The 56,718-nt window shown below is 70.5% G+C and carries 53 protein-coding genes (2 of these 53 running past the window's edge); 26 read left to right on the top strand and 27 right to left on the bottom strand.

Going from position 1 to position 56,718, the window contains the following annotated elements; genetic code table 11:
• Positions 1-921, top strand: partial view of a PAC2 family protein gene (locus VFA06_RS03830; protein WP_414639819.1) — the 3' portion only. The gene continues 24 nt to the left of window position 1, outside the view; 921 of the gene's 945 nt are visible here — the last part of the coding sequence; its start codon lies off the left edge, out of view; it ends in the stop codon at positions 919-921.
• Positions 922-1,008: 87 nt separating this feature from the next.
• A complete protein-coding gene (locus VFA06_RS03825; RefSeq protein ID WP_324838977.1) occupies positions 1,009-1,677 on the top strand; it encodes a class I SAM-dependent methyltransferase in 669 nt (222 codons plus the stop codon).
• A 144-nt stretch (positions 1,678-1,821) separates the two neighbouring features.
• On the opposite strand, the gene VFA06_RS03820 is transcribed toward VFA06_RS03825, so the two are convergent.
• Positions 1,822-2,682, bottom strand: coding sequence for a fumarylacetoacetate hydrolase family protein (locus tag VFA06_RS03820; protein WP_324838976.1), 861 nt, complete (start codon positions 2,680-2,682; stop codon positions 1,822-1,824).
• Positions 2,683-2,883: 201 nt separating this feature from the next.
• On the opposite strand from VFA06_RS03820, the gene VFA06_RS03815 reads away from it, so the two are divergent.
• From VFA06_RS03815 to VFA06_RS03790, 6 genes are all read left to right on the top strand, one after another.
• Positions 2,884-4,209, top strand: a complete 1,326-nt coding sequence (locus tag VFA06_RS03815; RefSeq protein WP_324838975.1) for an enolase C-terminal domain-like protein — start codon at positions 2,884-2,886, stop codon at positions 4,207-4,209.
• Positions 4,210-5,031 (top strand): SDR family oxidoreductase, encoded by an 822-nt coding sequence (locus VFA06_RS03810; protein ID WP_324838974.1) that lies wholly within the window; start codon positions 4,210-4,212, stop codon positions 5,029-5,031.
• A gap of 249 nt (positions 5,032-5,280) precedes the next feature.
• A complete protein-coding gene (locus VFA06_RS03805; RefSeq protein WP_324838973.1) occupies positions 5,281-6,447 on the top strand; it encodes a sugar ABC transporter substrate-binding protein in 1,167 nt (388 codons plus the stop codon).
• Between the two features lie 64 nt (positions 6,448-6,511).
• Entirely contained in the window at positions 6,512-8,233 is a 1,722-nt protein-coding gene (locus VFA06_RS03800; RefSeq protein WP_324838972.1) for a sugar ABC transporter ATP-binding protein, read from the top strand.
• Positions 8,230-9,426 carry an ABC transporter permease gene (locus VFA06_RS03795; protein WP_324838971.1) on the top strand — a complete coding sequence of 399 codons (1,197 nt, stop codon included), beginning with the start codon at positions 8,230-8,232 and terminating at the stop codon, positions 9,424-9,426. Before VFA06_RS03800 ends, VFA06_RS03795 begins: the two co-directional genes overlap by 4 nt.
• A 59-nt stretch (positions 9,427-9,485) precedes the next feature.
• On the top strand, positions 9,486-10,418 hold the full coding sequence (locus tag VFA06_RS03790) for an aldo/keto reductase (RefSeq protein ID WP_324838970.1): 933 nt from the start codon (positions 9,486-9,488) through the stop codon (positions 10,416-10,418).
• 12 nt (positions 10,419-10,430) lie between these two features.
• Here the strand turns inward: VFA06_RS03790 and VFA06_RS03785 are convergent, their stop codons facing one another.
• Both VFA06_RS03785 and VFA06_RS03780 read right to left on the bottom strand, forming a co-directional pair.
• A complete protein-coding gene (locus VFA06_RS03785) occupies positions 10,431-11,102 on the bottom strand; it encodes a FadR/GntR family transcriptional regulator (RefSeq protein ID WP_324838969.1) in 672 nt (223 codons plus the stop codon).
• A 162-nt stretch (positions 11,103-11,264) separates the two neighbouring features.
• The gene (locus tag VFA06_RS03780; RefSeq protein WP_324838968.1) at positions 11,265-11,690 is read right to left on the bottom strand and encodes a GNAT family N-acetyltransferase; all 426 of its coding nucleotides are present in this window, start codon (positions 11,688-11,690) and stop codon (positions 11,265-11,267) included.
• Between the two features lie 94 nt (positions 11,691-11,784).
• On the opposite strand from VFA06_RS03780, the gene VFA06_RS03775 reads away from it, so the two are divergent.
• Positions 11,785-12,327, top strand: coding sequence for an NUDIX hydrolase (locus VFA06_RS03775; protein WP_324838967.1), 543 nt, complete (start codon positions 11,785-11,787; stop codon positions 12,325-12,327).
• Positions 12,328-12,340: 13 nt separating this feature from the next.
• On the opposite strand, the gene VFA06_RS03770 is transcribed toward VFA06_RS03775, so the two are convergent.
• Positions 12,341-13,498 carry an acyl-CoA dehydrogenase family protein gene (locus tag VFA06_RS03770; protein ID WP_324838966.1) on the bottom strand — a complete coding sequence of 386 codons (1,158 nt, stop codon included), beginning with the start codon at positions 13,496-13,498 and terminating at the stop codon, positions 12,341-12,343.
• 124 nt (positions 13,499-13,622) lie between these two features.
• Here VFA06_RS03770 and VFA06_RS03765 point away from each other — a divergent pair, with 124 nt between their 5' ends.
• Positions 13,623-14,282 (top strand): TetR/AcrR family transcriptional regulator, encoded by a 660-nt coding sequence (locus tag VFA06_RS03765; protein ID WP_324838965.1) that lies wholly within the window; start codon positions 13,623-13,625, stop codon positions 14,280-14,282.
• Between the two features lie 64 nt (positions 14,283-14,346).
• Positions 14,347-15,708 carry an FAD-binding oxidoreductase gene (locus tag VFA06_RS03760; protein WP_324838964.1) on the top strand — a complete coding sequence of 454 codons (1,362 nt, stop codon included), beginning with the start codon at positions 14,347-14,349 and terminating at the stop codon, positions 15,706-15,708.
• Positions 15,709-15,766: 58 nt separating this feature from the next.
• On the opposite strand, the gene VFA06_RS03755 is transcribed toward VFA06_RS03760, so the two are convergent.
• Positions 15,767-16,573: a hypothetical protein gene (locus VFA06_RS03755; RefSeq protein WP_324838963.1), complete on the bottom strand. Its 807-nt coding sequence runs from the start codon at positions 16,571-16,573 to the stop codon at positions 15,767-15,769.
• Positions 16,574-16,736: 163 nt separating this feature from the next.
• On the opposite strand from VFA06_RS03755, the gene VFA06_RS03750 reads away from it, so the two are divergent.
• On the top strand, positions 16,737-17,255 hold the full coding sequence (locus VFA06_RS03750) for a DinB family protein (protein ID WP_324838962.1): 519 nt from the start codon (positions 16,737-16,739) through the stop codon (positions 17,253-17,255).
• Positions 17,256-17,523: 268 nt separating this feature from the next.
• Here VFA06_RS03750 and VFA06_RS03745 read toward each other — a convergent pair whose 3' ends face one another.
• Positions 17,524-18,318: a cellulose binding domain-containing protein gene (locus tag VFA06_RS03745; protein WP_324838961.1), complete on the bottom strand. Its 795-nt coding sequence runs from the start codon at positions 18,316-18,318 to the stop codon at positions 17,524-17,526.
• Between the two features lie 286 nt (positions 18,319-18,604).
• Here VFA06_RS03745 and VFA06_RS03740 point away from each other — a divergent pair, with 286 nt between their 5' ends.
• The gene (locus VFA06_RS03740; protein ID WP_324838960.1) at positions 18,605-19,699 is read left to right on the top strand and encodes a hypothetical protein; all 1,095 of its coding nucleotides are present in this window, start codon (positions 18,605-18,607) and stop codon (positions 19,697-19,699) included.
• Between the two features lie 179 nt (positions 19,700-19,878).
• Here VFA06_RS03740 and VFA06_RS03735 read toward each other — a convergent pair whose 3' ends face one another.
• Positions 19,879-20,580, bottom strand: coding sequence for a gamma-glutamyl-gamma-aminobutyrate hydrolase family protein (locus tag VFA06_RS03735; protein ID WP_349260035.1), 702 nt, complete (start codon positions 20,578-20,580; stop codon positions 19,879-19,881).
• 49 nt (positions 20,581-20,629) lie between these two features.
• Positions 20,630-22,336: a DUF885 domain-containing protein gene (locus tag VFA06_RS03730; RefSeq protein ID WP_324838958.1), complete on the bottom strand. Its 1,707-nt coding sequence runs from the start codon at positions 22,334-22,336 to the stop codon at positions 20,630-20,632.
• A 169-nt stretch (positions 22,337-22,505) separates the two neighbouring features.
• On the opposite strand from VFA06_RS03730, the gene VFA06_RS03725 reads away from it, so the two are divergent.
• A complete protein-coding gene (locus VFA06_RS03725; RefSeq protein ID WP_324838957.1) occupies positions 22,506-23,162 on the top strand; it encodes a hypothetical protein in 657 nt (218 codons plus the stop codon).
• A gap of 29 nt (positions 23,163-23,191) precedes the next feature.
• On the opposite strand, the gene VFA06_RS03720 is transcribed toward VFA06_RS03725, so the two are convergent.
• Together VFA06_RS03720 and VFA06_RS03715 are read right to left on the bottom strand one after the other, a co-directional pair.
• The gene (locus tag VFA06_RS03720; protein WP_324838956.1) at positions 23,192-24,526 is read right to left on the bottom strand and encodes an S-adenosylmethionine:tRNA ribosyltransferase-isomerase; all 1,335 of its coding nucleotides are present in this window, start codon (positions 24,524-24,526) and stop codon (positions 23,192-23,194) included.
• A complete protein-coding gene (locus tag VFA06_RS03715; RefSeq protein WP_324838955.1) occupies positions 24,526-25,311 on the bottom strand; it encodes an SDR family oxidoreductase in 786 nt (261 codons plus the stop codon). The genes VFA06_RS03720 and VFA06_RS03715 overlap by 1 nt, the downstream gene beginning before the upstream one ends.
• 161 nt (positions 25,312-25,472) lie before the next feature.
• Here VFA06_RS03715 and VFA06_RS03710 point away from each other — a divergent pair, with 161 nt between their 5' ends.
• The 3 genes from VFA06_RS03710 to VFA06_RS03700 are packed head-to-tail and all read left to right on the top strand — an operon-like array spanning position 25,473 to position 30,259.
• Entirely contained in the window at positions 25,473-26,648 is a 1,176-nt protein-coding gene (locus tag VFA06_RS03710) for a GAF domain-containing sensor histidine kinase (RefSeq protein ID WP_324838954.1), read from the top strand.
• Entirely contained in the window at positions 26,641-27,336 is a 696-nt protein-coding gene (locus VFA06_RS03705; protein ID WP_414639818.1) for a response regulator, read from the top strand. Before VFA06_RS03710 ends, VFA06_RS03705 begins: the two co-directional genes overlap by 8 nt.
• Complete coding sequence (locus VFA06_RS03700) at positions 27,329-30,259, top strand: FAD-binding and (Fe-S)-binding domain-containing protein (RefSeq protein WP_324838951.1); 2,931 nt, start codon at positions 27,329-27,331, stop codon at positions 30,257-30,259. Before VFA06_RS03705 ends, VFA06_RS03700 begins: the two co-directional genes overlap by 8 nt.
• 121 nt (positions 30,260-30,380) lie before the next feature.
• Here the strand turns inward: VFA06_RS03700 and VFA06_RS03695 are convergent, their stop codons facing one another.
• From VFA06_RS03695 to VFA06_RS03685, 3 genes are all read right to left on the bottom strand, one after another.
• Complete coding sequence (locus tag VFA06_RS03695) at positions 30,381-31,040, bottom strand: DUF1707 SHOCT-like domain-containing protein (RefSeq protein WP_324838950.1); 660 nt, start codon at positions 31,038-31,040, stop codon at positions 30,381-30,383.
• Positions 31,041-31,134: 94 nt separating this feature from the next.
• Positions 31,135-31,740: a DUF1684 domain-containing protein gene (locus VFA06_RS03690; RefSeq protein ID WP_324838949.1), complete on the bottom strand. Its 606-nt coding sequence runs from the start codon at positions 31,738-31,740 to the stop codon at positions 31,135-31,137.
• 297 nt (positions 31,741-32,037) lie between these two features.
• On the bottom strand, positions 32,038-32,985 hold the full coding sequence (locus tag VFA06_RS03685) for a LysR family transcriptional regulator (RefSeq protein ID WP_324838948.1): 948 nt from the start codon (positions 32,983-32,985) through the stop codon (positions 32,038-32,040).
• 340 nt (positions 32,986-33,325) lie between these two features.
• Between VFA06_RS03685 and VFA06_RS03680 the strand changes: the two genes are divergently transcribed.
• Positions 33,326-34,390, top strand: coding sequence for an EamA family transporter (locus VFA06_RS03680; RefSeq protein WP_324838947.1), 1,065 nt, complete (start codon positions 33,326-33,328; stop codon positions 34,388-34,390).
• Here the strand turns inward: VFA06_RS03680 and VFA06_RS03675 are convergent.
• A complete protein-coding gene (locus VFA06_RS03675) occupies positions 34,349-35,005 on the bottom strand; it encodes an FMN-dependent NADH-azoreductase (protein ID WP_324838946.1) in 657 nt (218 codons plus the stop codon). The genes VFA06_RS03680 and VFA06_RS03675 overlap by 42 nt on opposite strands.
• Positions 35,006-35,152: 147 nt before the next feature.
• Here VFA06_RS03675 and VFA06_RS03670 point away from each other — a divergent pair, with 147 nt between their 5' ends.
• The 4 genes from VFA06_RS03670 (at position 35,153) to VFA06_RS03655 (ending at position 39,168) form a co-directional block, all read left to right on the top strand.
• Positions 35,153-35,701 carry a MarR family winged helix-turn-helix transcriptional regulator gene (locus tag VFA06_RS03670; protein ID WP_324838945.1) on the top strand — a complete coding sequence of 183 codons (549 nt, stop codon included), beginning with the start codon at positions 35,153-35,155 and terminating at the stop codon, positions 35,699-35,701.
• 312 nt (positions 35,702-36,013) lie between these two features.
• Positions 36,014-36,793, top strand: a complete 780-nt coding sequence (locus VFA06_RS03665) for a GNAT family N-acetyltransferase (RefSeq protein ID WP_324838944.1) — start codon at positions 36,014-36,016, stop codon at positions 36,791-36,793.
• A gap of 39 nt (positions 36,794-36,832) precedes the next feature.
• Positions 36,833-37,582, top strand: a complete 750-nt coding sequence (locus VFA06_RS03660; RefSeq protein ID WP_324838943.1) for a class I SAM-dependent methyltransferase — start codon at positions 36,833-36,835, stop codon at positions 37,580-37,582.
• Between the two features lie 392 nt (positions 37,583-37,974).
• Complete coding sequence (locus VFA06_RS03655) at positions 37,975-39,168, top strand: RtcB family protein (protein ID WP_324838942.1); 1,194 nt, start codon at positions 37,975-37,977, stop codon at positions 39,166-39,168.
• 130 nt (positions 39,169-39,298) lie between these two features.
• Here the strand turns inward: VFA06_RS03655 and VFA06_RS03650 are convergent, their stop codons facing one another.
• A complete protein-coding gene (locus tag VFA06_RS03650; protein WP_324838941.1) occupies positions 39,299-39,748 on the bottom strand; it encodes a nitroreductase family deazaflavin-dependent oxidoreductase in 450 nt (149 codons plus the stop codon).
• Between the two features lie 163 nt (positions 39,749-39,911).
• Between VFA06_RS03650 and VFA06_RS03645 the strand changes: the two genes are divergently transcribed.
• Positions 39,912-40,724 carry a class I SAM-dependent methyltransferase gene (locus VFA06_RS03645; protein WP_324838940.1) on the top strand — a complete coding sequence of 271 codons (813 nt, stop codon included), beginning with the start codon at positions 39,912-39,914 and terminating at the stop codon, positions 40,722-40,724.
• A gap of 176 nt (positions 40,725-40,900) precedes the next feature.
• Here the strand turns inward: VFA06_RS03645 and VFA06_RS03640 are convergent, their stop codons facing one another.
• The 6 genes from VFA06_RS03640 to VFA06_RS03615 form a co-directional block, all read right to left on the bottom strand.
• Positions 40,901-42,142, bottom strand: a complete 1,242-nt coding sequence (locus VFA06_RS03640; RefSeq protein WP_324838939.1) for a cytochrome P450 — start codon at positions 42,140-42,142, stop codon at positions 40,901-40,903.
• 184 nt (positions 42,143-42,326) lie between these two features.
• Entirely contained in the window at positions 42,327-43,208 is an 882-nt protein-coding gene (locus VFA06_RS03635) for an SWIM zinc finger family protein (RefSeq protein ID WP_324838938.1), read from the bottom strand.
• A 23-nt stretch (positions 43,209-43,231) separates the two neighbouring features.
• Positions 43,232-46,576, bottom strand: a complete 3,345-nt coding sequence (locus VFA06_RS03630) for a DEAD/DEAH box helicase (protein ID WP_324838937.1) — start codon at positions 46,574-46,576, stop codon at positions 43,232-43,234.
• Positions 46,577-46,663: 87 nt separating this feature from the next.
• Positions 46,664-46,984 (bottom strand): MTH1187 family thiamine-binding protein, encoded by a 321-nt coding sequence (locus VFA06_RS03625; protein WP_324838936.1) that lies wholly within the window; start codon positions 46,982-46,984, stop codon positions 46,664-46,666.
• Positions 46,985-47,025: 41 nt separating this feature from the next.
• Positions 47,026-48,027, bottom strand: a complete 1,002-nt coding sequence (locus VFA06_RS03620; protein WP_324838935.1) for a hypothetical protein — start codon at positions 48,025-48,027, stop codon at positions 47,026-47,028.
• 52 nt (positions 48,028-48,079) lie between these two features.
• On the bottom strand, positions 48,080-48,730 hold the full coding sequence (locus VFA06_RS03615) for a TetR/AcrR family transcriptional regulator (RefSeq protein ID WP_324838934.1): 651 nt from the start codon (positions 48,728-48,730) through the stop codon (positions 48,080-48,082).
• Positions 48,731-48,902: 172 nt separating this feature from the next.
• Here VFA06_RS03615 and VFA06_RS03610 point away from each other — a divergent pair, with 172 nt between their 5' ends.
• Complete coding sequence (locus VFA06_RS03610) at positions 48,903-50,159, top strand: MFS transporter (RefSeq protein WP_324838933.1); 1,257 nt, start codon at positions 48,903-48,905, stop codon at positions 50,157-50,159.
• On the opposite strand, the gene VFA06_RS03605 is transcribed toward VFA06_RS03610, so the two are convergent.
• The 5 genes from VFA06_RS03605 to VFA06_RS03585 form a co-directional block, all read right to left on the bottom strand.
• A complete protein-coding gene (locus VFA06_RS03605; RefSeq protein WP_324838932.1) occupies positions 50,139-51,260 on the bottom strand; it encodes an AAA family ATPase in 1,122 nt (373 codons plus the stop codon). The two genes, VFA06_RS03610 and VFA06_RS03605, sit on opposite strands and share 21 nt — an antisense overlap.
• Positions 51,257-51,889 (bottom strand): nicotinamide riboside transporter PnuC, encoded by a 633-nt coding sequence (gene pnuC, locus VFA06_RS03600; protein WP_324838931.1) that lies wholly within the window; start codon positions 51,887-51,889, stop codon positions 51,257-51,259. Before pnuC ends, VFA06_RS03605 begins: the two co-directional genes overlap by 4 nt.
• A 96-nt stretch (positions 51,890-51,985) precedes the next feature.
• Positions 51,986-52,987, bottom strand: a complete 1,002-nt coding sequence (locus VFA06_RS03595; protein ID WP_324838930.1) for an MBL fold metallo-hydrolase — start codon at positions 52,985-52,987, stop codon at positions 51,986-51,988.
• A 70-nt stretch (positions 52,988-53,057) separates the two neighbouring features.
• Positions 53,058-53,372: a hypothetical protein gene (locus VFA06_RS03590; protein ID WP_324838929.1), complete on the bottom strand. Its 315-nt coding sequence runs from the start codon at positions 53,370-53,372 to the stop codon at positions 53,058-53,060.
• Positions 53,373-53,477: 105 nt separating this feature from the next.
• A complete protein-coding gene (locus VFA06_RS03585) occupies positions 53,478-54,056 on the bottom strand; it encodes a MarR family winged helix-turn-helix transcriptional regulator (protein ID WP_324838928.1) in 579 nt (192 codons plus the stop codon).
• Between the two features lie 107 nt (positions 54,057-54,163).
• Between VFA06_RS03585 and VFA06_RS03580 the strand changes: the two genes are divergently transcribed.
• Together VFA06_RS03580 and VFA06_RS03575 are read left to right on the top strand one after the other, a co-directional pair.
• On the top strand, positions 54,164-55,870 hold the full coding sequence (locus VFA06_RS03580) for an MFS transporter (RefSeq protein ID WP_324838927.1): 1,707 nt from the start codon (positions 54,164-54,166) through the stop codon (positions 55,868-55,870).
• Between the two features lie 65 nt (positions 55,871-55,935).
• A complete protein-coding gene (locus VFA06_RS03575; protein ID WP_324838926.1) occupies positions 55,936-56,481 on the top strand; it encodes a VOC family protein in 546 nt (181 codons plus the stop codon).
• Here the strand turns inward: VFA06_RS03575 and VFA06_RS03570 are convergent.
• Positions 56,471-56,718: the 3' portion of a DUF3349 domain-containing protein gene (locus VFA06_RS03570; protein ID WP_324838925.1), read on the bottom strand. Its footprint extends 61 nt past the window's final position; the window shows 248 of its 309 coding nt (coding positions 62-309); its start codon lies off the right edge, out of view — the gene reads right to left on this strand; it ends in the stop codon at positions 56,471-56,473. The genes VFA06_RS03575 and VFA06_RS03570 overlap by 11 nt on opposite strands.

Below are 56,718 nucleotides of genomic sequence, written 5' to 3'. Positions count from 1 at the left end.
TCCGGGGGCTCCGGACAGGGCGGCGACCTGGTGCTGCTGTACCACTTCGAGGGCTTCATGGACGCCGGGCACGCCGCCGAGCAGGTCGTCGACCACGTGCTCAGCGAGAAGTTCCAGTTCGAGGGGGTCGGCGAGGACGGGCAGCCGGGCAACCCGGTGGTGGCCAGGTTCGACACGGACCGGCTGGTGGACTATCGGGCGCAGCGTCCGACGATGACTTTCGACACCGACCACTGGTCCGCCTACGAGGCGCCGACGCTGGACGTGAAGCTGGGCCGCGACGCGATCGGCACACCGTTCCTGGTCATGTACGGCCCCGAGCCGGACACCGAGTGGGAGCGGTTCACCAGGGCGATGATCGACATGGTGGACAAGCTGGGCGTGACACTGTCGGTCAACTTCCACGGCATCCCGTTCGCGGTGCCGCACACCCGCCCCACCACGCTGATCCCGCACGGCAACCGGCAGGACCTGCTGGCCGGGTACACCGCGTGGTTCGACCGGGCGCAGGTGCCGGGCTCCGCGATGGCGCTGACCGAGTACCGGCTCAGCCAGCAGGGGCACGCGGTGCTCGGCCTGGCCGCGCAGATCCCGCACTACATCTCCCGTTCGCCGTACCCGGCGGCGGCGGTGCGCATCCTGGAGGCGATCACCTCGGCGACCGGCCTGGTGCTGCCGGCGCAGGAGCTGCACACGCAGGCGCAGCGGGTCGAGGCGGAGATCGAGGCGCAGGTGGCGCAGGGCGATGACGATCTGCGTTCGATGATCCACGGGCTCGAGGTGCAGTACGACACCGTGGCCGGGTCCACGCCGCAGACCAACCTGCTCGCCGACCAGGCCGTGCAGATCCCGACCGCCGAGGAGCTGGCCAGGCAGTTCGAGCAGTTCCTCGCCGAGCAGGACCGCGACACGGATCACTGACGGACCGGCCCGCCGACGTCGCCGCGGCAACGGCGGCGGGCCGATTAATCCGTGGTCCGCGCGGCGGCCGATGAATAGGCTGCGGGCGTGACCGCGGAACAAGACTGGCTCGCCTGGCACGAGCGATACGAGGACCCCGCCTCCTGGCTCGCCCGGCGGCTGGTCGTGGTGCAGGACCGCATCACGCGCGCCCTCGACGCCGCGGCGCCGGGCCCGATCAAGGCGCTGTCGATGTGCGCGGGCCAGGGCCGAGACCTGCTCGGCGTGCTCGAGAACCATCCGCGCCGCGACGACGTCACCGCGGTACTGGTCGAGCTGGACCCGCGCAACGCGGACGCGGCCCGGCAGCGGGTGCGCGACCTCGGCCTGGCCGGCATCGAGGTGGTGACCGGCGACGCCGCGCTCACCGACAACTACCTGGCCTACGCCCCAGCCGACCTGGTGCTCGCCTGCGGCATCTTCGGCAACATCACCAACGAGGACATCCGCCGCACGATCGGCTACTGCGCGGCGCTGTGCGCTCCCGGCGGCACGACCGTCTGGACGCGGCACCGCAAGGAGCCGGACCTGGTCCCGCAGATCTGCGACTGGTTCGCGCAGAGCGGATTCGAGCTCGAATTCGTCACCGAGCCGGGCGACTTCGGCGTGGGCGTGCACCGCCGCCGGGCGGACGCGCCGCCGAAGGCGCTCGAACCCGGCGAGACGATGTTCACCTTCCTCGGCTATCTCACCATGGCCCAGCGCGGCTGCGAGTAGCCGGCGGCCTCACTCAGAGCCGGACTTCCCGCCGCCGTTCCACGACGAGGCGAGCACCGTCGCCGTGACCCGGGCGCCGAGTTCGCGCGCGAGCCGCTGCATGCCCGGATCATGGCACGACTGACTATCGGCCGGAGTACTTCGTCAGGGCGCTGGGACGAAAGTCACCCGCTGCGAGCCGAGGCCGGAGATGCCGAGCTCCACCACGTCGCCGGGCTTGAGGTAGTCCTCGGCGCGGCCGGTGGCCAGTGCGACGCCGCCCGGTGTGCCGGTGTTGATCAGGTCTCCGGGTTCGAGGACCATGAACCGGCTGACGTAGCGGATGATCTCCCCGACGCCGAAGATCAGGTTCTTGGTGTTCGAGCTCTGCCGGCGCTGCCCGTTCACGTCGAGCCACAGGTCCAGCGCGCCGGGGTCGGGCACCTCGTCGGCGGTGACCAGGTACGGGCCGGCCGGGTTGAAGGTCTCGCAGCTCTTGCCCTTGTCCCAGGTGCCGCCGCGCTCCAGCTGGAATTCGCGCTCTGAGACGTCGTTGCAGACCAGGTAGCCGGCGACGGCGGCGAGGCCTTCCCGCGCCGACTCCAGGTAGCGGGCCCTGGCGCCGATCAGCACGCCGAGTTCGACCTCGTAGTCGGTCTTCGTGGAGCCGCGCGGGATGCGCACCTCGTCGTTCGGGCCGACCACCGTGTCAGGGGCCTTCATGAAGACGACCGGCTCCTTGGGGATCTCGGCCCCGGTCTCGGCGGCGTGGTCGGCGTAGTTCAGGCCGATGCAGACGATCTTGCCAGGGCGCGGAACGGGGGCGCCGACGCGCACGCCCTGCGGCATGGGCACGGCCTCGGCCGCGCGCTCGGCCACCGCGGCGCGCAGCCTGTCGAGTCCGCCGCCGGCCAGGAAGTCCGGGGTGAAGTCGGTGGTCAGGTCGGAGACGTCCAGGACCAGGTTTCCGTCGAGGGCCACGTACGGGCGCTCGCGGCCGGGTTCGCCGATGCGCAGAAGCTTCATGCAGCGGACTCTACTGGCAGCGCGTGTCATCCGACCATTCTTGCGGGCACGAAAGAACCTATATCGGGACGCTCCGGCGCGGTTCTCGGACGCTTACCGGTTCGACACTGGACAACGCCGAAAGCGCGGGCGTATACATCGGATGACTGCTGCTGGACGATCGGTCTCCGTGCGCGGGGATCGCCGAAGGGGTTACGCCGCATGGCCCGCGCCGCCCTCATCACCACGCTCGACTGCCTCGACCTGCGCTTCCCGACCTCGGCGACGCTGGACGGCTCGGACGCGATGAATCCGGACCCCGACTATTCGGCCGCGTATGTCATCCTGCGCACCGATGACACCGACGGCTTGGAAGGACACGCCTTCTGCTTCACCATCGGCCGGGGCAACGACGTGGTCACCGCCGCGATCGGCGCGCTGCGCCCGTTCGTCGTCGGCCGGCCGCTCGACGAGGTGCTCGACCACCTCGGCCGGTTCAGCGCGGAGCTGGTCGGCGACAGCCAGCTGCGCTGGCTCGGCCCGGAGAAGGGCGTCATGCACATGGCGATCGGCGCCGTGGTCAACGCCGCCTGGGACCTGGCCGCCAAGCGCGCGGGCAAGCCGGTGTGGAAGCTGCTGAGCGACCTGACCCCGAAGCAGCTGGTCGGCCTGGTCGACTTCCGCTACCTGGTCGACGCGCTCTCCCCGGAGGAGGCGCTGGAGTTGCTCGAGGCGGCCGAGCCGGGGCGGGCTGAGCGCGAGAGGATCCTGCTGCGGGACGGGTACCCGGCGTACACGACCTCCCCCGGCTGGCTCGGCTACGACGACGCGAAGGTGACCCGGCTGGCCCGCCAGGCGGTGGCGGACGGGTTCACCCAGATCAAGCTGAAGGTCGGCGCCTCGCTGACCGACGACGTGCGCCGGTTCCGGGCCGCGCGTGAAGCGGTCGGTCCGGCGGTGCGCATCGCGGTCGACGCGAATCAGCGCTGGAACGTGAACGAGGCGATCGCCTGGATGGGCGCGCTCGCCGAGTTCGATCCGTACTGGATCGAGGAGCCGACCAGCCCGGACGACGTGCTCGGGCACGCCGCGATCCGCCGCGGGGTCTCGCCGGTCAAGGTGGCGACCGGCGAGCACGTGCAGAACCGGGTCGTGTTCAAGCAGCTGCTGCAGGCCGACGCGGTAGACATCGTGCAGATCGACGCGGCCCGCGTCGGCGGGGTCAACGAGAACGTCGCGATCCTGTTGCTGGCGGCCAAGTTCGGCGTTCCGGTGTGCCCGCACGCCGGCGGCGTCGGCCTGTGCGAGCTGGTGCAGCACCTGTCGATGTTCGACTTCGTCGCGGTGACCAGCCGGATGGAGGACCGGGTGATCGAGTACGTGGACCACCTGCACGAGCACTTCGCCGACCCGGTGCGGATCAAGGGCGGGCGGTATCAGGCCCCTACCCGGCCCGGATTCGGCGCGGAGATTTTGCCGGTCAGCCGGGCGCGGTATCTGTTCCCGGACGGCCCGGTGTGGCAGGAGCGGATGGAGGCGGTGCAGTAGATGAGCGAGGCAGCGGACCAGGGCGCGGATTCCGCGGCGGGCTCGCGCGATTTCGCGGGCCTGGCGGCCGTGGTCACCGGCGGCGCGTCGGGAATCGGCGCCGCGACGGCCGCGCTGCTGGCCGAGCGGGGCGCGCGGGTCGCGGTGCTGGACCTGGCGATCGGCGAGGCCGAGCGCAAGAACGAGTCGCCGTCGTGGATCTGCGTACCGGCGGACGTGACGGACGACGACTCGGTGCGCGCGGCGATCGCCGAGGTCGTCGCCGTGTTCGGCGGCATCGACGTGCTGGTCAACAACGCGGGCGTCGGCGCGATCGGCACCGTGGAGGACAACGACGACGCCGAGTGGCAACGCGTGTTCGACGTGAACGTCTTCGGCATGGTCCGCACGGCCCGCGCTGCCCTCCCCCACCTGCGCAGATCGTCGCACGCCGCGATCGTCAACACGTGTTCGATCGCTGCGACCGCGGGACTGCCGCAGCGCGCGCTGTACTCGGCGACCAAGGGAGCGGTGCTCTCGCTGACCCTGGCCATGGCCGCGGACCATGTGCGCGAAGGCGTACGGGTCAACTGCGTGAACCCGGGCACCGCGGACACGCCCTGGGTCAGCAGGCTCCTGGACCAGTCACCGGACCCGGCGCGGGAGCGCGCCGCGCTGGAGGCCCGCCAGCCGCTCGGCCGCCTCGTCTCCGCGGCGGAGGTCGCCGGCGCGATCGCGTATCTGGCCAGCCCGCTGTCCGGATCCACGACCGGCACGTCCCTGGCCGTGGACGGCGGCATGGCCGGGCTGCGGCTGCGGCCGCCGGGGGCCGGGACCCGATGACTGGCCACCCGGTCAGTGCTCCGATCTCCGGTCGGTGTGCTGGCTGGATGCCGCCTGCGGGCGAACTGTCGAATGATCATCGAACGTCCAAATCAGCAGCACCACCGACCTCACCGCTGAACTTCATATCGCTTTCATCTCGAACGTTGACTGGCCAATTCATCCGACCTATGTTGCAGTCCGAGTAAGGGCGATCTCGCTCAGCCCGGTTCCATTCGATTCTCAGCGCCGAGACTCCAGGAGAAACCGTTGGACCGTCACCCCGCGCCGCGCCGAGCGCGGCACACATCACGCATCGCAGCGGTCGCGGCGGCGCTGACCCTCGCCGCCGCCGGCTGCGGATCCCACACCACCAACAACAACCCGGGCACCTCCTCGGGCGGGCAGATCAAGATCGGCGTCGCGCTGACCTACAACAACACCGCGTTCTGGGCCGCCTACATCAACTACGAGAAGCAGTACGCCGACCAGGACAAGGTCCAGCTGATCGGCCCGCTGCTGGCCCAGGCCGACGCCTCGCTGCAGAACCAGCAGATCGAGGAGCTGGTGAACCAGGGCGCGCAGGCGATCATCGTCAACCCGGAGACGGCGACCAGCCTCGGCCCGGCGATCAACTACGCGAACGCGCACCACGTGCAGCTGGTGTCGGTGGACACCATCGTGGGCGTCGGGCACGTGTACATGGTCGTGCGGGCGTCGAACACGCTCTACGGCCAGGACGCCTGCGCGTACATCACCAGCAAGGTGCAGTCCGGATACGTGCTCGATCTCGAGGGCGACCTCGCCTCCTCCAACGGAGGCGACCGCTCGACCTCGTTCGAGAGCTGCGTCGCGCAGAACGCGCCCGCTGTCAAGCTCTTGAAGGAGCCGACGAACTGGACCGAGGCGACCGCCGTCAGCGACGCGCAGAACGCGGTCAACGCCTACGGTTCGCAGCTCAAGGCGATCTACGCGCAGTGGAGCAGCCCTGACACGGGCATCATCCCGCTGTTGCAGTCCAAGGGCTACGGCAAGGTCGGCGCGGCCAACCACGTCATCCTGATCAGCGACGACGGCGTTCCGTTCGAGATGTGCGACATCCAGAAGGGCACGCTGGACGCCGCGCAGTCGCAGCCGGCGAACCTTTACGCGCAGTATGCCCTGCAGTACGCGATCGACGCGGCCAAGGGCGTGACGCACAAGGAGGGCGACCCGGGCGGCGGCGCGCCGACGCTGCAGAACGTGACGTACAACGGCGACACCAACCTCGCCGACCCGATCGTCGCGCCGTTCGTCACCGCGACCCAGCAGACGATCAACATCGCCAAGCCGGTCGACGGCCTGCCGAACACGTTGACGACAACCCCCGTGACGGACTCCACGTTGTGGGGCAACGTATACGGCGCGGCACACGGCGGCGTGTGCGCGAGTTCCTGATCGCCGACGTCGCGGACACACGAATGCGGCGCGGGCCGCGCCGAGAGAGGAAGGGACCACGGCGATGACTGCGGTCGAGGCGGTGGGCATCCACAAGAGCTTCGGGCCGACCCGGGCGCTGCGCGGGATCGACCTGGCGCTCGAACCGGGCCGCTGCCTCGGCCTGGTCGGACGCAACGGGGCCGGCAAGTCGACCCTGGTCTCCATTCTCAGCGGCCTGCTCGCGCCGGACGCGGGCGAGGTTCGGTTCGGCGGCGAGCCGGCCCCGCCCGCGGGCGCCGTGCACGCCTGGCGGGAGCGGATCGCGACGGTTCATCAGCACTCGATGGTGGTGCCGGACCTCACCGTGGCCGAGAACGTGTTCCTCGGCCGCCTCCCCCAGCGCGGCTCGGCGCCGGGCCGGCGTTCGACCTCCTGGGCCCCGGTCTCCTGGCGCGCGGTCAAGGCGGACGCGCGCCGGACGCTGGCGGACTGGGGCCTGGACATCGACGCGGGAGCGCCGTGCCGCGGGCTGACCGTCGAGCAGCGCCAGCTGGTGGAGATCGCGCGCGCCGTGGCCTCCGGAACCCGCTGCCTGCTGCTGGACGAGCCGACCGCGGCGCTGGAGCACGACGCGGTGGCCCGGCTCTTCGAGCGGGTCAGGCAGCTGACCGCGTCCGGAGTCGCGGTCCTCTACATCTCGCACCACCTGGAAGAGGTGTTCGAGATCTGCGACGACGTGGCGGTGCTGCGCGACGGCGAGCTCGTGCTCTCCTCCACCAGCGCTGAGCTGAGCCGGGAGCGGCTCGTGGCCGCGATGGTCGGGCCGGTGCCGGTGAAGGAGATCGACGAACGGCTCTCCCGGCTGAACCTGTCCGGCGGCGACGCAGGACAGGACTCCGCCGAGCTGCTCGAAGTCAAGGATCTGAAAGCGGCCTCGACACACGGCGCACTGCGCGGCGTCTCGCTGCACGTCGCGGCCGGCGAACAGGTCGGCGTCGTCGGGCTGATCAGCTCGGGCGTCGTCACGCTCGGCCGGATCGTCGCCGGCGCAGATCGGGCGGACGAGGGCACGGTCATGCTCACCGGCGAACGGCTACCGAACGGGAAACGCGAGGCCGCGCTGCGGGCCGGGGTCGGCTATATCCCGGAGGATCGCCGCACCGAGGGTTTCGTCGGCGTGATGTCGATCGCGGAGAACGTGACGATGACGGTCACCGACCGGCTGGCCCGGGCCGGCCGCGGAGTGCTGGCGCCGCGGGCGCTGGAGCGCGCGGCGGCGCCGCTGGCCGGTGCGCTGAGTGTCGCCGCGGCCTCGCTCAAGCAGCCGGTCGCGGAGCTGTCCGGCGGCAACCAGCAGAAGGTGACCGTGGCGCGGGCGCTGATCCGCGACCCGAAGCTGGTGGTGGCGATCACGCCGACCAGAGGCGTGGACGTCGCGTCGAAGGAGCTGCTGCTCGGCGCGTTGCGCGCGGCGGCGGAACGCGGCGCCGGAGTGCTGCTGGCCACCGACGACCTGGACGACATCGAGCACTGCGACCGGGTGGTGGTGCTGGTGCGCGGCGAGATCGCCGCCGAGTTCCAGCGCGGGCAAGGGCCGCGGCCGTTCGACCGCGAGGCGCTGATCGCCGCCACCGAGGGCCTGGACGTCCGCGAGGCGTCCGCGGCGGAACCGGACCGTGGCAGCAGCAGCGCAGGGGCGACAACACCGCCACACGAGGCATCGAACCGGCTGAATCCGGAACCGCTGAACGAGGCGTCAGCGCGGCCGCACGAGGGATCTGATCGGAAGGACGACGGAGCGTGAGCGAGATCCAGGACCGCACGGACGCCAAGGGCGCCGCGAACGCATCCCGAGCGGACGCGGGCCGCGGCTCAGACGCGCTACCGCCCGACGCCGGCGGCACCGCCCCGGGCGCCGCGAAGGACGCAACCGGATCCGCGGCCGCCGCGACCCCCGTCGAGGGCGGCTTGGCGGCGCGCATCGCCGCGCGCACCGGACGGCTCAATTCGCGGCAAGGCAGCCCGGCCGCGGTCTCGTGGATCCGGCAGGCCGCGCTCCTGCCGGTGCTGGTCGTGATCCTGATCGTGGGTGCGAGCCAGAGCTCTGCGTTCTTCACCGTGAACAACCTGGTCTCCGGGGTCGGGCAGCAGGTCTCCGCGCTCGGCGTGACCGTGGTCGGCGAGAGCCTGATCCTGCTGATCGGCGGCATGGACCTGTCCCTGGAGGCGACCTACGGCCTGGCGCCGATGATCGCCGCGTGGCTGATCGTGCCGAAGCTGGCCTTCGGTTCCGGCGCCCAGCTGAGCCCCTATCTCGGCATCCTGATCCTGCTGGCGATCGGCGCCGTGGTCGGCCTTATCAACGGTCTGCTGATCGTGAAGTCCCGGCTGAACGGCTTCATCGTCACGCTCGGCATGACTGTTCTGCTGGCGGGTGTGCAGAATGGCGTCGTGCATGGCCAGTCGCCGTACGAGTTGCCGAGCGCGTTCTCGTATCTGGGCAGCGCGTTCGTGGGGCAGGTGCCGGTCTCGCTCCTCGTGGCCGGCGCCATCTTCGTGCTGACCGGGCTGTTCCTGCGCTACCACCGCACCGGCCGGTCGATCTACGCGATCGGCGGCAACCCGGAGGCGGCGCGCGCGGCCGGGATCAAGGTGGACCGGATCAAGATCGGCGTGTACGTCGCCGGATCAGTGCTCGCGGCGGTCGGCGGCCTGATGGAGGCCGGGAAGGTCTCCTCAGTCACGGTGCAGCAGGGTTATCAGGAGGGCATCATCTTCACCGTGTTCGCGGCGGCGGTCATCGGCGGGGTGTCGCTTCGCGGCGGGCGCGGCAGCATGGTCGGCGCGGCCAGCGGCGTGATCCTGCTCGGCCTGGTGCAGAACGTGATCGACCTGGCGCAGGTGTCCAACTACTGGCAGCTGGCGATCAGCGGCGCGGTCATCCTGTTCGCGCTCGCGCTGGCCCGTGTGGTCGGCGGCGAAGCGAGCGCTGACTGACCTTGGGCGCCGCCACTCCCCTCCAGGTATCCGCACGCAGGCCGCTCGGGCGCAGCGCGGTGTCAGTGACCGCGCTGTCCCTCGGCACCGCCCCGCTGGGCAACCTGTTCACGGCGGTCACCGACGATCAGGCCACAGCAGTGGTCGAGGCGGCGTTCGAAGCCGGGATCGGCTACATCGACACCGCGCCGCACTACGGCGTCGGCCTCGCGGAGGAACGGCTCGGACGCGTCCTGGCGACGCGGGACCGCGCCACGTTCACCCTGTCGACGAAGGTGGGCCGGTTGCTGCGCCCGCTGCGGGACGGAGAGTGCGCTGACGCGGAGGGCTTCGTCGACACGCCGCCGCGCGTGAGGGAGTGGGACTTCAGCGCGGCCGGCATCCGCTCCAGCCTCGAAGCCTCGCTCGATCGCCTCGGCCTGGACCGCATCGACGTCGCCATGCTGCACGACCCGGACGAACACGAGCGCGACGTCTACGAGTCCGGATACGCCGCGCTCGCTCGGCTGCGCGCGGAGGGCGTCGTCGGAGCGATCGGCGCGGGCATGAACCAGTCGGCGATGCTCACGCGCTTCGTGCGCGACTTCGACCTCGACGTGGTGCTGTGCGCGGGGCGCTACACCCTGCTCGACCAGTCGGCCCTCGGGGATCTGCTGCCCGCGTGCGAGCGGCGCGGCACCTCGGTCGTGATCGGCGGCGTCTACAACTCCGGCCTACTGGCCAACCCGAAGCCGGGCGCGACCTTCGACTACGCCCCGGCGGACGCCGCGCTGGTCAAGCGCGCCCAGGCACTGGCAGAGCTCTGCGAAACGCACGGAGTGCCGCTCAAGGCCGCCGCCGTGCAGTACCCGCTGCGCCACCCCACCGTGGCCAGCGTCCTGGTCGGCTGCCGCAGCGAGGCGGAGGTACGCGAGAACGCAGCCGCGTTCGCGCACCCGATCCCGGAGGAACTCTGGTCCGCTCTCGGCGCCTCGGGCCTGCTCGCCGAATAAGGGTGTCGCCCGCTAGAGCACCGAGGCGAGCCACTGCTCCACGCTGGCGATGTGCACGGTCGCCCAGGAACGCGCCGCCTCGGGATCGCGGGCCTGCAGCGCGTCGAGGATCGCCCGGTGCTCGGCGAGCGTACGGGCCGCCGCGCCCTCCTGGGTCAGGCCGCGCCAGACGCGGGCCCGCGCCGTCGGCGCCGAGAGCGTCTCGAGCAGCGAGCACAGCACCGAGTTGCCGGAGGCGGCCGAGATCCGGCGGTGGAACTCCAGGTCGCTGGCGACCAGCTTGTCGATGTCCGGCGTCTCGCCGAGGTCGTCGAGCGCGGCGCGCAACGAGGCGATCTCGTCCTCGGCGATCCGGGTGGCGGCCATCGCCACGGCCGCGGGCTCCAGGATGCGGCGCACGGCGAGGAACTCCAGCACCGTGTTGTCCTGGTGGAAGTCGACGATGAAGTTCAGCGCCTCAAGCAGCAGGGGCGGCTCGAGGCTGGTCACGTAGGTGCCGTCGCCCTGGCGCACGTCCAGGATGTTGATGAGCGAGAGCGCCTTGACCGCTTCGCGCAGCGAGTTGCGCGACAGGCCGAGGTCGGCCGCCAGGTCGGCCTCCTTCGGCAGCCGGTCGCCCGGGCGCAGCGCCCCGGTCACGATCATGCCCTTGATCTTCTCGATCGCCTCGTCGGTGACCGCCACGTACCACTCCCTCGACCCTGCCGCGCCCGCCGGGACCGCCCCGGCAGGCATCGGAGCTCTCGGCATCAGTATCGCGGTCGCCGACCGTGGAGAACAGCGGAAACGGCTCACATTCGGACGGTGAACAGGCATGACCTTCTGATTGATCAGATGTCCGCGTGGTCAGGACAGCGGCTTGATCCAGCGCCGCCAGTGCTCTTCGCGCTGGTATCCGGCCGCGGCCCAGGCGCCGTGGGCGGTCGTGTTGCGTTCGAGCACCATCGCGTCCGCGCGGCGGCCGCCGAAGGCCGCGAAGCGCCGTTCCGCCGCCTCGATCAAGAGCCGGCCGATGCCCTGCCTTCGGCGGTCGGGCGCGACCGCGAGGCGGTAGAGGTGGCAGCGCCAGCCGTCGAACCCTGCGATGACGCTTCCGACGATCCGGCCACCGAGCTCGACCGCGAGGATGAGCGCCTCGGGGTCGCGCTGGATCAGCCCGCGCACGCCCGCCGGGTCGTCGCTGACGCTGACCCCTTCGGCCGCCGCGGCCCAGAACGCGAGCACGGCGTCGATCTCGTCCAGGCGCGCGGGACGAAGGTCAAGATCGCTCATGGGTCGATCCCATCACGGGAATTCGGTTGCGGGCCACCGGTTATCCGGCCGCCGGCCGCGGCGCGGTGGAAACGCGGCGGCTAGGCTGGCCGCCATGATCGAGCAGGTCGCCAGCCGAGTGGTGTACGAGAACGCGTGGATGAGCGTGCGCGAGGACGAGATCCTCCGCGCCGACGGGACCACGGGCATCTACGGGGTCATCGACAAGCCGCAGTCGGCGCTGATCGTCCCGCTGCAGGACGACGGGTTCTGGCTGGTCGAGCAGTACCGCTACACGGTCGGCGGCCGGTTCTGGGAGTTCCCGCAGGGCACCCTGCCGGATCGCGGCGACGGCGACCCGGCCGAGGTGGCGCGGCACGAGCTGGCGCAGGAGACCGGCCTGAGCGCCGGGAGGCTGACGCCGCTCGGCCGGTTCTTCCACGCCTACGGGATGTCGAGCCAGGCCTGCAACGCCTGGCTGGCCACCGACCTGCAACCGGATCCGGCCGCCGCGGCGCCGGATCCGGAGGAGGTCGACCTGGTCGCGAAGTGGTTCCCGCGGGCGCAGTTCGAGGCGATGCTGCGCGACGGCCGCATCGCCGACCTGGCGACCATCGGCGCGTACGGCCTGCTGATGCTGGAGGAACGCAGCCGGTAGGCCGCGGGTCCTGCTACAGGCCGAGCGACTTCGCCACGATCGTGCGCATGATCTCGGACGTGCCGCCGTAGAGGCGCGAGACGCGGGTGTCGGCGTACAGGCGGGCGATCGGGTACTCGTTGATGTAGCCGTAGCCGCCGTGCAGCTGCAGGCACTTGTCGATGATCCGGCCGGCCGCCTCGGTGGTGAACAGCTTGCAGGCCGCCGCGTCGGCCGGGGTCAGCTTGCCCTCGTCGAACAGCTCGACGGCGCGGTCGGTCATCGTCTGCGCCGCCTGGTACTCGGCCTCGCAGTCGGCCAGCACGAACTTGGTGTTCTGGAACGCGGCCACCGGCTGCCCGAACGCCTTGCGCTCCTTGACGTACTCGATCGCGAACCGGATCGCCGCGGCCGCGGACGCGGTCGCGCCCACCACGATGGCCAGGCGCTCCTCGACCAGGTTGTGGGTCAGGTACTTGAAGCCCTGGCCCTCCTCGCCGAGCAGGTCCTCGACCGGGACCTTGACGTCCTGGAACGCCAGCTCGGCGGTGTCCGAGGTCTTCAGGCCGATCTTGTCCAGCTTCTTGCCGACCGAGTAGCCAGGGGACTTGGTGTCCACGAACAGGATGGACAGGCCGCCGCGCCGGTCCTCGGGGGTGGCCGGGGAGGTGCGCGCCACCACGAGCACGCGGTCGGCGAGCACGCCGCCGGAGATGAACGTCTTGGCGCCGTTGAGGATGTAGTGCGTGCCGTCGGCGGACAGCTTCGCGGTGGTGGAGATGCCGGCGAGGTCGGATCCGGTGCCCGGCTCGGTCATGGCCAGCGCGCCCATCATCTCGCCGGAAACGAACCCGGGCATCCAGCGCTGCTTCTGCTCCTCGCTGGCGAAGGCCAGCAGGTACGGGCGCACCAGGTTGGTGTGGATGCTGTAGGCACCGAAGGAGACGCCTGCGCGGGCGACCTCCTCGGCCATCACCATGGCGAACTTGTAGCTGGTCTCGCCGGCGCCGCCGTACTCCTCGGGCACGTTGATCCCGTGCAGGCCGAGCTCGCCGAGCCGCAGGTAGAACTCGCGCGGGACGTGGCCCTGCTTCTCCCACTCGGCGTGGTGCGGGACGACCTCGGCTTCGATGAAGTCCCGGATCATGGACCGGAACGCCTCGTGGTCCTCGTTGTAGATGCTGCGGATCACGGGGTATGCCTCCTCGCGAGTACAGTTGAACGCTCGTTAAGCTACTCGTCAGTAGCCCAGCCTGTCCAGAGCGGTAGCGTTCGGGGCCGGCCGGGCCGCCCGGGTGAGTGGAAGGAGCCCGTCCATGGCCGGACGCCCCGCTGGGCACCAGGCACTGCTCGACGCCGCGTCGGCGGAGTTCGCCGGGCGCGGCTACTACGCCACCTCGATCCGGGACATCGCCGCCCGCGCCGGGGTCAGCCTGTCCGCGCTGTACCACTATTACCCGGGCAAGCAGGCGCTTCTCGCCGCGTTGCTCCACGAGGGCATGGACGCCTACTTCGCCTTGTGCGACGACGCGATGGCGCAGGCCGGTCGCGATCCCGCCGGACGGCTGGCCGCAGTCGTCGGCGCGACGGTGCGGTACCGCGCTGAACGTTCGGTAGCGAGCCTGATTCTGATTAACGAAGCTAGAGCGCTGCCTGAGGACTTGGCTGCGGCGTACCGCGAGCGGGAGCGTCAGGCGACGGACCTGTTCCGCTCGGCGATCAACGCGGGCATCGCGAGTGGCGTTTTCACGACGCCGTACCCTGACGACGCACGCCGGACGATCATCGCCGCGTGTAACGCGGTCGCGCAGTGGTACCGGCCCGACGGTCCTGTACCGCTGGACGTATTGGCTGAGCGGTACGTGACCCTCGCGTACACGCTGCTGGGTTATCGACGCCGCACGCCGCTTGCCCGATCGCGCGCGGCGACCGCGGCAGCCTCGCCGGCTGCTGCGATTGACGCCAGCGCCGGGTGATGCCTCTCCGCGCCTGCCCTCGCGGCATTGACAACCGGCCGGACGCGCGAATAGACCCGATATCGTGATCATCGACGATCTCGCGAAAGAACTGCCCTCCGGGCGCGTCATCACCGATCCCGACCAGATCGGCGCGTACTGCAACGACGAGCACTCGTATGTGACGCCCGGTCAGGCCTGTGGCGTCGTGGTCGCCCGGGAGCGCGACGACGTTGTGGCGGCGCTGCGCTGGGCCTCGCGCAACCGGGTGCCGGTCATTCCGCGCGGAGCCGGCACCGGCATCGTCGGCGGCACTGCCGCGATCGACGGCTGCCTCATCGTCTCCCTGGCCAAGATGACCGCCATCCGCGAACTGTCGCCTGAGGACGAACTCGCCGTGGTCGAGCCGGGAGTCATCAACGCCGAGCTCGACCGCCAGGCGCGCAAGCTCGGTCTGATGTACGCCCCGGACCCGTCCAGCTACGAGACCTGCACGATCGGCGGCAACATCGCCACCAACGCGGGCGGCCTGCGCTGCGTGAAGTACGGGGTGACCCGCGAATCGGTGCTCGGGCTCGAAGCCGTGCTCGCCGATGGCTCCGTCCTGCGCACCGGCCGCCGGACGATCAAGGGCGTCGTCGGATACGACCTGACCGCGCTGCTGATCGGCTCGGAGGGCACGCTCGGCGTCGTCACCGAGGCGACGCTGCGGCTGCGCCCGGCACCGCAGCAGCCGCCGGTGACTGTGGCCGCCGAGTTCCCGACGATCCGTCAGGCGGCGGAGGCGGTCTGGGCGATCATCCGCTCCGCAGTCGGCCCGAGTCTGCTGGAGCTGATGGACCGCACGACGCTGGTTGCGATGGACGAGTGGCGCAACATCGGGCTGGATCCGGCGACCGGGGCGATGCTGCTCGGCCAGGCCGACGGATCGGATGCGCAGGCGGCGGCCGCGGTCATGGCGCGGTGCTGCGAGGACGCGGGGGCGTCCGTCGTGGCCGTCTCGTCGGACGAAGCGGAGGCCGCACAGCTGCTCACGGTGCGCCGCACGGCGTTCAACGCGATCGAACGTCTCGGTGCGTGTCTCATCGAGGATGTGTGCGTACCGCGTTCGAAGCTGCCAGAGATGTTCGATGCGGTAACGCGGATTGCGGAGCAGTACAAGGTGCTCGTACCGACGGTCGCGCACGCCGGTGACGGGAACTTGCACCCGGTCTTCGTCTTCGATCGTTCGCTACCTGAGATCCCCGCCGAGGTGTGGGCGGCGGCCGACGAGGTGTTCCGCGCGGCGCTCGCGCTTGGCGGCACGTTGACCGGTGAACACGGCGTGGGCACGCTCAAGCGGCACTGGCTCGGCGAGGAACTCGGCGCGGAGACGCTCGCCGCGAATCTGGCGATCAAGCGCGCGCTCGACCCGCTCGGGATCCTCAATCCCGGCAAGGCGATCTAAAGGCCGCGGCGCGCCGCACCCGCTGCGACCAGCTGAGGCGCCGCAGCGAGCACGCCCTTTACTCCGAGGCGAAGAACGAAGAGGTCGCGGCATCAGGGAGAGTGCCGTCGAGGCTGCGCCGCCGGGCCCGTCGCAGCGATTCGAGCCCGGCGAGGTCGAGCGTGCGCGTCTCGATCGCGGCGGCGGTAGGCGTGGCTCCGGCCGACACCGGGTCCTCCGCATTGGCGGCGGCGGCCGCGCTCATCGTGGTCGTGCCGGCCGGTTCAGTGGCCGGCACGACCACGCGGCGCACCGAGTAACCGATCGCCGCCGTGACGCCGGGAAGCCAGCCGAGAGCGGCGCCGAGCACCGCCATCGTGGCCGCTTGCAGCGTGAGCACATCACCGATGGGAGCGTTGGCGGTCATGCCCAGATCCATCGCACGCATACCCGGGGCCACCGCGTGATCGACGATCCCTGCGATCAGGCCGATCACCGCGGCGCAGAGCGTGCTCAGGCTCCACACACCGACCAGCAGCGAGAGCCGGGCCCTGCGCAGCGCCAGCCCGCCGGCCAGCAACCGCGCACCGATCAGCACCAGCAGCGGCCAGCCGAGGTCGAGTACGAGCCCTGCGACCCAGTGCCCGGTGGTCTGCCCGGCCGGGGCGCTGGAGCCGTGCGGGCCGACCGTCCAGTGGAACACCGAGAGCGACCCGGCCAGCATCGGCACGCTGTTGCCGACCGGCCTGCGGTCCAGCGCGCCCATCGTCGACCAGGTCCACGGGTTCCCGATGGCGGCGGTCAGGATCAGCACGGCGCCGGCGGCGCAGCCGGCGATACCCCAGCGACGGCGCGGCGAAAGAGTCGACAGGTATGTACGTGCCATGGCAAGCAAGCTTCGCCGGGCTGTTGAATGAAATCAAGCCCCGAATCGGTAGTTACGTGGTTACCGATTCGTGACAATCCGTCCAGTCCGCGCTTGGCCTGCGGGCACGCGCCGTGGATAAACCCGCTGAGCCTTGTCGGTGCGATATGCCAGGATTGCGCCCATGACGATCACCATGGACGCACAAAGCCGCCACGAGCCGCCGGGCGTGGCCGACGAACGCACGCTGCTGACCGGCTTCCTCGATTATCACCGCGACACGCTGGCCTGGAAGTGTTCCGGCCTGAGCGAGGAGCAGCTGAAGCTGCGCTCGGCGGAGCCGTCGAGCATGTCGCTGCTCGGGATGCTGCGCCACCTCACCGAGGTCGAGCGCGGCTGGTTCAATCGGGGCATCGCCGGCGAGGACACGCCGCCGTTGTACTACGACGACGAGGACCAGGACGGCGACTGGAACCGGCTCGACGCGCACAGCGTGACCGAGGTCTTCGAGGCCTGGCAGGCCGCCTGCGCCCGCTCGCGCGAGATCACCGCCGCGCACGAGCTCGACTTCGAAGCCAGCCGCGGGGACTTCACCTTCTCGCTGCGCTGGGTGTTGCTGCACATGATCGAGGAATACGCGCGGCACAACGGGCACGCCGACCTGATCCGCGAGCGCATCGACGGCGGCGCCATCGGGGAGTGAGGCGCTATCGAGGAGTGACCCGACCGGCGCGGCGTGCCGCGAGCGTCGATTCCTGTTGGCGTCCGCTGCGGAGTCGGGTGTCTGCTGCGCGGCTCTGCCTCCACCGACGGGAGAGCAACACCCGGCTGTGGGGGCAGAGAGAGTTCCGCGCGGCGGTCCTGCGCAACCGTTCCGATCAGCGGCGCTGCGCTGCGTCGGCGTCAAGCGCAGGGGACGTCGTTGAGGGAGAAGCAGCAGTTCCGATCAGCGGCGTTGCGCTATGTCGGCGTCAGGTGCAGGAGACGCCGTTGAGGGTGAAGCCGCTCGGCGGCGCGTCACTGTTCTGCCAGGAGCCGACGAAGCCGACGCCGGTCAGCGTTGCCCCCGGCGCGATCGTCCCGTTGTTGGCGGTGTTGACGAGCGTGACGCTGTTGCCGTTCTGCGCGAAGGTCGCCCCCCACACGTAAGAGATGCGCTGGTCGCCGCCGAAAGTGAAGGTGAGACGCCAGTAGCTGATCGGCAGCGTGCCCGTGTTCGTGATGGAGATCGAGGCCACGAAGCCGCCCTGCCATTCGCTCTGCTTCGTGTAGGCGACGTGGCAGGAGAAGCTCGCGCCGCCCTGGATCGCCACCGTCGCGGTGGCCGTGGCCACGGTCGCGCCGCCCACGTAGAAGCTGACGTACTCCTGGTACGAGGTCGCGGTGCATCCCGCGAAGGTCAAGGTGCCGAAGGTGTTGGTGTACTGGCCGTTCGCCGCGAAGTTCGCGGGCATCGCGATCGGGTCGACCACCGGGCAGCCGGGCGGCAGCGAGTTGCCCGAGGGGCCGAAGAACCTGCCGTAGGCCTGGACGGTCGCGCTGACCGGCTGCGCGGTGCAGTTGGTGGCGACGAGCTTGGCCGAGGCGAGCTGACCCGCCGTCACGACCGGCGAGGCGAACGCGAACGAGTCGATCTGGATCGTTCCGGTGCACGAGGCGGCGGCCGCGCTCGAGTGCGCCGCCGCGGCCGCGGGGCCGGCGCCGGCGAGCGTGAGCGCGAACAAAGCCAGAATCGGCAGGGCGGCCAGGCGCAGGATGCGTCGCACGGCTCTGCTCCCTTCCCGGCCGCGACCGGCCGGCGAGAGGTGGATTGTCAGCCTTCGATCTCGCATGTTCCCGTGGTCTTATACACCCGGGCCGATGCACCGCAAAGACCGGCCCACCGGCCCGGATCAGGCTTCAGGCTCACCTCGCACGTCATCCGGCGCACCGCGGCCGGCGCCCATACGCTGCCGTCGTGAAAGTGTCACGCCCGCTCGCGCGTCACTCCGCCCGGCCGGATTGTGCCGACCGGTACCCGCGACGGCCAGGCTGCGACTACGCTTTGCGACCATGGAGATCGAGTCCCTGGCCGCCTTCGACAACCACTTGAGATCGCATCAGGGCAGCCTCGCGGGCTGCCGGGTGCAGGCGGTCGATCTCGTAGAACGCGGTTGGGAACTGCGCACCGCGGACGTCACGGACTCGGTCTTCCTCGGCTGCTCGCTGACCGAGTCGGTGGCCGGTGACCTGCGGCAGCGCGGCGCGATGGTGTTCCCGCCGGCGCCGAACCTGCCCTTCGACCCGTACCGCACCACGTTGTACACGGCGGACGAGCTCTACGACGGGATCGCACAGAAGCCTTACGAGCAGACCCCTGACGCCCTCACCTACACCTGGGACTCGGGGCCGCGCGACCGCGAGGACGTGCTGGGCATCGTGCTGCGGGGCCTGCACGACGACTCGATCACCGACGCGCTCGGCGAGTTCCTCGCGGAGCGCAGGACCGTGGCCGTGCTCGGCGGACACGCCGTCGCTCGTGACTCGTCGGCCTATGAGGAGGCGGCGCACCTCGGCAGGACGCTGACCCGGGCCGGGTTCACCGTGGCGACCGGCGGCGGCCCGGGCGCGATGGAGGCGGCGAATCTGGGCGCGTACTTGGCGCCCTTCCACGACGGGGCCGTGGACGAGGCGGTCGAGGCGCTCAGCGCGGCCCGCGAGTTCCGGCCGGACCCGACCTCGTGGGCACGCGCCGCGTTCGACGTGCGCGCCGCGTTCCCGGCCGAGCGGGCGGGTCAGTCGCTGTCGGTGCCGACCTGGTTCTACGGGCACGAGCCGCCCAACGCCTTCGCCAGCGCGATCGCGAAGTACTTCTCGAACGCGGCCCGGGAGGACCGGCTGCTGGCGCGGGCCTCGGCGGGCCTGGTGTTCCTGCCCGGCGCGGCCGGCACCGTGCAGGAGATCTTCCAGGCGGCCACGCCCGCGTACTACACGCCGGTCGGCGAGGTCCCGCGCCGGCTCATCCTCGTCGGCATCAACCACTGGACGAACACGCTGCCGGCCTGGCCGCTGCTGCGGGCGCTGGCCTACTCGCGGCCGATGGCGACCACGATCCACCTGGTGGACACCGCAGCCGAGGCGGGGATACTGCTCACCCGCGTGCACTGAGCGCGCCGCCGGACGGCTGGCGCCGCATGCGCTCGACGATGCGCGCGGCCCGATGGTCGCCGGCGGCACGCAGGCGCCCGGTGACCTCGGCGGCGACGATCGGCACGGGGCTCTGGGGGCGGGATCCCAGGCGACGATCAGGTCGGAGATCTCGAGGGCTGACACGCCGCGTTACGTTATTACCCGGTCGCCTTCACCAGCGCCGTGAACAGAGCGGGATCGTCGCGCACCTCGGGATGCCACTGCACGCCCACCAGGAACCGGCGGCGCGGCACCCAGGCGGCCTCGATCGTGCCGTCCTGCGCCCAGGCGCTGGCGACCATGCCGCTGCCGAGCCGGTCGATCGCCTGGTGGTGATGACAGGGCACGTCGACGCCCTCGCCGAGCAGCGAGCCGGGCAGCGCGTCGGTGTCCAGCCGGATCCGCACCGTCCCGTACACGCCGGGAGCCGGGCGGTGCCGCTCGCCTCCGGCGAGGTCCGGCAGGTGCTGGTGCAGCGTCCCGCCGAGGCAGACGTTGATGAGCTGCAGGCCGCGGCAGATCCCGAGCACCGGCAGATCGGCCTGCAGCGCGGCCATCAGCAACGCGGTCTCCCAGGTGTCGCGATCCGCTTGTGACCGCTCGGCGAACGGATCCGGGGCCGCGCCGTACCGCACCGGTTCGATGTCCGGGCCGCCGCTGAGAATGAGCCCGTCCAGCCGGCTGATCACGGCCTGGGCCGCGTCGTCCGCGCCGATCGGCAGCAGCACCGGTACGCCGCCGGCCGCCGTGACGTGGTCGGCGTAGGCGTGTGGCAGCAACGCGGCCGGGGTGTGCCACACACCCCAGGCCGCGTGAGTCCGGTAGGCGGTCAAGCCAATCAGAGGCCGCACATCACTCATCATGGCAGTGATGCCCACGTGGCGGCGCGGTTATCCCGTGATTTCTCCGTCATCCGGCGGTTTGCGCTTCTTCCACCGATCCTGCGCTTTCACGCTCCGGGCTCGCGTTCGGCTCGAATCCGCCGAGCGCCGCGGCCCGGGCCAACCCGAGCGGCAGGCTGCCGGAACCGGCGATCGTGTCGTGGAACTCGCGCCGCGAACCGAGGCCGCGGGCGAGGTACTCGTCCCGGATCCGCTCGATCTCCAGGCAGCCGGTTAGATACGACGGCGCCTGTGTCGGCCAGGCGCAGTACCGCGACACCTCGCCCTTCGCGGTGCCGGCGGACAGCGCGGTCTTCTGCACCATGAACGCCTCGGCCTGCTCGGCCGTCATGTCGCCGCAGTGCAGCGCGGTGTCCACGACGATCCGGGCGGCGCGGAAGGCGCGGGCCTCGACGTGCGCGAGTTCGTGGCGCGGATCGGTGAAGTAGCCGGCGTCGCGCATCACCGTCTCGACGTAGAGCGCCCAGCCCTCGGAGAAGTACGGCGTGCGGTGCACCTTGCGCAGCGTGCGCGTCGAGTTCGCGGACCAGGACAGATGCCAGTGGTGGCCGGGGTACGCCTCGTGCACCGAGATGGTGGGGATCTGCGCGCGGGAGTTGGTCGCCAGCCGCTGGCGCACCTGATCCTCGGTGAACTCGGCCGGGGCGTAGGGCACGAAGAAGTGGCCGACGCGGGACTCGGTCAGCGGCGGCGGCGACATGTACGACGCGACGGCGAGGATCGGGCGCTGGAACTCCGGCGAGGGCACCACCCGGCACTCCTCGCCGCGCGCGAAGGTGACGATGCCGCGCTCGCGGGCGAACCGCCGGGCGCGCTCGGTCTCGGCCTCGTACTCCTCGCGCATCGCCTCGAGCGTGGGCGGGTGATCGTCCTGGAGGCTCGCGATCAGGGCGTGCCAGTCCGCTGATTCGCCGGTGGTCGACTCGGCGGCGATGCGGCGGGCGAGCTCGCCAAGCTCGGCGTCGAGGGCGGCGTACGCGCGCTCGCCGCGCTCGTGCAGCTCGGCGGCGCCGTAGCCGAGCAGTTCGCGTTCGGTCAGCAGCGCGGAGTAGAGCCGCTCGCCCATCCGCCAGTCGCCGCACGCCTGCTGCTGGAAGTCCTCAAGGAACGCCGCGGTCTCGTCGAAGGCAGCGGCGGCCGGCTCGGCGGCCTCGCGCACGCGCGCGGCGAGCCGCTCGTCGCCGACCATGCCTGGCAGGGAGGAGGTGACGAAGGCCCGTCCGGTGCGCGCCTGGCCGAGGCCGCGGCCGACGATGAGCGGCGCGGCGAGCTCGGGGTCCAGGTTGTCGCGGCAGGCGGCCAGCACGTCGGGGAGCTGGGCGAGTTTGCCGAGGGTGTCCTCGACCAGGGACGACTCGGGGTGCAGCCGGTGCACGTACGGCATCAGGAGGCTGAAGAAGGTGGTGGAGAGGTACACGGCGGGGTCGCGGCGCCAGGCCGGCCATTCGGCGAGCAGCTGCTGGCCGCGCAGCTGGGCCACCGCGAGCCGCCGGTCGATCTCGTCGTCGAGCTGCGGCGCGGGCGCGAGGGCCTCGAACCGCTCGAGCCAGCCGGTCACTTCGCGTTCGCGCCGCAGCATCGCCTCGGCCGAGTGGTCGCCGAGCTGGCCGTCGAAGCCTTCGGCGCCGAGCAGCTGCGCGTGGGCCGGATTATCGGCGAAATACCAGGTCAGATAGGCGTCGACAAGCTGCGGGACGGAAGCGCGCGCATTCATGGGGTGATCCTTGCCGCACCCGGCCAGGTTCGCAACCCCCTTGCGCCCCTGACTCAGGCTTCTTCGTCGTTCGCGCCGCCACGAGCCGGGTGCGGAAGGTCGCCGCTACCCCTCCCTGGACTGGTGTGCGAGCGCATAGAATTCCACCTCCAAAGGGAGGGGTGGCGGCGTGGAAGCCGAGGACAGCGAACCCGCAGGGCGGACCGACCGGGTGCGGACGGTCGGGGCGGAAGAGGACGCCGGCGGCATGGTCGGCCAGGCGGCAGATGCGCCCACGGCCGTTGGGACCAGTGGGGCTGGGGCTGGCGCTGCCGCTGAGGCGCTTGAGCTGGATGCACAGCAGCCGACCGCAGCCCCGGACGCCGATACCGACGCCGACTCTGACGCTTACGCGTACGACGCACCGAACCCTGGCACCGACGCCGAGGCCGACGCGGCGGACGTCAACGCTGCCGAATCGGACTCCGACGCCGCCCTTGACGCAGACCAGGCCTCGCGCAAGGGCCGGCCGGTCAGCAGCGGCATAGGCTGCGCCGCGCTGCTGCTCCCCCTCGTCGCGGTCGCCGGCGCGATCCTCTGCTTCGCCGCCGGGATCCTGTCCACGGTCACCGGCTGTACCCCGAACGGCTCGGCGCTGTGCTCGGCGAACGGCGCCTGGTTCGAGTTCGCGCTGCCGCTGTTCGTCTCCCCGATCATCGCCGCGGCGACAGCCATCGGAGCGGTGACGGTACGCCGTCACCGCTCCAGTTGGCTCGCCGTGGGCTACGGGATCGTGTTCATCAGCATCATCGTCGGCCTGGCCTCGGCCTCGACCGGATCGAGCTGACCGCGCCCCGCCGCGCATCCGCCCGGCGGCTATCGCAGCAGCAGGTTCACGTCCCCGAACTCGTGCCAGAGGTACCGCTCGCGGATGGCCTCGGCGTAGCAAAGGTCGAGCAGCGGACGGCCCGCGACCGCTTCCAGCATCAGCAGGTGCGAGGCGCGCGGCTCGTGCCATCCGGTCAGCAGGCCGTCCACGGCGCGCACGCCACGCTCCGGCGTGATGATCAGATCGGTCCAGCCGTCGGCCGCGTGGACCTTTCCGTCGAGGTCAGCCGCCGATTCCAGCGCACGCACGGCCGTGGTGCCGACCGCGATGACCCGGCCGCCGTGCGCTCGCACGTGGTTGACCAGCCTGGCCGTGCTCTCCGGGACGCGGTATCGCTCGGCGTAGGGCGCCTCGTGCGCTTCCGGCGACGCCACGCCTGTGTGCAGCGTGATCGGCGCGATGAGGACGCCGTGTGAGACGAGCGCCGCGACGAGTTCGAGCGTGAAGGGCCGGGCCGCGCTCGGCATTTCGCTGCTGCCCGGCTCGGCCGCGAAGACCGTCTGATAGGCCGACAGCGGCCAGTCGCGATCGACGTACGAGTAGCGGATCGGCTTGCCGTGGCGGTTGAGGAAGGCCGTGAGCGGGCTGACCGCGCCCGAGCCCTCCGCGCCCGAGTCTGCCGTGCTCGCGTCGTGCGAGTTTTGCCCACGGTGTGCGTGCGAGTTGTGCGCCCCTTCGCCGCGCCCCGACAGCTCGCCGCCCCTGCTCGGGAGCTGGAAGTGCGCGTACCACAGTCGCTTGGTGAACGCGGCGGTCAAGAGGAACGACGCACCTTCGGGCAGCTTGATTTCGAGGCCGGGTCGGGCGGGAGACAGGACGGTCAGCACCGTCTTGCCCGCCGCCACGCTCGCGTGGCGCCCCGTTTGCGCGTACGGCACCGTGCTGCCGGCGTGCGGCCTGCGCAACTCGACCAGGTACTCCCCTCCCGCACCGGGCTCGGCGCTGGACACGTGGACCGCGACCGGCGTGCCGTCCGGCAGCGTTCCGTTCAGCGCCGCGGGCAGCGTCCCCGAGTTGTTGACCACGAGCAGGTCGCCGGCACGCAACACCTGCGGTAGCTCGGCGGCGGTGTGGTGCGAAAGCTCCAGGCCCTCGCGGCGCCCGACCAGCATGCGGACCGCGTCGCGCCGCAGGCCGCGCGCCTCCGCCGGTGCGCGTGCGGACAGTTCCTCGGGGACCGTGAAGTCGAAGCCGGTCTCGAACGCGTCGAGCCCGGGGAAACCCCCGTCCTCATCGAACCCTGACTCTCGGTTCCCCCGCCGGCCCGCGCCCGATCCGGCGCGCAGTTCTGCCAGCTGCGCCACGTCGCGAATGAGCATCATCAGCCTTCCTCCTTCGTGCGCAGAAGGTCGCTGGCGAGGTAGCGGCCCGAGTCGGGCCAGTCGCGCAGCAGCGCGCGGAACGCCGGGATCACCGTCTCGGGCAGCGGCCGGTCCGAGATGTCTTCGCCGGGGAACGCCTCCTGGTGCATCCGCGTGCGCATGTCGCCCGGGTCCACGACCCAGACGCGCAGCTCGGGCTCCTCCTGCGCGAGGATCGCCGAGGCGTGGTCGAGTGCCGCCTTGCTGGCGCCGTAGCCGCCCCAGCCCGCGTACGGCTCGACGGCCGCGTCCGAGGAGATGTTGATGATCGCGCCCCCGGTCAGGCGCAGCTGCGGCAACACGAGCTGGGTCAGCGCGATCGGGCCGAGGACGTTGACCTCGAAGGTCTCCAGCAGCCCGGGCAGCGGGAACTCGGCGAGAGCCGGCAGCGCGGCGCCCTTCAGGTCGTAGCCGGTGAGCGTCGAGGCGTTGTTCACCAGCAGGTCGGCGCCGCCGAACTCGGAGGCGGCCTCGGCCAGGTCGGCGCGGTGCTCGTCGTCCACGACGCTGCCCGCCAGCGCCGCGACCTCGGTGAGCGCGGAAAGCTCGGCGGCGGTCTCGTCCAGCTCGGCGGCGCCGCGCGCGGTGAGCACCAGTCGCCAGCCGTCCTTGGCCAGCGCCCGTGCCAGCTCCCGGCCCAGGCCGCGCGAGGCGCCGGTGATGAGCGCGACCGGCTGGCGCGCCTCGTCCGCTCGCCGTCCGGCGGCGCGGGCCTGGATCCGTACCTCGTCCACGGTGTCTGTCATCGGTTTCGGTGTCGATGTCGGTGTCATGGCTCGACTCTCCCTCCGGCCGGCCCGCGCCCGGATCGGTCCGCCGACCGGACCGGGCCTCGTCCATCGGTCCTAGGACCACGGGCGGAGCAGCGGCCGATCTGCGGATCCGGGCGGCGCGCTAACGTGGAGAGGTGTCCACCACCGCAGACCGATCGCAGGCTCTGGCCACGCTGCACGAGCTGAGCCAGGCGGTGCTGACGATCAGCCGGCACCTGGACACCGGGGAGGCGCTGCGGCGGATCGTGCGTACGGCGCGCGAGCTGGTGGGGGCCGAGTACGCGGCGCTCGGCATCCCGGACGGCGCGGGGTCGTTCGCGCGGTTCCTGGTGGAGGGGATGACCGACGAGCAGTGGGCGGCGATCGGGCCGCTGCCGCGCCAGCACGGCATGCTCTCGGTGATGCTGCACGACCCGCGGCCGCAGCGGCTCGACGACATCACGGCCGATCCGCGCTTCGGCTGGTGGCCGAAGGCGCACCCGAAGCTGACCGCGTTCCTCGGCGTCCCGATCCGGGACTGCGACGAGATCCTCGGCGCGCTCTTCCTCGGCAACACGACGCCCGCGCAGGACGGCCAGGGCTTCACCGAGCAGGACGAGGAGCTGCTGACGGTGCTCGCGGCGCACGCGGCGATCGCGCTCACGCACGCGCGGCTTTACGAGCGGGAGCGCGAGCTGGCCATCGCGGAAGAGCGCACGCGGCTGGCGCGTGAGCTGCATGACGCGGTGGCGCAGAAGCTGTTCGCGCTGCGATTGACGGCCGAGGCGGCCAGCGGCTTGGTGCAGGGCGATCCGCAGCGGGCACGCGCGCACCTGGGCCAGATCTCGGCGCTGGCCAAGGAGGCCGCCGAGGAGCTGCGCGCGGCGGTCGATGAGCTGCGGCCCGCCGAGCTGGACGAGGACGGCTTGGCCATCGCGATGCGCAAGAAGGTCGACGTGCTGGATCGGGCGCAGCAGAGCCGCGGCGGTCCGCGGCTCACGTTCCGGGACAAGCCGATCAGTGCCCTGCCTCCGGCACACGAGCAGGTGGTGCTGCGGGTGGCGCAGGAGGCGTTGCACAATGCCCTGAGACACGCGGAGGCGAAGCGGATCGAGATCTCGCTCGGGCCGCTGCCGCGCGGCGGGGCGGTGTTGTCAGTGGTCGATGACGGGGTCGGTTTCGCGGTGGATTCGGGCGCCGGCGAGCGCGGGCTCGGCCTGGTGTCGATGCGCGAGCGGGCCGATTCGGTCGGCGGGAGGGTGCAGGTGACCTCGGTTCCGGGTCAGGGCACGACGGTGCGCTTGGAGGTGCCCGGTGGACGTCCTGCGTGAGGAGGAAGCCGGTACACCCGCGAGCGCGGCGCGATCGGGAAAGATCAGCGTCCTGATCGCCGACGACCACCCGATGGTGCGGCAGGGATTGCGAGTGTTCCTCGAGCTGCAGCCGGACATAGAGGTCGTCGGCGAGGCCGCGGACGGCGCGCAGGCGGCCCGGCTGGCGCAGGAGCTGCGGCCGGACGTGGTGTTGCTGGACCTGGTGATGCCCGGGACCGACGGGGTGACGGCCATCGAGCTGATGGCCGAGGCTGCGGTGGACAGCAGGGTGCTGATCGTCACCAGCTTCGGCGAGCACCGGACCGTGGTACCGGCGATCCGGGCCGGTGCGCGCGGCTACGTCTCCAAGGAGGTGGAGCCCTCCGCGCTGGCCGCCGCGATCCGCGCCGTGGCCGCGGGGCACGTGCTGCTCGGTCCGGAGGTGGCGGCGGCGCTGATGAGCGGGAACGCGTCACAGACGGCTGAGAACGGCGTCGGGTCGGATCCGCAGCTGACCGCGCGCGAGCGTGAAGTGCTGGACCTGATCGCGCGCGGCCGCTCCAATCGCGAGATCGCCAGAGCCCTGACGGTCTCCGAGAAGACCGTCAAGACGCACGTGTCCAGCGTGCTGATGAAGCTGGGCGTCGCCGATCGCACCCAGGCCGCGCTGTGGGCGGTCCGCCATGCTGAGCACGGGAATGAGTGAGCCCCTCGAGTCGGCGCTGCGTGAGGCCCTGCGTGGCGACGTGGAATTCGGTTCGAGTACGCGTGCCGTGTACGCGACCGACTCGTCGAACTACCGGCAGGTGCCGATCGGCGTCGTGTTCCCGCGCGACGAGGCGGACGTTGCCAGCGCCCTGACGATCTGCGCGCGGTTCGACGTGCCGGTCCTCGGCCGAGGCGGCGGGACCTCGCTCGCCGGCCAGGGCTGCAACGAGGCCGTGGTCGTCGACTTCAGCAGGTACATGACGTCGATTCTGGAGATCGATCCGGCGGCGCGGATCGCAAGGGTGCAGCCCGGTGTCGTGCTCGACGATCTGCGCAGGGCGGCCGAGGCGCACGGGTTGACCTTCGGGCCGGACCCGGCCACGCACGCATGGTGCACGCTGGGTGGCATGATCGGCAACAACTCCTGCGGCACGCACGCTCTGTTCGCGGGAAAGACGGTCGACAATGTGGAGCGGCTGCGCGTCGTGACATACGGCGGCGAGCGGTACGAGTTCGGGTCCTACGATGATGGACAATACGCGGGCCTGGTGAAATCGGGGGCCGGCGAGGCGGCGATCGTCGGCTCACTACGAGAGATCGGCCGCCGCAGCGCCGACTTGGTGACGAGTCGCTTTTCGCAACTGCCTCGGCGCGTATCAGGGTTCAACCTCGACCAGATCATTCCCGGGCACCCGCTGCACGTTGCCCGCCTGCTCGTGGGCACGGAGTCAACGTGCGCGCTGGTCACCGAGGCGACCGTGCGGCTGATCCCGAGCCCGGCGCACCGGCGCCTGGTCGTCCTCGCCTACCCCGATGTCTTCGCGGCCGCCGATGCCGTCGTGGATCTGTTGCCTTCGCTCGACGCCGGGCTGATCGGCCTTGAGGGCTTCGACGTCACCCTCGTCCGGCAGATGAAGGCGCACCGGCTGAACCTCGACCAACTCAGCCTGCTGCCAGACCTCGACCAAGCGCTTGAACGCGATCGTGGCGGTTGGCTGCTCGCTGAGATCGGCGGCGATAGCGCCGACGAGGCAGACGAGCGCGCCGAGCGCTTCATCAGCCGCCTTCCCTCTGCGCTCCCCTACCGCCGCATCGACGATCCGATCGAGCAGCGCGGCGCGTGGGCGATCCGCGAATCAGGGCTCGGAGCCACCGCGATCCGCGAGGACGGCAGCCACAATCTGGAAGGCTGGGAGGACGCCGCCGTACCGCCCGAGAAGCTCGGCACCTACCTGCGAGAGATCGCGCGACTTTGGGAGGAGTTCGGATACGCGGGCGCCTGGTACGGGCACTTCGGCCAAGGCTGCGTGCACACGCGGAACAACTTCGACCTGCACACCGAGTCCGGCCTGCGCGCATACCGCGAATACGTCGAGCGCGCCGCCGACCTCGTCGCGTCGCTGGGAGGTTCGCTCTCTGGTGAGCACGGCGACGGCCAGTCCCGCGGCGAGTTGCTGGAACGGATGTACGGACCCGAAATCGTCGCCGCTTTCCGGCAAGTCAAGGCGGTATTCGACCCCAAGGGCAGAATGAACCCGGGCAAGGTCGTCGACCCGTACCCGCTGGACGAGAACATCCGCTTCGGCCCCGCCTACAAAATCAGCACCCTAACTCCGACGTACTTCCCGTTCGCCGAGGACGCCGGCTCGCTCCAGCACGCCGCGGAGCGGTGCGTCGGTGTTGGCCGGTGCCGACGGGACGACGCGGGCGTGATGTGCCCGTCGTATCGGGCGACACGCGACGAGCGGCACTCGACGCGGGGCCGGGCGAAGCTGCTCGTCGAGCTCTTCCAGGGCGAGGTCACGCCGATGTCCTGGCGCAACGAGGATGTGCGCGAGGCGCTGGACCTCTGTCTGGCGTGCAAGGGTTGCGCCGTCGACTGTCCGACTCACGTGGACATGGCGACGTACAAGGCGGAATTCCTTGCTCATCACTACCGGGGTCGCGTGCGCCCCCGCGAGATGTACGCCCTCGGCCTCGTCCCTTGGCTTGCCCGCGCCGCGACGCGCGCGCCCGCGTTAGCAAACGTCGCGCTGTCGGCACCCGGGATCAGCACACTGCTACGCCGCGCCGCCGGCGTCACCACCGACCGTCCCGCTCCCCGCTTCGCGTCCAAATCCGTGCGCCGCACCCAACGAACCAGGTCTCAGCCAACGACGCCGACACTGACACCGACACAACCAACGGTCGTCCTGTGGCCCGACACCTTCACCGACGCGTACCGCCCAGATCTCGCCCTCTCCTGGAAGGCAGTCCTCGAAGCAGCCGGCGAATCCGTCGCCGTTCCCACCGAGTGGGCCTGCTGCGCGCGCCCGCTCTACGACACCGGAATGCTCGAACTCGCTCGCAAGACGCTGAGACGACTGCTCGACGTCCTCGATGAGCACATCGACCGAGCGACGCCGATCGTCGTCCCCGAGCCGAGCTGCCTGGCCGCGTTCCGCGACGAGCTGCCGAAGCTACTCGCCGACGACCCGCGCGCTGCGAAGCTCGCGGCCCTCTCCCGCTCCCCCGCCGAGCACCTGCTCGCGACTGACGCCGTCACGAGCCTGCGGCCGCGGCGAGCGTCCGGACCCGCCGCGTCCGGGCGCGTCGTGATTCACCCGCACTGCCACGCTCGCGCGGCCCACGCGTCCGACGCGGACCGCCAGCTCCTCGAGGCACTCGGCTTCGAGGTATCTGTACTCGATGCTGGGTGCTGCGGCCTCGCTGGCTCGTTCGGCTTCAGCGCGAAGCACGAACCCGTGTCGAGGGTTATCGGCGAGGAGCAGTGGCTGCCGCGCCTCCTGGACGCAGCCCAGGACAGAACACTGATCATCGACGGTTTCTCCTGTGCGACGCAATACACGCACCTCGCACCGAGCGGTTCTACAAGCCCGACCACCCTTGGCGAACTGCTACGCGCCCACATCGGCGCCTAACGTGCGTGCGGTGCTGGCACAACTACCGCACCTCAGCCGGGAGGACTCAAGGCTCTTATTCGCCCTCTTCTCAAAGGCGCCCCGGCACGCCCCCTTGGCACGACGTCGACCGCGCCGTCCCTCACGAGGCCAGTTCGCCGCGCTGCTTCTCCTCGAGCGCCTTCGCTGCCTTGCGCCGTCCGGTCACCCCGGCCCAGAACGCGATTCCCACTACTCGCACGATCGGCGCTCCCGGCGGCGGCGGTTCCACGTTGTCGGCGGTCGCGTCGTCGTATCCGCCCATCAACCCGAAGCCCTCGACGCGCAGATCGACGCCCTCGGGCGCGATGATGTCGATGCCAGCCATGATCGCGTTCGCGCGGATGACCGTTTCGCGCTCGGCGAAGGTGGCTTGGCGCAGATCGAGGACTACACCGCCCCAGAACGAGAACGCGTTGTACCGCGCGGGCACGACCCATCGCCCACGCCGATCCGAACCCGACATGATCGCGATCGACCAGCGGCGCTTCGTGGGCGTCCCGCCGATCAGCGGTGTCGCCGCGGTGGAGCCGACCGGCGCGGGAAGCGGTGGCGTCGTTCCGGCCGCCGGAAGGTCGCGGGTCAGCGGTTCCAGCTCAGCGTAGGTTTTAGCCGAGTAGGCGCGCTCCAGCCGCTCCTCAAGCTCGTCCATCGTCAGCCGACCGTGTCCCGCGGCCTCGCGCAGTTGCTCTGCCACGCGCTCACGGTCGGAGTCGGCGGCACGCATTTCCAGCGCGGCGTTGGGGTCCCCGGTGTCAGCCATGCCCGGATTCTAGCGAAGCAGCCAGCGGCTGATCAGCCCGAGGATCGCGCCGCTTCGCCAGAAACGACGACGCGTTGCTCCCGCCGTCGGCTCGTCACAGCCGCTCGCCGGCACGTATCGGGGCGCTGATGGTGTTGCCGGGCGGAGCGAGCGGACACTGCCATTGCGCGTCGTACCGGCATGAGGGGTGATACAGGAAGTTCAGGTCGACGACGAGGCTGTCCGCATCGCCGCCGAGGTCGGCGCCCTTTGCGGTATCCAGCAGGTATCGCCCGCCGCCGTAGCTTTCCGTGCCGGCGGTGCCGTCGCGCACGGGGAGGAACAGCCCGCCGGCGTACTGTCGCAGCCACCAGACTTCGAGCGTCGCGCCGATCGGTTCGGGAAGCTCGACGCGGCCGATCAGCCGCATCGCGGTATTGCCGTCGCCGTCGGTCGGCAGGCTCAAGCCATTCGGCTCGCCGGGCGGCACGATGGGCAGCTCGAAACGCAACCGCGGGTCGTACGGCCAGTACGGCACGCCCGTCGCGCGCATCGGATCGCCCGGTGGCAGCGGGCTTTGCGGGTGACGCCGGAACAGCTCGTCCCGGCCCGCACGCCACAGCTCGTGCGCGCGCTCTGGCTTCGGGACGGCACGAACCGCCGCGTAGAGCGTGCTGACCTCGCGGCGCCAGCCCGTCAGCTCAAGCTCGGGGATGTTCATGCGAACGTTGCGTCCCTCTCCGTAGCGGGTGATGCCAAGTCCAGCGAAAGCACACGCCGATGACACGTTGGCCGCTGAGCGTAAGGCTGTCATCGATCAGTAAGCGGGTCGCGCCCACGCCATTGATCAGGAACGGGTAACGTCGCACGCAGAACCGACAGTGGCGCACTCGTGGCATGAGCCGACCGCGAGACTGCCATCGACCATTAAGCGGGTAGCGTCGCGCGCAAGACCGACGGCGAAACGCTTACCGCATGTGCGGACCGCGCGGCCGCGTGATCCTGGGCAGCTCGCCCGTCAACCCGTCGCCGGCACGCTCACGGCCTGAGCCAAGCGTGCGGCATCGGCCTTCGCACTTGCCGATGCTTGCCGAAGGGCCGCCACCGCGCGGGAGTAGTTCGCACCTTTGCGCATCGCGGCGGCGATGCGACGGCGCGGGGCGTCCTGGCCGATCGGCAGGACGCGCACCGAGTCGGGGACGATCGGCGGCAGGCCGAGTTCCGGCACGACGGTCACACCGAGTCCGGCTGCCACGATGCCGACCGCGGCGAGGAAGTCGGTCGTGTAGTGCGCGGCGCGGGGCTGGAAGCCCGCCGACGCGCAGGCTGCCGTGATCACCTCGTTGCAGGAGGTCCAGCGGCGCGACTGGATCCAGGGTTCCTCGGCGAGTTCGCGCAGATCGACCGGGTCGACGCTCTTCGCCAAGCGGTGCCGGGACGGAACGACGGCCCGGTAGTCGTCGACGACCAGGGACTCCAACACCACGCGGGGGTCGGCCAGGGCGGGACGGTTGGGCGCGATCATCACCACGGCCACGTCCACCTCCCCGTCGAGCAGCAGCGCGAGCGCCTCCTCGGACTCGGCCTCCTCGATCGAGACCCGCCAGCCCGGGTTCTGCTCGCAGAGGTCGGCGACCGCCTTGGCCACGAAGGCCGCGATCGCGGTGGGGAACGCGCAGATCCGGAAGCGGGCGGCGGTTCCCTCGCGGAAGTCGCGTAGTTCGGCGTCGGCGCGCTCGTATCGTTCGAGGATCGCGTCGGCGTGGTCGAGCAGGATGCGGGCCGGCTCGGTGAGCACGACGCCGCGTCCGCGCCGCTCGATGAGGGTGCAGCCGGTGGACTTTCCGAGCGCGGTGAGCTGTTGCGAGACCGCGGAGGGAGTGAGGTGCAGGGCCACGGCTGCGGCGTTCACGGTGCCGTGGTCAGCAAGCGCCCTCAACGTTCTAAGATGCCGCGGGTCGATCACACTGCTCGCCTCCCATCGGGTGCGCGAAAGTGCGCACCGTATGCGCTGGTCGGGTGGCGCGGTGCGGGGAGCGCCACGCAGGGCCCTTTTGGGCCGGGCGCGTGATCGGCTCGGGGCGCGGTGGAGCGGGGTTCCACCGGGCACCGGGCACCGGGCACCGGGCACCGGGCACCGGGCACCGGGCACCGGGCACCGGGCACCGGGCACCGGGCACCGGGCACCGGGCACCGGGCACCGGGCACCGGGCACCGGGCACGAGTATCCCGATTCAGCGTTTCTGCATGGTATCGCGCAGAACTATTCGCTGGTTCTAAACGATCGGCGCTGCTTGATTGGATCCATGACTCGCGGCACCGCGCTTCCCGTCCGCCACCTCCTGCTCGCCTGGCTAGCCGTACTGATTTGGGGCGTCAACTTCACCGTCATCGACGCCGGACTCGCCGACTTCCCGCCACTGCTCTTCGCCGCCCTGCGGTTCGCGGCCGTCGCGGTCTGCTGCCTGTTCGTGCCGCGCCCGCAGATCGCCTGGCGCTGGCTGCTGCTGGTCGGCCTGTTCACCGGGACCGGCCAGTACGCCCTGCTGTATCTCGGCATGGCGGCGGGGATGCCCGCCGGGCTCTCCTCTCTGGTGATGCAGGCTCAGGTGGTATTCACGCTCGCCTTCGCCGCGCTCGCGCTGCGCGAGCGGCCCTCGCCGCGTCAGGCCTTCGGCATCGCGGTCAGCGCGCTCGGTCTCGGGATCGTCGGACTGGCGCGCGGCGGCTCGGTCAGCGCGCTCTCGCTGCTGCTGGTCCTCGGCGGCGCGGCCAGCTGGGCGGTCGGCAACGTATGCACCCGCATCGCCAAGCCGGACAACGGATTCCAGCTGGTGATCTGGTCCTCGATCGTGCCGCCGCTGCCCCTGCTCGCGCTCTCGCTGTTGCACGAGGGCGCCCACCGCGACGCCACCGCCTTTGGTCATGCCGGGTTGGGCGCGTGGCTGTCACTGGCCTATTCGGTCGGGCTCTCGACCATCCTGGCGATGGGCAGTTGGTCGTTGCTGCTCAGTCGGCATCCAGCTGACCGGGTGGTGCCCTACTCGCTCGCCATTCCGGTCATCGGCTTTCTCACCGGCCACATCGCACGCAACGAGTCGGTAACGGCACCGATGCTGCTCGGGGCCGCGGTGGTCGTCCTCGGACTCGCACTGGTGGTCATCCGGTTCCAGCGGAGGATCCGGCTGGGGATGTCGGAGAGCGCCGACGAAGCAGGCTCAGCGACGGCGGAGGGGCCGGGGAGGTCGGGGCCGGGACCGGCGCCGGCAGCCGGATCCGCGGCTGGGCCACGGCCCGGGCAGGCCAGCGATCCCGAGCGAGAGGGAGCGCTACGCGGCGGCGAACTGGCCGGCGAGGGCGCGGGCGTGTGACTCCGCCGCCTCGTGCGCGGCGGCTCGCAGCCGCTGCGCGGTGGGTATCAGGTCGGCCATGGCCGGGTTGCGCTCGGCCAGAGTGAGCTGCGCCTTGATCACGGTCACGTCCAGGCCCAGCGCCTTGCCCAGCACCGTCTCCAAATAGGGCTGCACGAAGTCCCAGCCCTCGCGCGGCGTACCCGGATCGTAGCCGCCGCCGTATGCCAGCACGATCGTCGCCGGACGCCCGGCCAGCGGCGGCGTCCCGTCGAAGGCCACCGTGCGACCGGACAGGATGATCTGATCAAGCCAGGCCTTGAAGGTGGCCGGCACGCCCCAGTTGTACATCGGCACCGTGAACAGGTACGCGTCCGCGGCCAGCACTTCGTTCACTAGTTCGGAACGCAGCGCGAATGCGGCAGCCTGCTCGGGCGTGTGCTGCTCCGCCGGCATGAAACCCGCGTGGATGCCCGCCTCCTCGAGCGCGGGCACCGGGTTGCGCCCCAGGTCGCGGTGCGTGATCTCGCCGTCGGGGTGCGCCTCTTGCCAGGTCTTGCGGAAGGTGTCGGCGATCTCCTTCGACACCGAGCCGACGGTCAAGGCGGAGGAATCGACATGCAGCAGGCGGGCCATGGCTAGCTCCTGAACTAGTCTGTTCGACAATCTGTCTTGGACTTAGATTGTCTGTTACGCAGACTATTTGTCAAGCCTCGGGGCCGCTGTATCCTGGAACCGCAGACCAGACGCGGATTCGACCGCGGCAAGAGCGGAGGGGCGGGCATGAGCGCAGGCGCCGTGGAGCGGGACGCGGTCGCGGACCCGACGGCGTCCGCATCCCACGGAATCCCGGCCGGCTTCGATCAGAATTTCGGCTGGCTGCTCGCGCAGTGTTTCCGCGCTTACACCTACGCGGTCGAACGCGCGGTCGCCGATCTGCCGCACGGGCACCGCGGCTTCCAGGCGCTCTACGGCGCTGCCAACTGCAGCGCGCACAACCAGGCCGAGCTGGCCAAACAGCTCGGGGTGGACCGCACCGTGATGGTCTACCTGGTAGACGACCTGGAGAAGGCCGGGCTCGCGGAGCGGCTGCCGGATCCGAACGACCGTCGCAGCAGGCTGATCCGGGCCACCGAGGCCGGCCGGGCCCGGCTGGCCGACGCGCAGTCGGCGATCAGCGCCGCCGAAGCGGAGCTGCTGGCCGCGCTCAGCGAGGACGAGCAGAAGGCGTTGCGCGGAATGCTGTGCAGCATCGCCGCGCACCAAGGCACGCCGGCCGACGGCGCCACCGCGTGCGAATTGGCCGAGAAGGTGAAGCAGGGCTCGGGCTGAGCCGATCGCTCGCGGTTGTGACGATGTGGGCACTCATATCGCGGGTTGTGCGCCATTAGGTCAGTTGTGGGCATCGTGACGCTCCGTGTTTGACTGCCGCTCTCCGGCACGGCATTGTTTGCCAGCAGCTTGGGCGGCGGGTGGATCTAGGCCGGATCAGCGAGCGGGTCGAGGGCCGAGCATGGCAAGGCGAAGCGGGCCTGCGCACCGGGGTTGTGCGCGGGCCGACGACAACGCAGCCAGGCGACGGCCGTCGGCCCGCGGGCCCGGCCCAGTTGCACCCGCCGCCTTAGAACTCCGGAGAAGGAAGCCATGGCCGAGACGCCCACCGCTGACGCCCTGATCGCGACAGCTGCCGCAGGTTGGGGATACGCCGAGTCCACGCAGGTGGACGGCTGGCACCTGCGGGCCGCTGAGGGGTTCACCCACCGCGCCAACTCGGCGTGGCCGCTCGGCCCGCTCGAGCGCCCGCTGCCCGACGCGGTGTCAGCTGTGCAGGCCTGGTACGCCGAGCGCGGACTTCCGGCCCTGGTTCAGGTGGCCGTCGGATCAGAGCTCGACCTCGCGCTCGTCGAGCTCGGGCACGAACGCGCCGACGCTCTCGCCTGGCGGCAGGTCGCCAACGTCTCCGAGGTGCTCGACACCCTGCTGAGCGTCGCCCCGATCGGCGTGAAGGAGACCTTCACGGATGAGCCGACCGACGACTGGCTGTCCCTCTACCGCTCCGGCACGGTGCCGCCGGTCGCCCGACAGGTCCTCGGATCCGGTGAGAGCGTGCGGTTCGCGACGATCTACGACTCGGACACCGGCGCGCCGGTCGCCATCGGTCGCGCCGCGGTCGTCCCAGCCGCGGGCGCGGACGGACAAGACGGCTCGCGCTGGGTCGGTCTCAGCGCCATAGAGACGGCGCCCTCGGCACGACGCCGCGGGCTGGCCAAGCTGGTCATGGACGCCTTGCTGGAGTGGGCCGACGAGCAGGGCGCGACGGACGCGTTCCTCGAAGTGACTCCCGACAACGAAGCGGCGGTCGGGCTTTACGCGGCGCTCGGATTCACCACCCACCATGAGTTTCACTGCCGGGTGATCGGCTAAGGTCCCTCTCGGTACTTACCGACGGGAAGGGGCCCTGCGGTGGCGGAGCGTTCGAAGTTCGACACGGTGGCAGCGAACTACGCGGCGGGGCGGCCCGACTATCCCGCAGAGCTCTACGACACCCTGGCGAACGTGCTCGGCAAGCCGCTGGCCGGACTCGACGTGGTCGACCTGGGCGCGGGCACCGGGATCGCCTCCCGCCAGCTGGCCGAGCGAGGGGCGCGGGTCACCGCGCTCGAGCTGTCCGGGCCGATGATCGCGCAGCTGGCCGCGACCTCGCCCGGAGTGCGGCCGGTGCGCGGCAGCGCGACCGCGATTCCGCTGCGTGACGACTGCGCCGACTTGGTCACCAGCGCGCAGGCGTGGCACTGGATGGACCCCGCGCTCGCCGTGCCCGAGTTCCGCCGCATTCTGCGACCCGGCGGCGTATTCGCGGCCTGGTGGAACCACACGCACCGGGACAGCACCTGGGAGCACGAGCAGGAGCTGCGGATCGAGGCCGCCGACCCGAACTGGCGGGCGGTCAGCGGACCATACGGCAAACGCGACAACGAGTTCGGCGACCACGACACCCTCAAGGTCACGACGCACGAGTTCGCTTGGGAGCGGACGATTTCATTGGACACGCACCTCGACAACCTCGTGTCGAAGTCGTACGTCGCCGCGCTGTCCAACCGCGATGAATTCCTGGCCACCGAGCGCGCGATTCTCAGCGAGCAGTTCCCAGACGGATACGTCACCGAGCGCTTCGGTACGCACATGGTGACGGTGGTTCTGCCGTCTGCTTAAGCGCTCAGGCAGCCGCGCGCTCCCCTAGCGATCGATAATTCCGTTGCCGCGCCACGGCCGTATATGGGTTCATAGACGACGGCGCGGCCGACAGCCCGAATGGTTCGGGCGGGCGCGCGCGGCGGCTTCCACAACCGTCGTGTAGCGAGAGAGGAGACCTCCAGCGATGTTGCGTCGTCACCCGCTCCGCTGTCGCAGGTCCTCTCGACTGCGCCGCAACGCCGAATAGGTCGAGTTCGTTCGACCGACCAACCGGCTGCGGCCGCGCCCTTTCCCGTAGATCACCGCACCCACCCACGTCACTACAGACATCTCTGCCGCGCGTACGCGGATAACGCCGCCTCACGCGGAGACTTGAACGTGTCCATCCTGACCACGGAGGTCGACTAGTCATGCCCATGACCGAGCTGCCCGGACATTACGTGCCGATCCGCCTTTGGGCGGACCCGGCCACGGTAGAGCCCCAGGCGCTCCAGCAGCTCTTCAACGTCACCACGCTGCCGCAGATCGCGGGCGTCGCCGTGATGCCGGACGTGCATGTCGGCATCGGCGCGACCGTGGGCTCGGTCATCGCGATGCGTGATGCGGTCTGCCCGGCCGCGGTCGGCGTGGACATCGGCTGCGGGATGACCGCGGTGCGTACCTCGCTCACAGCCGCCGACCTGCCGGACGACCTGGGCAGGCTGCGGTCGCGGATCGAGGCCACGATCCCGGTCGGTCGCGCCTCGCACCTGCGTCCGGTGGACGGCGCGAAGCTGCACGGCTTCTCGGCGACCGGCTGGGACGCGTTCTGGGCCCGGTTCGCGCAGCTCGCCCCGGCGGTCAAGGCGCGCAGGGAGCGGGCGCTGGCGCAGATGGGGACGCTCGGCTCGGGCAACCACTTCATCGAGTTCTGCCTCGACACCGAGGACGGGGTGTGGCTGATGCTGCACTCCGGCTCGCGCAACATCGGCAAGGAACTGGCCGAGCACCACATCGGCGTGGCCCGCGCGCTGCCGCACAACCAGGGCCTCGTGGACCGGGACCTGGCCGTGTTCCTCAAGCGCACGCCGCAGATGGACGCCTACCGGGCGGACCTGTTCTGGGCGCAGGAGTACGCGCGGCTCAACCGCGCCGTGATGATGGCGCTCTACCAGGCGGTGGTGCGCCGGGAGTTCAAGGCGGCCGCGCCGACCTTCGGCGAGGTGATCTCCTGTCACCACAACTACGTGTCCGAGGAGGTCTACGAGGGCGAGGAGCTGCTGGTCACGCGCAAGGGCGCGATCCGGGCCGGGGCCGGCGAGCACGGGATCATCCCGGGCTCGATGGGCACCCGCTCTTACATCGTGCGCGGGCTTGGTAACGCAGCGGCGTTCAACTCCGCCTCTCATGGTGCAGGACGGCGGATGAGCCGGGCCAAGGCCAAGAAGGTGTACACCGAGGCGGACCTGGCCGAGCAGACCGCCGGCGTCGAGTGCCGCAAGGACCTCGGCGTGCTGGACGAGATCCCGGGAGCGTACAAGCCAATCGAGCAGGTGATGGCCGCGCAGACCGACTTGGTCGAGATCGTGGCCGAGCTGCGGCAGGTGGTGTGCGTGAAGGGGTGAGGCACGGCGCGGCGTTCGGCGCTGGGAGGGGAGGCTCCGAGCGTTGCGCCAGTGCTCTCGTTCAGGGTCAACCGGTGCGGTACCGCGGGCATCTGCGGTACCGCACCGGCTTTTGTGCGCTAGCGGCTGATCAGTTGGCCGGTTCGAGGACGACGACCGGGATCTGCCGATCGGTCTTCGTCTGATAGTTGTTGTAATCCGGCCAGATGGCGGACATGGTCTGCCACAGCCGAGCACGCTCCTCGCCCTCGGCGTCGCGCGCACGGACCCGGAGCTTGTCTGCGCCGACCTGGATCTCGGCCTCGGGGTTGTCGCGCAGGTTGAGGTACCAGAGCGGATGCGTCGGGGAGCCGCCCTTCGAGGCGACGACCACGTAGTTGTCACCGTCACGGCCGTAGATCAGCGCGGTACGCCGCCACAGGCCGGACTTGCGGCCCTTCACCGACAACAGCAGCGTCGGCACCCCTTCCCGCCACTCGTGGCCCTTCTCGCCGCCGGACTCGACGTACTCCCTGATGTGGTCGGCGACCCAACCGGTCGGGCTGTCCACGACCTGTTGCGAGCCCTGGTTCGCGCTCATGGCTGCTCCTTTCTCTGGTTCGACACTCATCGTACTAGCTGGGCCGCATCTTGCCGCGACCTCGCCTACCCCCGGCGCGTCGTTTCAAATAGCGATACAGACTTGCTCGCTTTATGAGACGCGCTGCTAAGGTCGGGGCCACGGGAAACGAAGGAGCCTGACAATGACCGGCAAAGCTGCCACCTATACCCACGGCCACCACGAATCCGTGTTGCGCTCACACACCTGGCGCACGGCGCAGAACTCGGCGGCCTACCTGCTGCCGCGGCTGCGCCCGGGACTGACCCTGCTCGACATCGGCTGCGGCCCGGGCACCATCACCGCCGATCTGGCCGAACTGGTCGCCCCAGGCCGCGTCGTGGCGATCGACAGCGCGCAGGAGGCGCTGGACCAGGCCGCCGCGCACGCGCAGGCGGTGGGGCTGGGCGACCGCATCGAGTTCACGACCGGCGATGTACACGAGCTCGCGTTCGAGGACGACACCTTCGACGTCGTACACGCGCACCAGGTGCTGCAACATGTCGGAGATCCGGTCCTGGCGCTGCGCGAGATGCGACGGGTGTGCAAGCCCGGCGGGATCGTGGCCGCCCGCGATTCCGACTACCGCGGCTTCCTGTGGTACCCGGAGCTGCCCAAACTCGACGATTGGCTGCGGCTGTACGTCGACCTGGCCCGCGCCAACGGGGGCACCCCGGACGCCGGCCGCTTCCTGCTTGCCTGGGCGCACGCCGCAGGGTTCGAAGACGTGACCGCCTCGTCGACGACCTGGTGCTACGCCGACGAGACGACGCGGCCGTGGTGGGGCGAGCTGTGGTCGGAGCGAGTGGTCAAGTCGCAGTTCGCGCGCAGCGCGGTCGCGAAGGGACTGGCCACCGAAGAGGAGCTGGAGGCGCACTCGGCGGCCTGGCTGGAATGGAGCGCGCACCCGGACGGCTGGATCTCACTCGTGCACGGCGAGATTCTGTGCCGGGCCTGAGCGCGCATCGAGCAGTCTCAGTGAGCTGTTAAACGCCGCAAGCAGCGCGGAAGAGCTGTCCGCGCTCGGCGGCTCCGGAGGCCCGCACCTGGTCCGGAGCCGCCGAGCACGCGCCTCCGGTTCTCCCCGCCGGCGGCGTCGCGCGGTGCCGATCAGCCCGCTGGTGCTGTCCGCCGCTACCAGGCGACCGGCAGCGACACCAGCGAGCTGAGCACCTCGCCCTCGGTATAGCTCAGGGTGAGCGGGTCCGCGGCCAGGCGCAGCCCCGGCAGCCGCTCGACCAGCAAGCCGAGGCCGATCCGCAACTCGGCCTTGGCCAGGTGCGCGCCGAGGCAGTAGTGCGGTCCGGCACCGAACACGATCTGCGCGGGAGCCTCGCGGTCGAAGCGGACCGCATCGGGGTCCGGGTACACCGCCTCGTCCCGCAGCGCGGCCGAGGCCGCGATAAGCACCGCGTCTCCGGCGCGCACCGTGCCGGAGGGCAGTTCGACGTCTTCCACGGCCAACCGCAGCGCCGCGCCGTTGCCGAGCGGGTTGTACCGCAGCAACTCGTCGACCGCCGCCGGGATCAGGTCCGGATCGCCCACGAGCTGCTTCCAGAGGCCGCCGCCGTCGCGCAGCAGGGTGAGCACCGAGCGGCTGAGCATGTTGGAGGTCGTCTCGTTCCCGGCCGCGATCAGCCCGGCCACCAGGTACACGAGCTCTGACTCGGTGAGCCGGTCCGCGCCGTCCCGCGCCGCGATCAGGTCGTCGATCAGGTCGTCGCCGGGCTCGGCCCGCTTGGCGGCGAGCAGTGCGGCCGTGTAAGCGGAGAACTCGTGCATCAGGCCGGCCCGCTGCTGCGGCTCCATCCGCGCGGCCGAGACGAAGGCGTTGGACCAGTCGCGGAAGCTCCCGCGGTCGCGCTCCGGGACTCCCAGCAGCTTGCAGATGATGCGCACCGGCAGCTGGAAGCAGTAGTCCGACACGAGGTCGGCCGGCGAGCCAGCGCTCTCCATCGCGTCGATCAGCTCGCCGGCCACGGCGGCGATCGTCGGCTTCCAGCGCTCGATCCGGCGCGGGGTGAAGGCGGACGCGACGATCCTGCGGATGCGCAGATGATCCGCGCCCTCCTTGTTGAGCAGGTTCTCCGGGTCGTCGAAGAAGCTCGGTCCGGCGGTGATTCGCGGCGAGCCCGGCGCGGTCAGGTTGTGCGAGAGACGGGTGTCGGCGAGCGCGGCCGCCGAGTCCGCATAGGTGACCAGCAGCACCGCCTCGTCGCCGCTGGGCAGCCGCACCTTGCCAAACGGGCAGCTGGCGCGCCGCTCGGCGTATTCGGCCGGGATGCCGACGTGCGGGTCGACGGGGAAGGGGAAGGACGGCGGGGACTGCGGCTCGGCTGGCGCGGCTGACGACGGCGCGGCGTGCAGCTCGGTCATGGGCGGGGACCTCCCATACGGTTCTTCCGCGAACGCCGGGGCTTCGCAGAGTTCGCATATGAGGCTAACCCGGATCGCCGCGCGCCGGTACCCGTCGATCACCGTAAATCGAGGCGACTACGCAGGTCAGTGGGCATCCCAGACCTCGTGCGGCCCTGCTTTCACATCGGCCTCTGCGCTCGCGTCAACCCCTGCCGTCACGCATCGCGTCGTAGGCCGGTCGAAGCAGATCTCTTACGTCCTCGCCGCGCAGCCGCCGGCCGAGCGGGCCGAGCCGGTCGAGGATCGCGCCGGCCGGCCCGCCCGGACGCGCGGCCAACGGCTCCGGCAGCCCGGCCGGGGAACGCCAGTAGCCGTCGGTGAGGTCCGCCAGCGGGGTGTCCTGCGGCTCGTCCGCGGTCTCCTGCCACGCCTCGTCGTCGCGCAGGGCTTCGAGCCGGCGGGTCAACACGGCGCGGTCCCGGCCGCGCCAGGCCAGCAGCGCGAACGGATCGTCGTCGAAGTGCCGGGCGAGCACGTAGCAGGCGGCCGCGATGTGCTTGCACGGGTTCTGCTTGTCAGGGCACGTGCAATCGCTGCGGAACTCCCGGCGTACCGGGAAGAGGGTGAGGCCGGCCGCGGTGAACACCCGGTCGATCCGCTCGGGCATGCGTCCGTCCAGCAGCTCCCTGATGTACCCGTGGCTCTCAACCAGCTCGCGTTCGACGCGTGCCCATTGCTCCGGCGAATAGACCTCGATCCGCAGCGTCACGCTGTACGGCTTCTCCCAGGTGCCCTGCACACTGGCGGCGACCTCGCCGGGGCGGATGGAGAAACCGAGCACGTTGCCGCCGCTGGCGTAGGTGCGGCCGCGGGTGAGCCGGTCGCCGTGTCCGAACCCTTCGATCACCGCGACGAACCGCTTGGACCAGCGCACCTCGCCGGACGAGCCTCGCTGCGGCCGCGCCGCGAGGCCGGCGGCGCGCCGGGCGCCCGCGGGCGCGCCGTACTGGTTCGCCGAATGCTGGTTCACCGACCGCTCGTTCGCCGAGTACTGATTCGCTGAGTCGTTCGCTTCACCCGACACGTCGTGCGCCGCTCCTTTCGCCCTCACTCCACGACCGCGTCCGCGGCCAGCCGGATCACGTCCCGCAGCTCGGCCACGGACAGCTCGGTCAGCCAGCCCTCGCCCGTGCCCACGATCCGGTCGGCAAGGTCCTGCTTCTCCTCGATCACCCGGTCGATCCGCTCCTCCAGCGTGCCGGCGCACATCAGCTTGCGTACTTGCACGTCACGTAGCTGCCCGATGCGGAAAGCCCGGTCGGTGGCCTGGTTCTCCACGGCCGGATTCCACCAGCGGTCCACATGGATCACGTGGTTCGCCGCGGTCAGATTCAGCCCCACTCCCCCGGCCTTGAGGGAGAGGACGAACAGCGGCGGGCCGTCCGGCAGCTCGAAGCGCCGCACCAGCTCGTCGCGCGCCCGCCTGGGCACGCCGCCGTGCAGGAAGGCCACCTCGCGGCCGAAGCGCTCGGCCAGGTGCGCGCGCAGCATCCCGCCGAACTCGGCGTACTGGGTGAACAGCAGGGCCTTCTCCCCCGCCGCGAGCACCTCGTCGCAGAGCTCTTCGACGCGGGCCAGCTTGCCGGAGCGGCTCGGCAGCCGCGAGCCGTCCTTGAGGAAGTGCGCCGGGTGGTTGCAGATCTGCTTGAGCCGGGTCAGCAGCGCGAGCACCAGGCCGCGGCGGGCCACCCCCTCGGCCTCGGCCACCTCGCGCAGCATCTCGTCGACCGTGGCCTGATACAGCGAGGCCTGCTCCTTGGTCAGGTTGCAGACCACCTTCATCTCGACCTTCTCCGGCAGGTCGCTGATGATCGCCGGATCGGTCTTCTCCCGGCGCAGCACGAACGCCCCGGTGGCCCGGCGCAGCCGCTCGGCCGCGCGCTCGTCGCCGTCCCGCTCGATCGGCCGGGCGAAGCGCTCCTTGAAGGACTCGGCGCTGCCGAGCAGGCCCGGGTTGGCGAACTCGAGGATCGACCACAGGTCGGCGAGCCGGTTCTCCACCGGGGTGCCGGTCAGCGCGATGCGGTGCGGGGCGGCGATCGCGCGCACCGCCCTGGCCTGCTTGGTCCCGGCGTTCTTGATGGCCTGCGCCTCGTCGATGACGACCCGGTGCCAGTCCACCGCCGCGAGTTCCTCGCGGTCGCGCAGCGCCAGGCCGTAGGTGGTGATCACCAGGTGCGCGTCGGCGACGGCCGCGCGGAACTGCTCGCCGGACAGCCGCTCGGCACCGTGGTGCACGTGGACCTCCAGGCCCGGGGTGAACCGTGCGGCTTCCCGCTGCCAGTTCGCCACCAGCGACATCGGGCAGATCAGCAGCGTGGGCCGGCCTTGGGCGCTGCCGGACTCGCGTTCGAGTTCGAGCAGCGTCAGCACCTGGACGGTCTTGCCGAGGCCCATCGAGTCCGCGAGCACCGCGCCGAGCCCGAACCGGTCCATGAACGAGAGCCAGCCGACGCCGCGCTCCTGGTAAGGACGCAGCGTGCCGTGCAGGCCGGGCGGCGCGACTGCCGCCGTGCAGCGCTGCTCGGCGGCGCCGGAGAGCAGGTCGCCGAGCCAGCCGCGCGCCTCGACCGCTTCGAGCGGCAGTCCGTCGTCGTCGAGGCCGAAGACGGCGGTGCGAAGGAAGTCCCGTACGCGCATCGCGCCGCCGCGCCGCGAGCCGAGCGCCTTGAGCCCGGCGGCCAGCTTGTCGCGGTCCACCTCGACCCAGCGGCCGCGGAACTGCACCAGGTTGCTCTTGGCGTCGGCGAGCGCCTGGAACTCCGCCTCGGTGAGCGTCTGGCCGCCGAGCGAGGCGCGCCACTCGTAGTCGACCAGGTCGCCGAGGCCGAAGCCGGAGCGGCGGGCGATTCGGCCCGGCTGCTCCGACTGCTGCTCCGACTTTGACTTCGGCGCCTGCTCGGCGTGCTCGGCCTTGGGGGCGGCCGCGAGCGTGAAACCGAGTTCGGCGCGCCCGGTCGAGGACCACCACGAGGGCAGCAGCACGCCGAATCCGTTGCCGGTGAGGGCGGGGGCGATGCGGGTGAGGAAGCCGTGCGCGCCATCGGCGTCCAGGCGCACGTGCGTCGGGGACGCCTCGCGCAGTGCGTAGGCGAGGGCGGGGAAGACGCGAGCGGCACGGCTGAGGCCGGCGAGCAGGTCGCGGCGCGGGTCGGCGCCGGCCGCGCGCAGCAGCCGGGCCGCGCCGGAGCGGTGCCAGACCTCGTGGGCGGTGGCGAGCAGCGAGGGGTCCTCGATGGACTGCAAGAGCAGTTCCACGGTCCACGCCTCGCCGCGATCGCCGTCGGCGCGGTCGCCTCCGTAGGTGCTCGCGCCCTCCTCCGGCGCGAGCAGGCGGAAGCAGGTACGCACCGGACCTGCGGTAGCGCCGTGCGTGGTGCGCCATTCGTCGAGGGCTGCCATCAATGCTTCGGCCGCCGTGAGGTCCAGCCGTTCCGGGTCGAGCAGGTTGCTGGAGGCGGAGGTCAGCGCGTCGAGCCAGAGCTCTTCGATGGGCGTTTTGACGCTCAGGCTGTTGGGCGGACGCGGCGGGGCGAGCGACTCTCCGTGTAAGCCGTGTGGGCCTGTTAACGCCGCAATGACGTACGCGTCGACGAGTGCGCTAACAGCGCCGTCGAGTACGTCAGTAGCCGGTCGTCCGGTGAGCTCCGCGTCGAGCAGTTGGGCGCGGAAGACCGGCGGCATCGCGTCAAGCAGAGCCTTGCGATGCGCTGCACTCTCCAGGGCGTACGTCGGGCGCCAAACCGCGTGGTGGTCGCCGTTCTCCTCATCGACTTGCAGATCGGGAAGGATCTCGCCGCGCCGTACCAGGGCATCGGCGAACTGTGCGACCGCGGTGGCGTACCGCACCGTGTCGGCGAGTGGGATGTCGGTCTCGGCGCCCTCCGCGTCGTAGGTCGCGAGGCGTTCGCCGTCGAGGACCGCGAGCAGGGCGGCTCCGTCACGCGGGCCGAGGGCCAGCGTGGGGACGATCCAGGCGCGCAGTTCGGCCTTCTCGCCCTCGTCGCTGCCGTCGTCGCCGCTACCGCTACCACTTCCGTCTGCACCGAGCGCACCTTGATCGCGCACGAACCGCGCGAAGCCGGTCGATGGCCGCGGGCCGGAGCGGGACGACGGCAGCGCAAGCGGCACGCTGCCGCGCGGGTCAGCCCGCCGTACCGTCGCCGCCACTTCGTCGCCCGCCGCCCGCAGCAGGTCGGCGAGGACCGCCGGGTCGGCCGCGAAGGGATGCCGCTGCGCCATGCCTGCGCCACTACGGCGGGCCGCGCCGCCGCGCCCGGCCGCAGTTTCGCGGCCCGTCGGCTCGACCGGCAGCGTTAGCGGCCGGCTCGAGTCCTCAGCCCAAAGCTCCCAGCAGCCCGCTTCGGTGAACAGGGCGTGCAGGACGTACACGACGCGGCTCGCTCCTTAGGACGGCGCCAGGATGAGTGCAAAGTCCCAGCTTATCGCAGTGCGCTTGAGCCCGGGTCGTCGAGTCGGTTACGCCTGCGCTTCCGCCAGGTACCGCTCGACCGTGGCCACTTTCGCCTCCAGCGCGCCGGTCACGCCGGGCCGGATGTCCGCCTTCAGTACGAGGCTGATCCGACCGGCCGCGCCGTCGCGCTGGGCGCTCTGCTGCACGGCCTCGTACGCGCGCTTGACGACGTCGAGCACCTCGTCCCACTCGCCCTCGATCGTCGTGAACATCGCGTCTGTGCGGTTGGGCAGGCCCGACTCGCGCACTACGCGCACCGCTTCGGTGACATACGCACCGACCTCTTCCCCGACGCCGAGCGGCGTGACGGAAAACGCGACCAGCATGCGTGCGTCCTTCCCTTAATCTTCGGCAGCCATTGCAACGCCTACGGATCCACCCAATCAGACCGGTAGGCCGCCCAGTCGGCCCGGGTCGCGCCGAAGTCGATGTACAGCGCGATCCCGACCGCGCGGTCCGTCGGTGTTCCGTGCGGTAGCGCCAGCCGGACTCCGCGTATCCCGGCTGCGGTGGTCTCAGCCGCCGAATCGTGCACAAGGGAGTGTCCCTCGTACGCAGGCACACCCATCAGTAGGGCGACATTGTCTGGCACGGCGCCGAGTGCGATACGCATCTCATCGCGCACGAAGCCGCTGTACGAGCTGGCGGTCCACAGCACGGAGTCGTACGACATGATCGCGACCTGATCAACGCGCGAGGCTACTTGGTGCAAGTACCCGCTCGACCACCAGTTCCCATGTCCGACCACGCTTTCTAGCGCCCATCGGCCGCCCGGTACCGGTTCAACTTGTTCCGCGGAGATCGAGAGCATCCGCCCGGCGTTACGCACCAGGGCGTGCGTAGTGTCGAGCAGCGCGAGGTAGCCGGGATCCGCGTCACCTACCGGTTCGAAGTCGTAGTGCACGCCGTCGAAGCCGTCACTGAGTACCGAAGCGTCCGCGGCGAGGATGCGCTGCCTGGTACGGCCATCTTCCAAGTCGAGGCCACCGGTTCGTGGTCTGACGATGTCACCGATCCATGCCAGCACTCGCACTCCAGGAAGCGCGCGATGCGCGGCATCGACGAACCACCTCGCCTGCGGCCGCAGGGCCGGATCCAGCGATCCGTCCTGATTCAGCGGTCCGACGTGGACGAACAGGTCTTTGATTCCCGTACCGCGCAACTGCTCGGCGAGCGCCGAGATGTCCTGTGGGCCGCGGCGTCCATCGACCCAGGCGTGCCCGAGCCAGAGCGCGTCGTTGCCGGTGGTGTGCGCGGCAGGGCTGACCGCTCCGAGAGCCTGCACCGAGAAGGCGATCCAGCGGCCGCCGAACAGCACACTTACCACTGCGGCAAGTGCGATGATCTTGCCGACGACCACCCGCGACACGTCTCCCCCGTCCCCTTCAGGCGGCGCTTCGGCAACCGCCCGTTACCGCCGGCTAGCGATCCCGGCGGGCCGCGTCACCATCGTCCCCGTCTCCTCCGTCATCACCGCTCCGGCCGCCGTCCTTGCGGGCGATGCGCCGGGCGACCTCTTCGAGGAACCGCGCGTGCTCTTCCAGCAGCTCCTCGTCCGGGTCGCGGCCGAAGATCAGCCGCGCGTGCTGAGGGCTGACGAACACCCAGTCGGCCATCGCCAGGAAGGTGAGCAGCAGGTGCCTGGGGTCAAGCTGCGGATCGATGATCCCGGCGCGCTGCGCGTCCTCGATCACTGCGATCTTGCGATCGTAGTGCTTCTGCCGCTCCTGCACCGAGCGCTCGTCGACCGGGCCCTGGGTCTCCAGACCCTCCCAGGCGACCAGCCGCACCAGCGCCGGGTTGGGGCCGTGCTGGCGGATCAGGCTGGCCGGATAGCCGATCGGGTCGTCCGGGTCGGGGCCGATCTCGTCGCCGTGGGCGTTGAGGTATTCGTCGAGCACCCGGCGCAGCAGCTCCTGCTTCGAGCCGAAGTAGCGGTAGATCGACTCCTTGTTCGCGCCGGCCTTGGCCGCAATCCGGTCCACGCGGGCGCCGGCGCTGCCGCGCTCGGCGAACTCTTCGACCGCGGCGCGCAGGATGCGGGCACGGGTGCCCTCCGGGTCGTATCCCACCTCGCGCCTCCACAGCTCGCCAGCGATCACGCGCGGCCGACTCGCGCGTCCGTACGAGTATCGCGCTTCCCTCCCCGATTTCCAACTGTTCGGTTGACATGGCCGCGCCGGGCGGGACAGACTGATTCCAACCAAAAAGTTGGTTGGAATTTGCGCTCCGAGGGGGAACGCCATGCCCATTCCACCGTCCACTGCCGTTTCGGCCTCCGCACCGGCGCCGGCCTCCGCACGGCAACACTCAGCAGCGCACGCGCCGAACGCTGACGTCTCGCGTAGCGCCCCGCGCCGGATCGTCTTCCTCCTCGCGTTCGCGTGTGCCCTTACCGTCGCGAATCTGTACTACTGCCAGCCATTGCTGCCTGAGATCGCCAAGTCGTTCTCCGCGTCTCAGGCGGCGACGGGTGGACTCGTTACCGCGAATCAGCTCGGGTACGGCGTCGCGCTGCTGCTGATCGTGCCGCTCGGCGACATCACCAATCGACGGCGGCTGGTCTGCGGGCTGCTGGTGATCGAGGCCGCCGCTCTCGCTGCGGCCGCTGCCGCGCCTAACCTCGCGCTCCTGCTTGCCGCGAGCGCGGCCGTCGGTATCGCAGCGTGCGTTGTGCAGATCTTGCTGCCTTACGCCGCGACCATCGCCGGCGATCACGAGCGTGGTCGCGTCACCGGAACAGTTCTCAGCGGCCTGCTTATCGGCATTCTGCTTTCCCGGACGGTCGCGGGGTTGATCGGGCAGGCTTTCGGCTGGCGCACGGTGTTCGCCGCGGCCGGTGTGCTGATGTTGCTGCTGTCGGCGATTCTCCTGCGGGCCATGGAAGCGGCCGGTCCCGAGGTCGCGATCAGTTATCGCGAGCAGCTGCGCGCGACCGCCCGACTGGCTCGCAGCGAACCCGTCCTGCGCCGGCGCTCCGTCATGGGCGGCTTGATGTTCGCGGCCTTCGGCCTGTTCTGGGCGACCGTCTCGTTCCTGCTCGCCGGCTCGCCCTTTCACTACAACCAGGCCGGGATCGGGCTGTTCGCGCTGGTCGGCGGGGCCGGAGCGCTCGCCGCGAAGCTGACCGGGCACGCGGCGGACCGCGGTCACGAACGCGCGACCACCGTCTCGCTGCTGGTCCTCGGCCTCGCCTCGTTCGGCGCGATAGCGCTCGGCCGCACGAATCTCGCGTGGCTGCTCGTCGGCGTGTTGTTGATGGACGCTGCCGTGCAGGGCGCGAACCTGCTCAACCTGAGCGTGGTCTACAACCTCTCCAACGGCGCACGGGCCCGAATCGCATCGGTTTATATGACGACGTACTTCGTGCTCGGCGCGCTGGGCTCGGCGGCCGGGACCGAGGCGTATCGCTATGGCGGTTGGGGTGGCGTGTCCGCGGTCGGCGGAGGGTTCGTCGCGCTCGCGCTGGCGCTGTTCCTTTCACCCCAGCGGCGCCGCTAGCTCCCATCCCCGGCCCAGCTCTTCGTCCACCGCCGCCAGCGCCTGCTCCAGCCGCGAGGCACGGTCGCCGCGCACCTCGATCCAGCGCGTGCCCGACTTCTCCAGCACTGCACGGAACCGGTCGGTCATCCAGGGGCGCAACTGCTCGCCGTCGCGCAGACCGTCGTCGTCAAACGGGACGTCCGCGTGATCGGTCAGTATGTACAGGGCGCGGGGCGGCATCTCCTGCGCAAGGGCACGCACGGGCTCTGTCGATCTACCGCGGTAGCGCTCCTGCCACACCGTGGTCGCCAGCGCGTCCGTGTCGCAGACGAGCACCGGCCCGCCGGACTGCGCCGCCGAGTCCTCATCAGCGCACTGCCGCGCCGCCACGGCCTCGAAGTCCGCGTCGTCCCAATCCAAGTCGAACACGGACGGCTCGGGCAGCCCGCGCAGGCCGGCGAGGGCCCGGGCGACCGCGAGCTTCCGGACCGTCAGTTCCCGTCCATACTCGGCAACCCAGCGGGTCAACGCGTGCGGGCCGCCGCGCCTGCGAAGCGCGTGCGCGAGATCCATCGACAGCGTCGTCGTTCCGGTCGACTCGGCGCCGACGACCACGACACGCTTTGCGAACCACGCCCGGACCGGCGGTTCCAGCGCGTCCCACGCGGCGACCGGATCAGCGCGCACCTTCGTGCCAGAGACGGCATGCGTTGCCCTTAGCGCGTCAAGACGTACGTCAGCGGCGTCGAACCGTCGGGCTAACTCCGCGCCGTACGGTTCTGAGGTGAATACGGCATCGACTGCGATACCGGCCGAACCGTGCGGTCCACACGCGATCGCCTCACGCATCAACGCGACGTGCCCGCGCCAGGCGGTCTCACTCTCGTAGTCGACCGCCAGGTTGTCGCGCACCCCGACCACAGCCACGCCGCTCTGCTCGTGGTGCGCTCGCCGAACCCACTCGATCCGCGCCGCCAGCGGGATCGACTCTACGTCCGCGGCCATCACGACCACGGTCACCCGGGCGCACGATTCGGCGGCGCTGCGGATCAGGAAGTGGTGCCCGGCGTGCGGCGGATAGAACTTTCCGATCACCAGGCCGTGCTGAAAGACGCTCACGCCGGCGCCATTCCCAGGCGCAGCTCACGCCGCCAGGCCCGCACGCCGGTCAGACACAGCCCGAGAAAGATCAGATAGACGATGCCCGTCAGATACAGCACCTTGACGAAGTACAGCGGTATGTAGATCACATCCGCCGCCATCCAGAAGAACCAGTTCTCGAACTGCTTCAGGTTCAGCAGCCATTGGGCCGCCAGCGACAACGCCGTGGTCAGCGCGTCCCAGAAGGGCGCGATGTCGCTGGCGCGGGTCAGCACCACGGTGAGCGCCCAGGTGGCCGGAACGATGGCGAGCACCAGTGCGCAGACGGCCCACGGCTTGGCGTTCCCCATGGTCCGGCGGCTTCGGCGGGTGCCGCCGTGCAGCCATTCCCACCAGCCGAAGACTCCGAACGCCAGGTAGACGATCTGCAGGCTCGCGTCCGCGTAGAGGCGGGCGGCCCAGAACAGCACCAGAAAGAACAGGTTGTTGGCCAGCCCGACCGGGAAGTTCCAGATGTTCGCGCGCACGGTCAGCCACACCCCCACCGCGCCCGTCACGAAGCCGAGCAGTTCGGCCCAGGTGACCGCGTCCTGCCCGAAGTGGAACAGCACCACGTTGAGCGGCGCGACCAGATCCCCCAGCGACATGCCAGACCCTCCCATTTATCGTCAGTATGACGATAACCGATCCGGGTCCGCCCGACAAGCGCTTAACGCGCCCGCGGTCGTCCTCGCCGCGCCGCCTCAGGCCTCTGCCTCACGCAGCCGCTTCTCTTCGCTCTCCAGCCACCGCGCGATGCCGCTCACGTTCGCCACCACCGAGGAAAGCGCCTCGAACTTCGCCGCGACCTCAGGGCGTGCCAGCAGATCGGCGTACCGCTCCCGGGTCCGGTCACGCACCATCGCGACCGCGTGGTCGAGGTCGAACTCGCCGCCCGAGTCACGCCAGGCGTCCCGCACGATGGAGACCCACAGCCGCATCTCCTCCGCGGCGCGGTCCAAGGCCTCGTCCACCGCCGTGATCGGTCCGTAGTGGGAGAACAGCAGCCGGGTCGCCTTCAGGTCGCGGAACCGGCCCAGCGAGGCGAGGGCGAGATCGAGGTCGAACTCCGGCGGCGGGGTGCCGGGAAGCATCTGGCCCATCTCGCCGGAGGCGTCGAGCCCGGTCGTCGACGAGGCGTCCTGCGGCGGGATGTACAGTCCGGCGGCGTCGCCGACGTACAGGTCTCCGGTCGCCGAGTCCACCAGGCCGAGGTGGTGCTTGGCGTGGCCGGGGGTGTGATGGCCTTCCAGCCGGCGTCCGCCGCCGAGGTCCACCGTGCCGACGTCGCCGATCGCCTGGATCCGCGCGGCCTCGGTGGGCAGCAGCTCGCCGAACAGCGAGTCCATCGCCGGCCCGAACACCCGCCGCGCGCTGGCCATCAGCCGCGACGGGTCGGCCAGGTGCCGCGCTCCGGCGTCTTGCACGACGACCTGCGCGCGCGGGAACGCGGCGGCCAGGTCCCCCACGCCGCCGGCGTGGTCGAGATGGATGTGCGTCACCACGATCGTGGCGAGGTCGTCGGCGCCGACACCAAGTCCGGCGAGCGCCTCTTGGACGACCGGCGCCGAGGTGGCGGTCCCCGTTTCGACCAGGCAGGGCCGCGAACCCAAGATCGCGTAGGCCGCGGTGATGCCGGAGTAGCCCGACATGGCCGTATCGATCATGTATACGTCTGACCCCAGGGCCTTCGGCTGCGCTGCCATGCGCACAACATACCGTTGCCGCGGGAAGGACCGACTGACCGGTTCTTCCCACGGCAACGACGACCGCCAGCTACAGCGCGACCGGCTGCGACTTGGCCGCGGACTCGAACAGCGCCTCGATGACCCGAGCCTGGGCGACCGCCTCTTCGCGGCCGAACGGCAGCTTCCCGCCGGTCGCGATGGCGGTGGACACCGCGTCGAACGGGTACCGCGCTACGGCGTACGGGGCGGTGATGCCGAGCGTGCCGTCGGGGTCCACCGCGATGAACTCGCTCTGCGGCTCGCCGTGCGGGGGCGGACCTTGCGGGCTCAGCTCGACGGTGTCGGGCCGGTGGAACCACGGGTCCTTGACCAGCAGCCGCCCCTTCGGGAGACCGCGCGCCATCTCGGCCGCCGCGTCGCTTCCTGCGCGGCGCGGCTGACGGCGCCCGGCCTTGCCGAGCCGTGAGCCGCCCGCGTCTTGCGCGGCGTCGTCTTATGCAGCGTTGTATTACGCAGCGTCCTGCATCTCGTCGACCGCGTGCTGGATTACCTCGTGGCAGCCCTCGATGTAGCGGGTGATGTCCTCGAGCTGCTGCTTGCTGAAGGTGGAGCAGAGCCGGTTCAGGCCCGCGATCATCGGGCCGAAGACCGCGTTGAAGGTCTCGATGTCCTTACCGGTCAGCTCGACGAAGATCTTGCGGCGGTCGTGCTGGTCGCGCACCCGGCGCACGTAGCCGTCGCGTTCCAGCCGGTCGAGCACCCCGGTGATCGCCCCGGTGGTCAGGCCGGTTAGGCGGGCGAGGTCGCCGGGAGTACGGGGCGGCTCGCCGGGCACCCGCTGCAGGTGCGCGATGATCGCCACGTCGGTCGGGCGGATGCCGGCCGCCCGGGCGGTCGCGGTCTGCAGCGAGATCAGCGAGACGGCCAGCGAGCGGCCGGCCGTGGCCAGACGCGGGATGCTCTCCAGCCACGCCTCGCTGCCCGGCACCAGGCGCCGAGGCCCCCCGGGTGCCGCGCCGGCCGTGCTTTCCCCGCCGGCCACCGCCCGTTCACCGGTCGCAGAGGCCTCACTCGCCGTGCTTGACATGACCCGCCATTCCTCTTAACATCCAAATATCTTTGTTACTAAGAGATATATTCCTTGAGACTCTTAGTACGGACTATAACACTCGGGCAACGCGAAGGATAGGCGACATGACTTCGCCACAAGATACGTCAGCGCCGGTGCAGCCCGCGGCCGGTTCCGCGCAGCCTCTCGACCCCAAGCGCTGGCTCGCCCTGGCCGTCGTGTTGGTCGCGGCCTTCATGGACCTGCTCGACGTCACCATCGTCAACGTCGCGATCCCGAGCATCCAGCGCAACCTCAACGCCGGGTACTCCGAGATCCAGTGGGTCGCCGCGGGTTACGCGCTGGCCTTCGCGGCCGGCCTGATCACCGGCGGGCGGCTCGGCGACATCTACGGCCGCAAGCGCATCTTCCTCATCGGCATCGTCGGGTTCACCGCGGCCTCGGCCCTGTGCGGCATCGCCACCGGCCCGCAGTTCCTGATCGGCGCGCGCGTCTTCCAGGGCGCGATGGCCTCGCTGATGGTGCCGCAGATCCTCGCGATCATCCACGTCACCTTCCCGAAGGAGGAGCGCGGGAAGGTCTTCGGCATGTACGGCGGGATCGCCGGATCGGCCACCGTGTTCGGCCCGATCATCGGCGGCCTGCTGGTGCAGTACAACATCCTCGGGCTGCACTGGCGGCCGATCTTCCTGGCGAACGTGCCGATCGGGATCTTCGGCGTGCTGGCCACCCTGGCCTACATCCGCGAGTCGAAGTCCGAGACCGCGCTCAAGCTGGACCTCGGCGGCATGCTCCTGGCCACGGCCGGGGTGCTGCTGCTGGTCTACCCGCTGACCGAGGGCCGCCAGCTGCACTGGCCCGGCTGGGCGTTCGGCATGCTCGGCGCCTCGGTGGCGGTGCTGGCGCTGTTCGTCTACTACAGCCAGGTCACGGCCAGGCGCGGCGGCTACCCGCTGCTGCCGCTGAGCCTGTTCAAGGCGCGCAGCTTCGCCGGCGGGTTCAGCGTGAACCTCGCGTTCAACCTCGCCACCGGCAGCTTCTTCCTGATGTGGACGCTCTATATGCAGATCGGCCTCGGCTGGACCCCGCTGCACGCGGGCCTGACCGGGCTGCCGTTCTCGGTCGGCCTGGCGATCGCGGCCGCCATGTCGGTGCAGTACCTGGCGCCGTCCATGGGCCGCTACACCCTGATCACCGGCGGGATCATCGTGTGCCTCGGCGCGCTGCTGTTCATCGGGACCGCGGACCGCTACGGCGCCGGCATCGACTCCTGGAAGATGATCCCGGCGCTGTTCCTGCTGGGCGCGGGCGTCGGCCTTGTGGTCTCCACCCTGATGGATTTCGCGCTCACCGACGTGCCGCCCGAGGCCGCGGGCTCGGCCTCGGGCGCGATCAACATGACCTGGCAGGCGGGCATGACCATCGGCATCGCGATCGTCGGGGTGATCTTCCTGTCCCCGCTGTCCGGCCAGGCCGCCCGCAGCGTGGACTCGCTCGCCCCGCGGATCAGCACCCAGCTGACCGCGGCCGGGGTCCCCGCGCCGCTGGACGGCCCGATCATCGCCGGCTACAAGACCTGCGCCCAAGACCTGGCCGGGGAGACCGATCCGACGGTGGTCCCGGCCAGCTGCAAGCAGGCCCCGCCGCCCGGGCTGCCGCCGCAGACCGCGGCGAAGATCGGGCAGGTGCTCACCGCGCAAACCCCCACCGTGCAGGCCGACGCGTTCTCACGGGCCCTCAAGATCGGCCTGATCTACGTCATCGGGCTCGTACTCGTGGTCACCGCGATGATGTTCTCCCTGCCGAAGAAGGCCAAGCCGCAGGAGCTCTAGCGTCAAGGCACTGACAGCGCGGCGCGGGCCGAAGCCGCGCCGCGCCGGACGAGGGGGGTCCGCTCATGCTCACCCGGATCGACCATGTCGGGATCGCCTGCCGCGATCTCGACGCCACCGTGGCGTTCTACCGCAAGACCTTCGGCTTCGAGGTCTTCCACGAGGAGGTCGACGAGGACCAGGGCATCCGCGAGGCGATGCTGCGGATCAACGGCACCGACGACGGCGGCGCCTCGTACCTCCAGCTGATGGAGCCGACCAGGCCGGACTGCGTGGTGGCCCGCTTCCTCGAGCGGCACGGCGAGGGCGTGCGCCACATCGCGTTCGGGTCCGCGGACGTGGCGGGCGCCCTGGCCGCAGCGGTCGCGGCCGGCGTCCGGCACCGCAAGGCCGCCGGTGACGCGCCCGCGCTCACTCTTCCAGTGTCGCATGACCCTGCGTATCACGACGCAGAATCAGAAACCTGCGCCACTATAAACTCATTCGAAAGGCTTCTGACCAGCCCCGAAATGAAAACCGCCGGTAACCGAGCACTCGGTTACCGGCGGCTTCCGGCTGACGGAACTATCGACAGGGTTCGAATACGAATTACTCTCGCGTTCAGTCGGTAGGCTGACTCAACGCCTCGGGTTCGTCCCATCCGGCCGCGCCGAGCCGGGCACGCACCCGCTCGATGTCCGCTTCGGAGGGCGCCTCCTGGATCAGGCGCGCGATGGCCTCGCCGATCGCCGCCGGATTCTGCGCGACCTCGTCCTCGGCCAGCGCCGCGGCGATCTCGGCGACCTCCAGGTCCGAGAGCCTGCGCCGCAGCAGCGCGAACAGCGGCAGGTAGTCGCGGTCGGGCACAC

Origin of the sequence: Actinocrinis sp. (assembly GCF_035653575.1) — a bacterium.
Lineage (GTDB): Bacteria > Actinomycetota > Actinomycetes > Streptomycetales > Catenulisporaceae > Actinocrinis.
Note: the sequence above shows the minus strand (reverse complement) of the source record. Positions and strands in the feature narration are given on the sequence as shown.

Coding starts and splice junctions, on each gene's coding strand:
- VFA06_RS03820 (WP_324838976.1), bottom strand. CDS start 2,682: ATGAAGCTTCTGCGCATCGGCGAACCCGGCCGCGAGCGCCCGTACGTG.
- VFA06_RS03815 (WP_324838975.1), top strand. CDS start 2,884: ATGGCCCGCGCCGCCCTCATCACCACGCTCGACTGCCTCGACCTGCGC.
- VFA06_RS03810 (WP_324838974.1), top strand. CDS start 4,210: ATGAGCGAGGCAGCGGACCAGGGCGCGGATTCCGCGGCGGGCTCGCGC.
- VFA06_RS03800 (WP_324838972.1), top strand. CDS start 6,512: ATGACTGCGGTCGAGGCGGTGGGCATCCACAAGAGCTTCGGGCCGACC.
- VFA06_RS03780 (WP_324838968.1), bottom strand. CDS start 11,690: ATGAGCGATCTTGACCTTCGTCCCGCGCGCCTGGACGAGATCGACGCC.
- VFA06_RS03775 (WP_324838967.1), top strand. CDS start 11,785: ATGATCGAGCAGGTCGCCAGCCGAGTGGTGTACGAGAACGCGTGGATG.
- VFA06_RS03765 (WP_324838965.1), top strand. CDS start 13,623: ATGGCCGGACGCCCCGCTGGGCACCAGGCACTGCTCGACGCCGCGTCG.
- VFA06_RS03755 (WP_324838963.1), bottom strand. CDS start 16,573: ATGGCACGTACATACCTGTCGACTCTTTCGCCGCGCCGTCGCTGGGGT.
- VFA06_RS03750 (WP_324838962.1), top strand. CDS start 16,737: ATGACGATCACCATGGACGCACAAAGCCGCCACGAGCCGCCGGGCGTG.
- VFA06_RS03740 (WP_324838960.1), top strand. CDS start 18,605: ATGGAGATCGAGTCCCTGGCCGCCTTCGACAACCACTTGAGATCGCAT.
- VFA06_RS03735 (WP_349260035.1), bottom strand. CDS start 20,580: ATGAGTGATGTGCGGCCTCTGATTGGCTTGACCGCCTACCGGACTCAC.
- VFA06_RS03730 (WP_324838958.1), bottom strand. CDS start 22,336: ATGAATGCGCGCGCTTCCGTCCCGCAGCTTGTCGACGCCTATCTGACC.
- VFA06_RS03720 (WP_324838956.1), bottom strand. CDS start 24,526: ATGATGCTCATTCGCGACGTGGCGCAGCTGGCAGAACTGCGCGCCGGA.
- VFA06_RS03715 (WP_324838955.1), bottom strand. CDS start 25,311: ATGACAGACACCGTGGACGAGGTACGGATCCAGGCCCGCGCCGCCGGA.
- VFA06_RS03700 (WP_324838951.1), top strand. CDS start 27,329: ATGAGTGAGCCCCTCGAGTCGGCGCTGCGTGAGGCCCTGCGTGGCGAC.
- VFA06_RS03695 (WP_324838950.1), bottom strand. CDS start 31,040: ATGGCTGACACCGGGGACCCCAACGCCGCGCTGGAAATGCGTGCCGCC.
- VFA06_RS03690 (WP_324838949.1), bottom strand. CDS start 31,740: ATGAACATCCCCGAGCTTGAGCTGACGGGCTGGCGCCGCGAGGTCAGC.
- VFA06_RS03680 (WP_324838947.1), top strand. CDS start 33,326: ATGACTCGCGGCACCGCGCTTCCCGTCCGCCACCTCCTGCTCGCCTGG.
- VFA06_RS03675 (WP_324838946.1), bottom strand. CDS start 35,005: ATGGCCCGCCTGCTGCATGTCGATTCCTCCGCCTTGACCGTCGGCTCG.
- VFA06_RS03670 (WP_324838945.1), top strand. CDS start 35,153: ATGAGCGCAGGCGCCGTGGAGCGGGACGCGGTCGCGGACCCGACGGCG.
- VFA06_RS03665 (WP_324838944.1), top strand. CDS start 36,014: ATGGCCGAGACGCCCACCGCTGACGCCCTGATCGCGACAGCTGCCGCA.
- VFA06_RS03655 (WP_324838942.1), top strand. CDS start 37,975: ATGCCCATGACCGAGCTGCCCGGACATTACGTGCCGATCCGCCTTTGG.
- VFA06_RS03650 (WP_324838941.1), bottom strand. CDS start 39,748: ATGAGCGCGAACCAGGGCTCGCAACAGGTCGTGGACAGCCCGACCGGT.
- VFA06_RS03645 (WP_324838940.1), top strand. CDS start 39,912: ATGACCGGCAAAGCTGCCACCTATACCCACGGCCACCACGAATCCGTG.
- VFA06_RS03640 (WP_324838939.1), bottom strand. CDS start 42,142: ATGACCGAGCTGCACGCCGCGCCGTCGTCAGCCGCGCCAGCCGAGCCG.
- VFA06_RS03625 (WP_324838936.1), bottom strand. CDS start 46,984: ATGCTGGTCGCGTTTTCCGTCACGCCGCTCGGCGTCGGGGAAGAGGTC.
- VFA06_RS03610 (WP_324838933.1), top strand. CDS start 48,903: ATGCCCATTCCACCGTCCACTGCCGTTTCGGCCTCCGCACCGGCGCCG.
- pnuC (WP_324838931.1), bottom strand. CDS start 51,889: ATGTCGCTGGGGGATCTGGTCGCGCCGCTCAACGTGGTGCTGTTCCAC.
- VFA06_RS03595 (WP_324838930.1), bottom strand. CDS start 52,987: ATGGCAGCGCAGCCGAAGGCCCTGGGGTCAGACGTATACATGATCGAT.
- VFA06_RS03590 (WP_324838929.1), bottom strand. CDS start 53,372: ATGGCGCGCGGTCTCCCGAAGGGGCGGCTGCTGGTCAAGGACCCGTGG.
- VFA06_RS03585 (WP_324838928.1), bottom strand. CDS start 54,056: ATGTCAAGCACGGCGAGTGAGGCCTCTGCGACCGGTGAACGGGCGGTG.
- VFA06_RS03580 (WP_324838927.1), top strand. CDS start 54,164: ATGACTTCGCCACAAGATACGTCAGCGCCGGTGCAGCCCGCGGCCGGT.
- VFA06_RS03575 (WP_324838926.1), top strand. CDS start 55,936: ATGCTCACCCGGATCGACCATGTCGGGATCGCCTGCCGCGATCTCGAC.